The sequence below is a fragment of the Akkermansia sp. RCC_12PD genome, assembly GCF_036417355.1.
GTDB lineage: Bacteria > Verrucomicrobiota > Verrucomicrobiia > Verrucomicrobiales > Akkermansiaceae > Akkermansia.
Genome location: NZ_CP143889.1, coordinates 519044 through 576714 on the forward strand (window position 1 = coordinate 519044; position 57671 = coordinate 576714).

Here is a 57671-nt window from a genome sequence, read left to right on the forward strand (position 1 = left end):
ACTGCAAAAAACACAGGCGGGAACCAGGCACCTGATCCTCTTTTCCGACGCCGGCGACTCCGAAGAACCGGACGACTATAAAACCACGCTGAGCGAAATGACCCGGGCAGGCGCCACTGTCAGCGTCATTGCCCTGGGAACGGAAAAAAGCCAAGACGCCGAACTGCTCAAGGAAATAGCCGAATTGGGACAAGGCCGCATCTTCTTCTGCGACCGCCCGGGAGACATTCCCGACATCTTCACGCAGGAAACCATCTCCGTGGCCCGGGCCGCCTTTCTGGAGGAACAGACGCCCCTGCACGGCACGGCCGGATGGAACCAGATTGCCGCGGCACAGCCGGACTGGCCCCGGACGATAGACGGATACAACCTCTGCTACCTGAGGGATGAAGCCACTGCCGCCTGCATCTCCGCCGACAGCTACCAGGCTCCCCTGATCTCCTTCTGGAACCGGGGGGCGGGACGCGTAGCCGCCGTCGCCTTTGCGCTGGGCGGCCCTTTCGGGCAGTCCGTGCAGAACTGGGAGGGATACGGAGACCTGGTCCAGACCCTCTCCCGCTGGCTCAACAGACAGGACGCGCCGCCGGGCTATTCCGTGCGTACGGAAACCGTCGGAGACCGCCTGTTCGTCCACCTCTATTACTGCGAAGAAAACATCCCGCAAATAGCGCGCCAAATGCCTGAAATCTCCCTGGAACTGGCAGGCCGCGAAGGCTCCCGCACCATTCAGGGCATCTGGGAGCATCTTCAGCCGGGAGCCTTCCGGTGCAGCTTCCCCCTGCCTCCCGGAACTACGGCGCGCGGAGCCGTCCGCATAGGAGGGAAGGCAATGCCTTTCGGCCCCGTCAACCAGAATCTGGACCCGGAATGGGCCATGTCGCGCCCGGCCCGGCAGGCCTTTCTGGACATGGTGCAAAGGTCAGGCGGCCGGGAAAGGCTGGACCTGCCCTCCATCCTGAACGAACCGCGGCCCACCTCCCGCCTTGACCTTCAGCCCTTCCTGCTGTGGGGGCTCCTGGTCCTGCTTGTCACGGACGCCCTGCTCACGCGGACGGGGCTTTTACCGGGTACAAAACGCGCCGGGCGGGAATCCGCGGAATAACACCAGGCGGCAAGCCCGTCACTTGAAAATTCCTTTCAACGCGGACTGTTCCCGGGGCGTCAGGTTCTCCGACCAGACCGCATCCCCGCCGCGGGCGGGCTGCGCGGCACGGCCGCCGCTCTCCATGCCGCTGCTGCCCTCTTCCGGAGAAGGGGAAGAAACCTCTACTCCCGCCACAGAGCCCAGGGCGGCATGCTCCAGGTCTTCGTTATTCACCCGGTGTCTCCGGGTTCCCAGCTTCTCCCGCTCTTCCGTCCGAAAAGCCAGCGGAGCGTCTCCACGGCCGCGGGAAATCCCCATCTGCCCGGGCAATACCCCTTCTCCCGCGTTCCGACAGACCGGATCATCATCCGGAGACGCCACGCGGCACTCCTCGCACATCTCCTTCAACCGGGAGGAAGCATGCTTCAATCTTTCCTGCAGTCGGCGAAGAGTTTCCGGATCAATCCGGCGGGAAGAAGCGGAAGCCAGCTCATTCAACCGGGATTCCATCGTACTATCCATCCGCAAGCCAGAATGATCCAGGCCTTCCATGGCGGCACGCAACGCCTGTACAGCCTCCTGCATCCCCTCCCGGTTCTGCGCGTTGGGGGCGCCGGACATCGCCAGCGCCTCATTCGTCTGCTGCAAACGGCCGCCCAATTCCTGCATGGCCGTTCCGATCTTGTTCCTCAAGGCATCCAATGCCTCAAGCCCTGCGTGGGAATACATCTCTTCCCGGGACATCTGCTTCAAAGCCTCCAACTGCTCACGGAACGGCTCCACGGACGTTTTTTCCACTTCCTCCATCTTCTCTATTTCATCCAACGCGGTCTCCGCCTGAACAAGAGCTGGCGGAACATCGGGAAGGGTCGGCCTGATCTCCATCTGCGGCAAGGGAAGAAGCGCCCCGCACCAGGCCAGGGCCAGCCCTGCGGCCATCCACGCCAGCGGACTCCAGGAACGCACCCGCACCACGGAACCACCCTGCCGCACCGTACAGGCAGGCATTCCCTCATCCCCCCATTGCACTCCGGCACTCAACGCCGCATTCAGTTCAAGCTGTTCATCCATCAACGCAGCCGCATCCCGCAGGCTGAACATGCGGCCCTGGAGAACCCGCCAGCCCCAAAACACCAGAAACATCAAAGCCGCTAAAACGGACGCCTCAAACAGCCACGGCAACTCCATCCCCATCCGGCGCCCTCCATACCAGATAAGCCCCAGCACCACTCCGGCCACAAAACAGGGAATGCACAAGGCTTCCGCCACCATCACGGCATTCACCAGACGCCGCAGCCGCAGAGCGCGCACCATCCCATTCTGTCCCTTTGCCGAATGCATAGTCACACATGTACTCAAAAATCAACTTCCCGGAAAGAGAAAAGTACAAATCTCCTCCCACTCAAAAAATGCGGGAAACAACCGTGTAACCGCTGAATACGAACCATGTTTTACAGACGGATAAAAATATTGCCGGGATTCATGCCCGCATGGGACGGTTCCCTATTAACGAAGAGGATTCCAGCCCAGAAATATTCGGGATCAAATGGTCATCATGAAAGTCGTTATCATCAATACGGCTTTTAAAATTTCCAGGAAAAGAAAATTTAAACTTCTCTATTGTTCTATTATTATTTCTGAAAAAAGTAAATGAGCGTTTTCAGAAATAAATTCTTTTATCATACAAGCATTCTTATTAGCAATTTCTTTTGAGGGATATGTAATCGTCTGGAACAACGGGACATGAATATTCCAAGGAGGGAATTTTCCTTTCCGGCGTATGATGATTTCACCTTTCAGAAAACTTCCTCTGGGTGAATCATATATTTCCAAGACAAGTCCTACTTTTTTATTTGCCAACCGACTTTTCCTGGAGATAAAGGCACCAATAAATGAAAATTGACCGCTTCCAAAAATGACTTTGCTTGAATACAAGTTATTTATAGAAGGAATCCCTGTAAAACAAACAGCACTTATAAAAATCATCAAAGGAAGAACCTCCAGACAATTGGCAGCATACTCCAAACCTGCAAAAATTGCGTAAATACAGTATAATGTTGACAATAAAAAACCGAGAAAAGGAATGAAAAACAATCCTGTTAGAAGGATTTTCCTCCACCAAGGTTCATATGACAACCTCTCAACCGTTAGAATTCCACCATCCAACGAAAAGGAAAGCGAGTAGCTTCCACGAGTGGAAAGACATTTATCCAAACCAAGTCTCCGTGTCATGCCAATTTCATATTAATAAAGAATACGGTGATTTACGGTATTTTTAGTAGGACGGGATAGAATAATGTCCCCAGATTTTTTCCTGGGCAATTACAGTTTCCACCTTTTTACATAAATCTGTGATATAGGAGTCCTACATGACACAGGCACCTCATGCAACACTTTCCTGTAACGAAATCTTGGCCGCCTCCCTATTGCCTGTTCTTAAACTCCTGCCGTTGAACCTTCATCACAGAATCGAGTTTCACAAGGAAAGATTTAGAAAAAATACCATGATAAAACTTATTACGATTTTCATTAAGATGAGAAACTATCGTCCTGCGGTATTTGCTCCATTGTACAGGCCCCGTTTTTTAAAGGAAACCGATAATATTTCGCAACGCCATGCCTGAAAGCAACTTTCCAATACAGAATAGCAACTGAAAGACACAACAAACCTGTTATCCAAAGCCTTCCGACAGGAATATCATTCATTTTCAAAAGGAAAAAACCATAACAATCTTTTAAGAAGGCATACAGCAATAGAATAAGAGGAATACCAAGATACCATTGGCAATTACGAGCAATAAATTGAAAAAATTGGTCACGTTTCAGTATTCTCCCGTTAACATCTTCAGGATCAGTGGAAAGTATTGTTTCTCCGTCTTTCTCTAATAATACAAACGAAGGAATGTCCGGAATAGGATCCCCAATGCAATTATGAGAAGGAGTCATTTCATTTTGCAAAAAACCTTCAATTGGTCTCATTGCATTCCATATCAGACATAAAGTAAAAATACACCATTGTTTTTCTAAAGGCATGTTAACAATTATATTTTCATCATTTTCATTTAAAAGACGAGAACGTCTGTAATACCCGCAAAAGGAGGCAAACACAGCGTCATTGCTTACAAGCAATGTTTCCCGGTAATTCCTAAATTTATTTGCATCATCATAAGAACATCCTTGAGTTCTAGCCCACAAAAATCTACGAGCACTATCATCCTGTATGATCTTTAAAAACCCCAATTTGGGATCTTCAAATTTAATTTCCCCATAAGAAATATATTGTGCAATATTTTTCCCGTTGAGAATAATATTCCCTTTGCCCCATGGCATAAAGAGCTTATTTACCCATTGGATGGAATCACTCATTGATTTCCGTATATCAACTTGAAGCTCCGAAGATTCTATAGATATATGCACACGGCATCTCTGAGGAAATGCTTCTACGGAATAATGACCACAAACAGACCCGTCCATTTTCAATAATGATCCATTGAGCGTTCTTTTACCAAGTACAAATTCATTTTTTTGATCTTGAAATACGCAGCTGAAAATACTCATACCTTTAATAACAATTTTATAAAATTTGAGGTGTCCAGAAATTAGGAAATTTAGAAGAATTTCCCCTAAATTAACACTTAAAGAATTAGAGAAAAAAATATATATACACAGTAGCGCTTGCCGATAAAGTTATTTCTGCTGTCTAGGATCTAGATTTTCCTCCTTGAAAAATCCGACATTGCTTATACGATAATTTAATGGATCCCTTAACTTCGGCACCAACAGAAATGTCAAATCAACTATCTTTTAGGGAAGCTTTGGCCCCTAAATAATATAAGATTCCACACTTCCTGTAATGTACACTCGTCCCGTAATAGAACATTCAGGGCATTTAGCTATATCAACAGATCCATCAATACCGATTTTAGCAGTATCTCCTACAGTAGCACCTGCTCTCAACCTAGCTTCCATACCTCTGATATTAATTTGTTTATCTATACTGGAAACACTAATCCCTATATCATATTCGCCATTTACATCAACATTAAACTTTGACGTATTAGGTGCGAAAATGAGATTCATGCTAAAATTCACTCTTCCTCCAAAAGAAAATCGGCCATCTCTCATAGGACCTAGCGGGGCACTTTTACTAAATTTAGGTACATAGTAGTACCTTCTCCATTTTCGAACTTCACAGGCCTGTTTTCGGCGTTGTAGGAGACGTTCCAGATGCCGGTGGAGGTTTTCACCTTCGTCTGGTTGCCGTCCTCGTCGTAGAAAGGGATGAAGGATTCGTCGCCATTCTTAACGATACCAGCGTATTGGTTGAGATCATTGGTCGTATAATCCGTAGTATCGCCGAATTCAAAGGAGGTCTTGCGGTTCCCAATGTTATCGTATTGATAGCCGAATCGGCCACCGGGACGAAGCTGGTCGCCAATCAGTTCACTGCGGCTGTTGTAGACACCGTCTTCGGTATTTTCAACACCATAGGCGTATTCCTGAACAGGCAAATTCAAGACGGAAGGCTCGTCATCGCAGGCCAGGGTTTGCTTCACAAGGTTGCCGAAAGCGTCGTATTCATAGAGCGTAGGAGCCATGGAAACGGCGTCGGCGCCGGAACCCGTGTCGCGCCCGGTGCGCACGATCTGACCTTCCGCGTTGTATTCACTGCGGTCATAGATAAAGCCGGAAGTGGAGGGAGTCACCTGGGCAACGATTTGCCCGAAACCGTTGGTCAGGGTCTGGGAGAGAATCGTCGAGCGGTCAGCCAGATAGACGGTTTCCCTCAGACAATTGCCGTCGAGATCGTAGGAGTGGTGGATTTCGCGCTGTCCGTGCCGTACTCGTGCATGATGCTGCCGTCGGCGTGAGTTCGGTGACGAGAATAGCCCCGGCGGGTGTCGTGACAGTGGTCGTTAGTCCGTCTTCGCTGTAGGCCGTAGTCCATACTAGAGAATCCGGCGGAAGCTTTCTATCCTGATATAGTTTCTTCAATTCTTCTCCTGAATCGGACTGTGGAGGAAGAGGCAGTAGCTTGGCACTGGAAATAAACCATTCAAAAGCGTCTTCACAGGGACGCCATTAATCCCATCCTTCTGTCCAGACATAAGACCCGGGAGGAAGAGTCCGCTGATGATAGAACCCTTTTAGCTCGTCTTCGGAAAAAGGTCCTTCCTGTGTGCTGCCTGGTCGAGCAAGGTAAGCCGGGCGTTGGTGTTATTGCTGAACTCGCGCATGGCGACGAGCTGTTCCTGTTTGGTTGAGTGTGTTGTTGATGTGGACATCATGATTCGATTTAATGGTTGGTGGTTTGATTCCGGGATGCCTGATTCAACGCACTTCGACGCCTGATGCAAAGCTTGCACAAGGGACGGGCATGAGATTGCCGTAAACGCCGGACAATGTCGTCAGGAGCCTCCCGGAAGCGAATACCGCAGTCCGTACAGATGTTGGGCATCATCTGTTCCATCAGATTGCGGGGCGGGCAGGGACGGTCATGCAGGAGATCCCGGTAAATGGGATGATCCCTTCTTCCTCCCGGTTCCATATCCCTGAGGTATTGCAGCAAACAACGCGCCAGATACCCCGGCATGACGCGTGGACGCAAATCGCGACGCTGGACACAGGTAAGATTGTGACCGAGGGCATCGCGGAGTTTGCGGGGGAGATACGACCAGACATAGCGCCCGGGCGTATCGGGCGGGTAGAATCCCGCCGGAGGCTTGTACGAAGCAAACGGGTATGGCAGTACTCCCTTTCTGGCTGCCTCCTGCATCTCTTCTTCGCTACCTTGCCGGGCAAAGGGAGACAGACCGAAAGTCAATGTCATGAAGAGCAGGACGGACAGGGAGTAGGTATCGTGACTACGGGTACGGAGGAAGTCTCCATAATTGCCGTGGAATTCAGGAGCCCGGAAACGTTCCGTCCCGACGGAACAGGGATAGTCTTCGACCTGGAAACTGTCGGCATCAATCCAATGGACAGAGCCATCAGAAGAAACCATCACATTGCCGGGATGAAGATCGCCTAGAATAACACCGTAACGGTGCAGAGTATGGACAGCTTCCGATAAATTCAGGCATAGCCTGGTCAGATCGTAACGAGTCCATGAGGGGAATTGTTTCTTCAGCAGCTCCGCATGAAACGCAAAAACCCCGAGCGGAACACCGTCCGCCCGGGGCATCAGAACGCCGACAAAACGCCGCAGTTCGTCGTACAGGATCTCGCGCGGCCACGCCACGCACGGTGAACGAATGGGGCGGGAACACATGAGCCGAAGCTTCTGCTCGCGCCAACGTGTCCGTTGGTTCGGATGGTAGAGCTTGGCAACGAGTGGTGTTTCTGATGCTGAATGAACCGCAAAGACCGATCCTTCACCGCCTTCCGCGATGGGTTTTTCCAGAACGATTCGTTTCCCCTCACCTGAAAACAGGACATCCCCGGTCGAGTACTTCCCGCCATTGCCGCAGAGTTCTTCATCCAGCCGTCTCACCTGATGGCGGAGTGCATAGAATGGAGTCATGGGTGCATGACGGCAGGTAATAAGCCGTCATATATAGATGACGCGAAGGGAATAGATTTTTCAATTATGATTGATGAAATTATTTAGTTGGTATATTTTATCAATCGTAAGGAGAAAAAATGACGACTCTTATTCCGCGCCCCCAGTATACCGAACGCATTGCTCCGTTTATCGGCAAGAACATCATCAAGGTTCTTACCGGGCAGCGTCGTATCGGCAAGAGCTTTATCCTGCGTCAGGTGATGGAGGAAATTCGCAGGAAGGAGCCGGAGGCGCACATCATTTCCATCAACAAGGAGCTGGAGCAATTCCGGGATATCCGTACCTATGAGGATTTGTCACATTATCTGGAACCTTTGCTGAGCAAACCGGGCCCCCATTACCTGTTCATCGATGAGGTACAGGAGATTGAGGGCTTCCAGTTCTGCCTGCGCAGCCTGCTGGCCGAGGAGAAGTGCGATATTTTCTGCACTGGCAGCAATGCCCAAATGCTTTCGGGGGAACTGGCGACTCATCTGGCCGGACGGTCCGTAAGTTTCGATGTTCACAGCTTGAGTTACCGGGAGTTCCTGACCTTCCATCGTCTGGAAACCGGGCAGGAGAGCCTGAAAAAGTATCTGACGTTTGGCGGTATGCCTTATCTGGCCCATATCGGGCTGAAAGCCGATGTTCCTTTCGAGTATTTGCGTTCCGTTTATTCCACCATTCTATTGAAGGATACGGTGGCCCGGGAGAAGATACGCAATGTGCATTTTCTGGAAGATCTCGTGACCTATCTGGCCGACAATATCGGCAATCTGTTTTCAGCCAACAATATCAGCAAGTTTCTGAAGTCGCAGCGGGTGGATCTGTCTCCCCAGGTGACGCTGAATTACCTGCGGGCCCTGAGCAATGCCTATTTGATTCACCGGGTTTCCCGCACCGAGGTGGGCGGCATGAAGATTTTCGAAACGGGAGAAAAGTTTTACTTCGAGGATATCGGCATCAGCCATGCCATCCGGGGCTTCAATTTCCGCCGGGATGTTCACAAGGTGATGGAGAATGCGGTTTACCTGCATCTGATTCAGCAGGGGTATTCCGTCCATGTCGGGCAGCTGAAGGAGCAGGAGATTGATTTTGTCGCCGACAAGTCGGGAGACAAGCTCTATGTTCAGGTGAGCCTGAATGTCGCCGACGAGAAGACAGCCGCCCGGGAGTTCGGGAATCTGCTGGCCGTTCAGGACAATTATCCCAAGTATGTGGTGACGCTCAATGATATGATTCTGGGCGACAATCAGGAGGGCATCCACCACATGAATCTGGAAGAATTTCTGTTGAAGGAATGATCGAGACAATCATCAGCTGGCAGTCAAAACCGGCAAAACACCGCAGTTCATCGTACAGGATTTCGTGCGGCCACGCCATGCACAGGTAACGAATGGGCCGGGAACACACCAGCCGAAGCTTCTATTCGCACCATCGCATCAGTTGCGTTAGATGATAGAGTTTCGCTACAGAATAAGTTGGTGGTGACCGCAAGCACTCGATCCTTCACCGCCTTCTGCAATAGATTTTCGCAGAACAATTCGTTTTCCTCAACCTGAGTATAGAACATCCCCGGTTGAGTACTTCCTGCCATGGCCGTAGAGTGTTTCATCCAGCCACCTCATCTGATAGGAAAAAATGCAGATAGATGCAAAACAACACAATATATTGATATTGTATCAATTATACATAATTCGCCAGATTTCCGTTTTACAAAACGGCCATACGGGCCGTTCATTGTGCAATCTTTATGACAAAAACTCCTTGTGGAATAAGGGTAAAAACAGCCCGAAAGTGTACACACTTTGTACACAGATTGGGGCCGTTTCATGAAATTTGCACGAACTCCCCCTGAAACAAGTAACCCCTTCCAAGCTGTTAACTTAAAAGGGGTTATATGGTGCGCCCGAAAGGACTCGAACCTTCACGGGGTTGCCCCCACTAGAACCTGAATCTAGCGCGTCTACCAATTCCGCCACGAGCGCACATGGTTTGGTAAGAACGGGAGTTATTATGCACAGGAAGGCCTTCTTTGCAACCATTTTCCCGTGTATTCGGAAAAATATTTTTACGGCCGGCTTTTTCCGTTCCCTTCCATGGCGCCCGGAAAACGATATAAGGACTTCTCAAATCCTTCCGTATGCAGTAGGCTTCCGACGGCATTCAGAGGGCACCATTTTCAGATTTGTGAATGAGAACAGGGAAAAACCGGTTTTAAACCGTTTCGAGATCATGGAACTGGCGTTCGGCATGTGCACGCTGGGCGCCTTGATGTGGCTTCTGTGGCTGAACGGGTTTGACGCGATTCACGAAGACCAGGTTTCCCTGCGCTATTTCCGGGAGATTCTTTCTCTGCTGGTCCTCGGGCAGCTGGCGGGAGTGATCGGAATTCTCCGTGAAAAATGGCTCTCCAAGACCATTCGGAATCCGCGCTGGGTGGAGCTTGGCATGGGGCTTCTCATTCTCGTCATGCTGATCGGGAATTATTCGAATTCCGCCTTCTTTTCCAGGATAGAGCTTCAGAATATTTTCCGTGCGCTGTGCCTCTGCTATGGAGCGGCTCCGCTGCTGAACCTGAAGGAGTATTTTTTCCGCATTGCCCGCAGAAAGAGGGGATTCCGCATGCCGCGCATCCGCCCTGCCCTGCTTTTCCTGATTACCCTGATTGCTTTCATTGCGCTGGGGGGAACCCTGCTGATGTCTCCGGGCGCCACGAAGGAAGGCATTTCCCTGTCCCCCACGGACGCCTATTTCATCAGCACCAGCGCCGTGTGTGTGACCGGCCTGGTTCCCCTGAACGTTCACGAGCATTTCACCAATTACGGCCAGACCATTCTTCTGGCCCTGTTCCAGATCGGCGCGTTCGGGATTATGACATTCACCTATTTCGTCTCCCTGATGGTGGGCCAGGGGCTGACCCTGCGCTCCAAGGTAACCATCAGCAATCTTCTGGACGAGGAGGGCATCACCCAGGTGGACCGGTTCATCAAGAATATCATTGCCGTCACGTTCGGCGTGGAAGCCCTGGGAGCCGTCGCTCTTTATTTTTCCTGGCGCGGCATTCCCGGACTGGAAGGGGATACGCTGTGGTGGTACGCCGTGTTCCATTCCGTTTCCGGCTTCTGTAATGCGGGTTTCAGCCTGTTTGCCGACAATCTGGCTACGCCGGACGTGGCTTACAACATGGGAGGGCAGATCACTATCATGGTGATGGTGTTGTGCGGGAGCCTGGGCTTTGCCATGTATCTGGAAATTGTCCGCAGGGCCAGGGTAGCCCTGGGTTGGGACCGCCGGGATACGGTCAGCCGCCACTGGTCCACGTACAGCTGGCTGGTGGTGCGCATGACGGCGGCGCTGGTGCTGGGCGGCGGCCTCGTCCTGTTTCTGATCAAGATAATCGACGGAAGCGTGTTCAATTCTTCCGACCCCTGGTACTGGATTCTGTGGGAGAGCCTGTTCAACGCCACGGCGCGCACCGCCGGATTCAATATTTCCGATATGGCGCTCAATAGCGTGCCCTATGCCCTGTTCCTTTCCGCACTCATGTTCATCGGCGGAAATCCCGGTTCCACGACTGGGGGCGTGCATACCACCGCCTTTGCCGTTTCCTGCGGAGAGGTGGCGCGCATCCTGCAAGGGAAGCAGGACGTCGTGATGCACAGGCGCCGCATTGCCCGCAGCGTGGTGGAACGCTCCGTCATCACCGTCATTCTGGCCGGGGCATGGGTGGGCATGATGACGATGGTCATGTGTTTCGCGGAGCCGGGCCTTTCCCTGGAACGCCTGTTTTTCGAGGTGGTCAGCTCCTTCGCCACTGTCGGCTTTTCCTGGAACGTCACTCCGGAACTCAGCGATGTGGGCAAGTGGATCATCGTGTTCAACATGATCGTGGGGCGCGTGGGCATGGTCGCCTTTGTGCTGGCTTTCATGAAGCAACCCTCCAAGTCGCCCATCCGTTATCCGGAGACTAGGCTTCCCCTGAGCTGACGTGCCGTCAAACATCCGTTTACCGCGTCATACACGGATGACAAACGCAGTTCCCTCTTGAAAATACCCGGTTTGCATCAACAATGCCGGACTCTCCGCGCCTGGCCCGGCAAACAGCAATAACGGCAGGCCTTCTTGTCATGAATAATCCTTCCACCGTTTCCTACCGCAAAATCTGGCTCATGTCCTATCCACTCATGATCAGCCTGATCATTGAACACATGATCGGGCTGACGGACGCCATCTTCCTGGGACGCGTGGGAGACGTGGCCCTGGGAGCCTGCGCCCTCGGCGGCGTATATTACATGGCCATGTTCATGCTGGCGTTCGGATTTGGATTCGGGGCTCAAATCATCATCGCGCGCCGCAACGGGGAACGCAGGTACAACCGCATCGCGCCCACGATGATCCAGGGCTGCTATTTCATGCTTGCCCTCGCGCTTCTGCTTTTCTTCGCCTCCCGGTATCTTTCCCCATCCATCCTGCGCCATGCCATCGAATCTCCGCAGGTGTTCGGAGCCACCATGGAGTATCTGCACTGGCGTACTTACGGCGTTTTCTTCTCCTTCCTGTGCGTGATGTTCCGCTCCTACTACGTGGGGATCACCCAGACGAAGATCCTGACGGTCAATTCCATTGTGATGCTGTTGAGCAACGTCGTCCTGAATTACTGCCTCATCTTCGGCAAGGGCGGTTTTCCGGCGATGGGCGTGGCGGGGGCGGCAATCGCCTCCAGCGTGGCAGAAGCCGTTTCCCTGGTCTTTTTTATCATTTACACCGGCATCACGGCGGACAAGAGGAAGTATGGTTTCCGCAGGGCGTTCACGTTCCGTCCCCAGTTGCTAAAGGGCATGCTGTCCATCTCCGGCTGGACGATGGTGCAGTCCTTCCTTTCCGTTTCCGTCTGGTTCATTTTCTTCCTGGCGATTGAGCACCTGGGGGAACGGCCCCTGGCCGTCACCAATATCGTGCGCAACATAGCGGCCATGCTCATCATGATTATCAGTGCATTCGCCACTACAGCGGGGGCTTTGATCAGCAATCAGATCGGGGCCGGGGAACAGCGCTTTCTGTTCAAGACCTGCAGGATGACGCTGAACCTTGCCTATGCCCTGCTGATTCCCCTCCTGATTGTCCTGTGCCTGTTCCCGGAACCCATCCTCAGGATTTTCACGGACAATCCCTCCCTCATCACAGCAAGTATTCCTTCCGTGTACGTCATGGCTACTTCCACCTTGATTTCGGCACCCGCCTTCATTTTGTTCAATGCAGTTTCCGGCACGGGAAACACCAGGGCGGGATTCGTGATGGAAATGATCACGCTTGCCGTTTATACGGCTGCCGTTTATTACGGCGTTATCGTGCTTAAGCCGGATGTAGCTCTGTGCTGGTTTTCCGAACATATTTACGGGATCGTCCTTATTTCCCTGACATGGTGGTACCTCAAGAGCGGCAGATGGCGCGGCAAAAAGGTTTGATGGCAACCTGGCTTCCTCGATTCCCGGAAAATGATAGAAGACGGATGTGCCCTGTTCAAACGGGTATAACAAGATATTAAGCTCCTGTTTGCATTCCTTGTACTTCCGGGTTGCCCTGCACGCCGGAAATCAGGTGACGTATGCATTCCGGGCGACAGAAAATCCTCCCTATTTTCTGTGCATCCATGTGTTCACCGATGATTGGGCAACTGAACACAAGGAATGGGATTTTGACGACGGAGGCGGCAATCCCGTTGCTTATGATGGTTGTCCGCCTTCGTGAGCAAGGAAGCAACTCCATGAATGTTTACACGTTCCGGGAAATTGTACTATAAGTGTTGCTGGCATGTACGGGAGTTCTTCTTGTCAGACTTACATACACAGGCCTGGCAGGAAGTCGATCTGGAAGTGTGTGTTTTTCCAAATTTTGTTTTATCTGATGTATATTCCTTTCGTCATCTGGGTGACAATGTATGCTGCCGGCAATCCTGTCCGGGAGCATTATGGACATTCCTGAAAGCCGCCGTTTTCGGGAGAAGACATCTTTCCGGCAAAGGAAGCGCTGCGGATTTACGGATTCACCTATAAAGGTTCGTGTGAGGGAACCCGTTGTTAAGTCCGGCATGAACAAGTATGTTTGCGCGGATATGTGTTCGGAACAAGAAGTATTGTGGCCTCCGTCAATGGGGAGGGAGAGAAACATTTGTTTCTGCTCAAAATGCGTTTTCATGATCAGCGACACGGGGAATGATTCCGGCTTTATCCTTACCGCGCTCTGGAGATCCTGTCAGGTTTTTCCGCAACTTTTCCCGCCCGGATCTTCGTGAATCCCTCAATGGCTTTCCCCCTTATGCGGGAGGCAGAGTCCTTCCGGCAGGACTTTCCAGAAAAGATGCAGCCGAGAAAGCCATATCCTGCCGTCGCAAAATCCCGGCTTACTGCGGCTTTCCCCATAAAAAAGCCCTGCGACCGCGGCCGCAGGGCGAAAACATGAGCAGGAAATTTTTATTCCTCGCCGACTGCCTCTTCGGCATCCCGGTCTTCTTCCTGAGAAGCGTTCCTTCCCTGCTGGGAGACAGCTTTCTGGCTCTGCTTGCGGCGGGATTCCTCCATCATGAAGAATTCAGCACAACGGAAGGCGCGGCGTGCGGCTTCGCGGGCAGTCTGGTCGTCCATCAGGGCAAGGCCCTCTTCGGAGACTTCAGCCAGAAACATTTTCCATGCACGGGCGGCGACTTTCTTGCCGTCCAGATTTTTCAGGGACGCCGTATCCTGCATGGCGGGCTGGCGGTCGTCGGAACCGCCATTACCTTTTTTGTTGCGGCGGCGGCGCTTGCGCTTGTTGAAAGGAGTGTCGGAACCTCCTCCCACGGTTTCCGGCTGGGCGAAAGGTTCGTTTCCGTGCTGTTCATGGCGTTCCTGCTGGTCTTGATTGCGGTTCGGGTGGTAGGATTCACGCTTGACCTTGACCGGAGAACCGGATTCGGGCTGTTTTACCGGTTCGGAAACCGCATTTTTCTCAACCTGGGGAGAAGAGGGGGCTGCGGATTCCTGGGTTTTGGCGGGAGCGGGGGCTTCTTCAGCAGCCGGGGACTCCTTGGCAGCCGTCTTTTTGGCGGCTCTCACGGTTTTCGTCCTGGCTGCAGTTTTCGCGGCGGATTTAACCGTTTTGATTTTGGTTTTGGGTGCTTCTACGGAAGCGGCGTCAGCTGGCTTTTCTTCAGCCTTGGCGGCAGTCTTTTTAGCCGGAGTCGCCGCCTTTCTGGCAGCGGTTTTCCGGGTAGCCGGCTTTTGGGCGGCGGACGCTTCCGGAGCACTTGTTTCTGATGGTTTTTTAGCCATAAAATTTCAAGTGAAAGGACGGATTATGAATTAATCCCGGAGATTGTCGAGATTTATCACGGAGACTCGTCCGGAAGGAGCGGCAAATCCTTCAGAAGGGTCCTGTATTTCTCCGGGTTAAATGGACGGCCGCCTACCACCATTTCATTGACGACGACAGCCAGTGCCTGAGCAATCAGCTCCAGGGCTTCCTGCTCTTCCAGCTTTTCCGTAAGCCGTTCCAGGCAGGCTTTTACATAGGCCGTTTCCGGAGCGGAAACCTGCTCCCGTACGGCGGGCAGCAGGTCTTGAATCATTTCATCCGGTATTTCCATCGTTTCCATTCCCGGCAAGGGTTATATGGCACCCATGCGGCTGCGGATGACGGACTGGAGCTCCGTTTCAAATTCGCGCAGATCATCTGCCGTGGGTTCCCCACGTGTGGCGTCCCAGTTGATGCGGCCTGTCCGGTCAATGTCCCACACGCCCTGGGCCCCGCTTTTAAACAGAACCTTGCCCGCTATCAGGGCATGGGGCGGCGTCACCTCATCCACGCTCACCTGAGTTTTGCCCAGCAGCGGGGAGGGAGCCGGGGCGGCTTCCATTTCAGACTGTTCCGGCTGGGGGGCAGCTTCCGGCTGCCTGAGGTGAATGTCCAGATCCTGCAAAAGGAAACGGGTATCCATGAATGTAAGCTTCAGACCCAGTTTTTCATGCAGATTTTTCTGAATAGCGTTCAGGTCAAAGCCTTCTTCCGCCCAGTCCCTGATGGACTGGACCTGTTCCGGAGATAATTGATCAGGGTTAATCATGATATGTGTTTGAGTCAGGATAATGCTTTTTTGTTCGCGGCCAGCCATGCATTCCAGCATGGAATGAATGCGGGTGAAAAGTCCTGCGGGCGGCGTTCCACCCATGCCTGGATTTGCTCCGGGGTGAACCATTGCACGCTGTCCACTTCCGCGGCGGGGAAGCGCACCCTGCCCGTATAGCGGCCTTCATAGAGGGCGACGAATTCCCAGCCGTTGTTTTCTCCGGCGTCAAAGTCCGCAATTCGCCGTAATTCGCAGCCGGTCACGCCCAGTTCCTCTTCCAGTTCCCGGACGGCCGCTTGATCATAATCTTCGCCGGCGTCCAGATGACCGGCGGCGGAAGAGTCCCACCTGCCCGGCTGCCTGTCCTTCCACATGGACCTTTTCTGGAGCAGCACGGCTCCATGCTTGTTAACCAGGAACATGTGCACGGCACGGTGGCGCAGGTCCATTTCATGAATTTCCCGGCGCGTTCCCGTTCCGGTCATCTGGTTGAGTTCGTCCACCACGTCGAACAGTTCGTCTCCGCTCTGCGCCACGTCCTTGAGAGGGTTAGAGTCATAAGCCCGCGCCAGGTCCACCCATTGCGCCAGATTCAGTTCCTCCGGCCTGGCGGACGGAGAGATTCCCAGAGAAGCCGCTACTTCGTCCCACGGAGGGGAAGGCGGAAGCTGCTTTTTCAATTGTTTGCGCCTCTGGGAAAAGGCTTTCCTCATCAGCTCGTCCATCAGGCGGTCGTCATACGGCGGCAATTCGCGCACCGGACGGGGCGTCAGGAGCATGACGGTGGAGTCAATCCGGGGGCGGGGATGGAACGCTTCCGGCGGAATGGTCTTGAGAGCGCGGGGAATCCAGTTTTTCTGGATGCGCAGGGAAAGGAGACCGAAGGCGTCATCCTCCGGAGTTGCCAGAATGCGGTCGATGAATTCCTTCTGGAGCATCACGACGGCCCGTTCCACGGGACTGGGCCGGGAAAGAAAGTTTTGCAGAATGGCCCCTCCGGCGGAATACGGCAGGTTGCCCAGAAATTTGACAGGAGCTTCCGCAAAGAGTCCGCGGGGGTCCCAGGAAGCGCCGTCCGCGTGGTGCACCTCCACATGGGGATCTCCGGCCCAACGGTTTTTCTGGTATTCCGCCAGGCGGGCGTCAAATTCCACCAGGACCATCCTGCGGCAGAGCGGTGCGGCGTGTTCGGTCAGGGCCCCGGTTCCCGGCCCCACTTCCACGACACAGTCCTCCGGCTGGATTTCCAGCTGGTCCACAATCCAGCGGGCCACGTTTTCGTCCGTCAGGAAGTTCTGCCCGAGCGATTTGCTGGGGCGCACGTCGTGTTCTTCCAGAACATTCCTGATCTCAACCGGCTTCATGCGGCAATGTTCTCAAAAACATACATCCGGGACCAGTAAAAAGCGGGGCAGTTTCCGGCATGAAGATGAGCCTTCCGGAAAACAGCGGAATATCAGGGAAAAAGACTGGTCCGCATTTTGGCATATAGGTTATACTGCCTCCATGCACGCATCCTTTCTAGTCGTGGGAGCCGGGCTGGCCGGATTGACCGCCGCAGAGCAGATCGCCGCCCGGCTGGGGAAGGACTGCCTGGTCATCGACCGCCGGGACCACATCGGCGGCAATTGCCACGACATGCAGGACGAACACGGAGTGCTGGTCCACCCCTACGGCCCCCATTATTTCAGGACGGACAGTGAACGCGTCGTCAACTACCTGAGCCGTTTCACGGACTGGCATCCCGTCCGCTACAGAGTACAAAGCTGCACGAAGGGCCGTTACTGGTCCTTCCCCGTCAATTTGCGCACTTTTGAACAATTGATGGGCCGCGAATGCACGGAGGAGGAGTTCCGCGCATGGCTGGACCGGGAGCGGACTCCGGAAGACGGGCCGCCCGCCAATTCGGAGGAACTCATGCTCCGTACCGCGGGAAAGACCCTGTACCGCCTGTTTTTTGCTCCCTACACGCTCAAGCAGTGGGGCGTTCCCGCCACGGAGCTGGCCCCTTCTGTCTGCGGACGCATTCCAATCCGCACCAACAGGGATGATTCCTACCTGAAAGAGTCTTTCCAGGCCCTGCCCCGGGACGGGTATGCGGCCATGTTCCGGCGTATGTCCTCCTCCCCCCTGATCAGGATTCTCACTTCCACTTCCTTTGAAGAGGTGAAGGAGCGCGTCACCTGGGACCATCTTATCTATACCGGACCGCTGGACGCCTATTTCAATTATTCCCTGGGACGCCTGCCCTACCGCAGCCTCCGGTTCGAGAGGGAGCATTTCTCTGCGGACCAACTGAAGGAACGTTTTCCCGTCTCCGGCAAGGAAGGATTCTGGCAGCCGGAAATGCAGGTGAATTACCCGGATACGGCCGTTCCGTGGACCAGAATCGTGGAACTCAAGCACGCCACGGGGCAGCAGGTGGCGGGGAGCACCGTCATCCGGGAATATCCGGATGCCTGGACCCCTGAAAAAGAACCCTATTATCCGATCCCTTCCGGGGCTTCCGACCAATTAGCGGAGGCATATCGCAAATTGACAAAACGGGAGAAACATGTCACTTTTATCGGGCGTCTGGCACAATACCGTTACCTGAATATGGACCAGGTGGTTCTTCAGGCCTTGGAATGTGCGGACGCCCTGGCCGGAGGCAGGGACAACCCGGCTTAACAGCATTGATAAGATCATGAAAGTACTTGTAACCGGCGGCGCCGGATATATTGGCTCCCACACGGTACGCCAGCTCGTGAAGACGGGCGCTGACGTAACCGTCCTGGACAACATGGTATATGGACATATCGGAGCCATCGTGGATCCGGAAGTGAAGCTGGTCAAAGGGGACCTGGGCGATGCTTCCGTGGTGTATCCGCTCCTGATGACAGGCAATTTTGACGCCGTGATCCACTTCGCCGCCTACATCAACGTGGGAGAGTCCGTCCAGAATCCGCTCAAGTACTATATGAATAATATCGCGCGACCGCTCGTTCTTCTGGGCGCCATGCAGGCGGCCGGCGTCAAGCGCTTCGTCTTTTCCTCCACTTGCGCCACATACGGGGTTCCCACCCAGATTCCGATTCCGGAAACGGAAAAGCAGGATCCCATCAATCCCTACGGCAGCTCCAAGTACATGCTGGAAAAGGTATGCAAGGACTGCGACCGCGCCTGGGGCCTCAAGAGCGTTTTCCTGCGCTATTTCAACGCCTCCGGATGCAGTGTGGACGGTCTCATCGGGGAAGACCATGAACCGGAAACCCACCTCATTCCCAACATCCTGCTTACGCTGACAGGGGAAAAGGAATACATTGAAGTTTTCGGAACGGATTACGATACTCCGGATGGCACCTGCATCCGGGACTACATCCACGTGGACGATCTGGCGGACGCCCACCTGAAAGCCGTGGACTACCTGATGAAGGGAGGCTCCACGGAGTGCTTCAACCTGGGTACCGGCCTGGGGCTTTCCGTCCGGGAAATCCTGGAAACCGCTGAAAAAGTCACCGGTAAAAAGATACCTGTTCGCTACGGCCCCCGGCGGGAAGGAGACCCGCCCCGCCTAATCGCCAATCCAGCAAAAGCCAAGGAAATCCTCGGTTGGGAAGCCCAGTGCAAGGATGCTAACAAAATCGTGGAAACCGCCTGGAAGTGGATGACCGGTCCGCGCGGCGGCCATTATTGATTTAAATGCTCCGCAAACATTCCTCTTTTCTATCCCCCGCCATGTACTTCATGTCGGGGATTTTTTTATTTGCCACCACCGGGGGAAAGCCATTATCCTTACGAAAAATGGCCGAAGGAGAGACTTCATATGAGCCTGCACATGGGAAGTACTGAAAACGCGCTGAAGGAGCAGAAAAAGCAGCGCAGCAAGGAGACGTGGAAGGCAGCGCTTGGCACTTTCCTCATCATGGCGTTCTTCTATGTCGTCATTCCCGTGATACTCATCATTTATTTCGGCGACCCTAAAACCCCATGAATAACGGTTCCTGCGGATATTCCGAACGAAAACGCCCGGTGATCCATACGCAGGCCGCTTAACGAAATGCTGCCATTCGGAACAACCGCAGCACCGGAAAAGGGAAAAGCTTTCTCCGGAAAGAAACCGGAAAAAGCAACGCATTTACTACAAGGAAGCTTTTCATGCACATCTGGTCATCATGCGAATCATGACAAAGCCAGGCTTTTTAAGCTCGGCCCCGACGGGGGAGATCCGCTATACTTCGGGCGAATAGTTTTCCACTGAATGAGTCTTCACATTGAAAGTACTGACGAAGCCCTTGAAGAACTGAAAAAGCAGCGCACCAAGACCCTGGCCGCCGCCATTTCCGTTTCCGTCCTCGGCGTCGCCCTGATGGGCCTTTTGCTCTATCTGGTGCACATCATCGCCGCCATTCCGGAAGATCCTCCCATGGTGGCCTACGCCACCCAGGAAGGCGACAACCCGGACATCGACACTCCGGAGGTCACCCAGACCACCCAGCGGCCCAGCAGTTCCTCTACCGCAGCCCAGGTGAAGGTCATTGCCGCCGTAGCTTCCGCGGACGTGGCCGTGGTCAATCCGGATATTGACGTGGAAATCCCCACCGAGGAACTTTCCACGGGCATCGACATCGGCGACGGCTTCGGCATCGGAACCGGAGACGGGGACGGCGGAGGCATTCCCGGCATCGTGTCCAAGCGGTGCGACCTGAACGACCGCATGAAGCGCATCACGGAGAACGGGGGTACCCCGCAGTGCGAGGAGGCCGTCGTCAAGTCACTCCGCTGGCTCAAAAAGCAGCAGAACAAGGACGGCTCCTGGGGCGGCACTCCCCATAATTACAAATGTTCCATGACGGGGCTCGCCCTGCTGGCCTACCTGGCCCACTGTGAAACCCCGCTTTCCGAAGAGTTCGGAGAGAATGTGCTCAAGGGAATTTCCTTCCTCGTTGACCAGGGCATGAAGGCTCCCGTTCTTTCCCTCGTTCCGCAAAGAAACGAGGTCAGCTACGACCACGCCGTAGCCACCTACGCCCTCTGCGAAGCGTACACGTTCTGCAAGCAGATGGACATTCCCTCCATCTCCAATCTGGAACGGGTCGTCGTGAAGGCCGTGGATAAAATTCTGGACAACCAGAACACTGACGGCGGCTGGGCCTACAATTACAACACCAGGGCCGGCGCCCACACGGACCTTTCCGTCACCGGATGGAACGTGCAGGCCCTGAAGGCCGCGGAACACGGCGGCATCAAACCCACCAAGGGAGACATCCGCACCGCCCTGCGCAAGGCCGCCATGTATTGCCGCAAGTGCAGCAAACCGGATGGTCTGTTTACCTACATGCAGGAAGGAAGGGAGGACGCTACCGCCCGCCCGTCCCTGGTTGGCGTGGGCGTGCTGTCCCTGCAGATGTGCGGCAGCGGCTCCGACAGCGCCGCGCGCAAGGGCCTGGACTGGATGCTCAAGAATACCAACAAGCCTTTCAACTGGAAGGCTAACAACACCTCTTCCAACCTCTACCAGCATTACTACGGCGTGCAGGCGGCCATGAACCGCGGCGGGGACGTGTGGACGGCTTACAACAGGGCGTTCCGCGACGCCACCCTGGGAGCACAGGCTTCCGACGGCAGTTTTGCCCCCAACGGATTCCCCGGCCCCGGCGGCCTGGTGAACAGCAACGGAGGCACCATCAACGACAAGATTTACCGCCAGTGCCTGGCCACGCTGATGCTGGAGGTTTATTACAGGTTCCTGCCGGGCACGGGAGAAGGAACCAGAAATTCCTAATCTGATTGACAGACCGCCGTGTCTGGTTTTAGTATGCTGCCAGCCTTGTGAACAGCAGGGCTTGCAGCACACTTTGCCTGTCGGCAACTCTCCGTTTTTCAAGGATAAAAAGAGAATTGCCGTGGCATCAACCAGACACGTCTCTCCATGAGCCTTCATATTGAAAGTACCGACGAAGCCCTTGAAGAACTGAAAAAGCAGCGCACCAAGACCCTGGCCGCCGCCATTTCCGTTTCCGTCCTCGGCGTCGCCCTGATGGGCCTTTTGCTCTATCTGGTGCACATCATCGCCGCCATTCCGGAAGATCCTCCCATGGTGGCCTACGCCACCCAGGAAGGCGACAACCCGGACATCGACACTCCGGAGGTCACCCAGACCACCCAGCGGCCCAGCAGTTCCTCCGCCGCAGCCCAGGTGAAGGTCATTGCCGCCGTAGCTTCCGCGGACGTGGCCGTGGTCAATCCGGATATTGACGTGGAAATCCCCACCGAGGAACTTTCCACGGGCATCGACATCGGCGACGGCTTCGGCATCGGAACCGGAAACGGGGACGGCGGAGGCATTCCCGGCATCATATCCAAGCGGTGCGACCTGAATGACCGCATGAAGCGCATCACGGAGAACGGGGGCACCCCGCAGTGCGAGGAGGCTGTCGTCAAGTCACTCCGCTGGCTCAAAAAGCAGCAGAACGGCAACGGTTCCTGGGGCGACGGACAGTTCAAGGCATCCATGACCGGCATTACCCTGCTGGCCTATCTGGCCCACTGTGAAACCCCGCTTTCCGAAGAGTTCGGAGAGAACGTGCTCAAGGGCATTTCCTTCCTCGTAGACCTGGGCATGAAAAACCCGGTCATTTCCGAACAACCCGGCCTGAAGGAAATCTGCTATGACCACGCCGTAGCGACTTACGCCCTCTGCGAAGCGTACACGTTCTGCAAGCAGATGGACATTCCCTCCATCTCCAATCTGGAACGGGTCGTCGTGAAGGCTGTGGACAGGATTCTGGATGCCCAGTGCCCCAACGGAGGATGGGCTTACAGCTACAATAACAGGATCAATCCGAACATCGACCTTTCCGTTACCGGATGGAACGTGCAGGCCCTGAAGGCCGCGGAACACGGCGGCGTCAAGCCCACCAAGGGCGAGATCCGCACCGCCTTGCGCAAGGCCGCCATGTACTGCCGCAAGAACGTCATGCCCGACGGGAAATTCTCCTATAAGGAAAACGGGGAAAGTCCCCGTTCCTCCCTGGTGGGCGTGGGCGTGCTCTCCCTGCAAATGACCGGCAACGGTTCCGACAGCGCCGCGCGCAAAGGGCTGGACTGGATCAAGAACAACGTCAAGACACTGGAATGGGGCAAGGGTTCCGGCACGGAGAACGTCAAGAGCAACCTTTACATGCACTATTACTGCGTGCAGGCGGCCATGAACCGCGGCGGGGATGTATGGACCTCCTACAACAGGGCTTTCCGCGATGCCGTTCTCGGCGGCCAGAAGCCGGACGGCAGCTTCAGCAACAACGATACGGGCTATGCCGAATGCCTGAGCGGAAAGTCCAAGAATATCTACCGCCAGTGCCTGGCCACATTGATGCTGGAAACCTACTACCGCTTCCTTCCCGGCACCGGTGAAGGAACCAAGAATTCCTGACGGGATTCATCAGTTTTCCACAGCCGCCCTTCCTCCGGGAAAGGCGGCTTTTTCTTTGCGGCCGACCTCTTCCGGAAGCAGTCCCTGAAGCCATGCAGGCGCAGAACATATTCTCCGCATAAGTAACAATTTGGTAACAACACACTAATTACAAGCTAATTATAAATTTTAATCTTGCTCATGAGATATTTTGGAGAGATGGTGAAATCAATAACCAACCCATCTATTCATGAGCCTGCATATTGAAAGTACAGAAGAAGTCCTGGCGGAATTAAAAAGGCAACGCGCCAAATCCCTGGCTGCCGCCGTTACCGTCTCCTTTCTCGGCGTTGCCCTGATGGGACTCCTGCTCTATCTGGTGAATATCATCACCGCCATTCCGGAAGATCCTGCCGTCACCGTGTACCCGACGGACGAAAGAAAAGGCGAGGACCCCATCAAACCGGAAATAACCCGGCCACAACGTCCCAGCAGTTCTCAGCGAAACTCGGAAGTAAAAATCGTTGTCTCCACCGCCGCCACGGACGTCCCGATAAACAATCCGGAAATTGACGTGGAAATTCCCTCCGATTCCTTTTCCGACGGCCTGGAATTCGGAAACAACATCGGCTTTGACAACGGAAAGGGACCAGGCGGATACACTCCGGACAACATTACTCTTTCCAAGCGCTGCGACCTGAATGACCGCATGAAGCGCATCACGGAGAACGGGGGTACCCCGCAGTGCGAGGAGGCCGTCGTCAAGTCACTCCGCTGGCTCAAAAAGCAGCAGAACAAGGACGGCTCCTGGGGCGGCACTCCCCATAATTACAAATGTTCCATGACGGGGCTCGCCCTGCTGGCCTACCTGGCCCACTGTGAAACCCCGCTTTCCGAAGAGTTCGGAGAGAATGTGCTCAAGGGAATTTCCTTCCTCGTTGACCAGGGCATGAAGGCTCCCGTTCTTTCCCTCGTTCCGCAAAGAAACGAGGTCAGCTACGACCACGCCGTAGCCACCTACGCCCTCTGCGAAGCGTACACGTTCTGCAAGCAGATGGACATTCCCTCCATCTCCAATCTGGAACGGGTCGTCGTGAAGGCCGTGGATAAAATTCTGGACAACCAGAACACTGACGGCGGCTGGGCCTACAATTACAACACCAGGGCCGGCGCCCACACGGACCTTTCCGTCACCGGATGGAACGTGCAGGCCCTGAAGGCCGCGGAACACGGCGGCATCAAACCCACCAAGGGAGACATCCGCACCGCCCTGCGCAAGGCCGCCATGTATTGCCGCAAGTGCAGCAAACCGGATGGTCTGTTTACCTACATGCAGGAAGGAAGGGAGGACGCTACCGCCCGCCCGTCCCTGGTTGGCGTGGGCGTGCTGTCCCTGCAGATGTGCGGCAGCGGCTCCGACAGCGCCGCGCGCAAGGGCCTGGACTGGATGCTCAAGAATACCAACAAGCCTTTCAACTGGAAGGCTAACAACACCTCTTCCAACCTCTACCAGCATTACTACGGCGTGCAGGCGGCCATGAACCGCGGCGGGGACGTGTGGACGGCTTACAACAGGGCGTTCCGCGACGCCACCCTGGGAGCACAGGCTTCCGACGGCAGTTTTGCCCCCAACGGATTCCCCGGCCCCGGCGGCCTGGTGAACAGCAACGGAGGCACCATCAACGACAAGATTTACCGCCAGTGCCTGGCCACGCTGATGCTGGAGGTTTATTACAGGTTCCTGCCGGGCACGGGAGAAGGAACCAGAATGGCCTTCAATCGTCCGGTTTTGTGACGGTCCGTCAACTGCTGCTCCTTCCTGCGGGCAGCCTCTCCTGCATCCCTCCATGCATCTTAAATCCTGACTTGACCGGAACTGTTTCTCTTGTTATTCATACGGTTTCCATTATCCAATAACGTGAATAACAATTCTTCCATCCTTTTCGGTCGTTTTGACGAATTCCTCTGGATTCGGTGCTCCGGCCGCGGCAGTTTTTCCAACAGTCCCACGGTGAAGTCCCTGGGGGACGAATACATCGCCTCCGGAGGGCGCCTGATCGTGATTGATCTGGAAACATGCTCCGGCATTGATTCCACTTTCATGGGAACCCTCGCGGGGCTGGCCCGCAGGCTGATGCCCATTGACGGAGCCGTGCAGATAGCTTCCCCAAGCGAACGTTGCCTTTGCGCCCTGGAAAGCCTGGGACTGGACGCCCTGCTGAGTATTGAACCGCCCACCGCTCCCTGGCGGGGCAAGGTGGAGCAAATACGCGCCAACCTCGGTACGGAAACCGCCCCCACCGTTCACCTGGACGCCAGGGACCAAACCCTCCATGTTCTCGACTCCCATCTGACTCTGAGCGAGCTGAGCGAAGAGAACGAAGAAAAGTTCCGCAATGTTACCGACTGCCTCAAAGACGAGCTGAAGAGGCAGAAGGACCAGTAAATCCTCCCCTCCGGATATGGACATGAGTTCCCTGGCCTCCCTGTACAGGAGCGCCCTTTCCTCCAATGAAGCGGATTCCGTCAGGGAACGGGCCGGTTCCCGGCATTCCACATTGCCGGATGAACGCACGCTTCAGCTTCTGTTGCTGGAAGGCAGGTTCGGCTTTTCCTTCACGGACGACCTGGGAAGATCCGTCCGTATTGTGGACTGCGGAGACTGGAACAAGTCCGCCGGGCCGGATTTTCTGAATGCCCGCATTCAACTGGACGACGTTACACACACGGGAGACATGGAACTGGATTCCGCTCCGGAAGACTGGGAACGCCACAATCACGGCTCCAATCCCGCATTTGACGGTGTCATTCTGCATCTTGTCTGCACCCCGAGCCGCAGGGAATGGTTCACCCGCAATTCCCGGCATGAACGCATCCCTCTGGCCGTCATTCCGGCATCCATGCTGAATGGTGCGGGAGCCGTACCGGCCGCTGCACCGGAACGCTCCTGCCTCCATGCGGAGATTCTGGAAACGATGCCTGCCGAACAGGTGGAAACTCTGTTGCAATCCGCGGCCGCTCACCGCTTCCAACTCAAGCACCGCCGGCACGCGCAACGAGCCAAACTGGCGGATCCCTCGCAGCTTTTATACGAAAACCTGGCGGAAACGCTGGGTTACCACGCCAATAAAAACGCCATGCGCCATCTGGCACAGCGGGTTCCCCTGCGTATGCTCCGGGATTGCCCCGAAGCCCTGCTCTTCGGTGCCGCAGGCTTTCTGGTTCCCGTGCTTTCCGATTCCTGCACGCCGGAAGCCGTAACCCACCATAAAAGGCTGTGGGCGCAATGGTGGCCCCTGCGCGAGCATTTTGAACTGGCGCCGGAACGCCTGTTTCCCTGGACACTGTCGGGCAGCAGGCCAGCCAATCATCCCCAGCGGCGCGTCGGCGCTCTGGCAACTATTGCCGCTGATTTTTCCACCTTCCAGCGGCTTTGCACCCTCGACCATCTGGATGATCTGGCGGGTTATCTTTCCTCCCTGAAACATCCATACTGGAGCAACCATGTCACGCTGCCTTCCGCTCCTTCCAAAAACCCCATGGCCCTGATGGGCCACGACCGCATTCAGGAATTCATCATCAACCACATTCTGCCGGGGGAAGGCTCCGAGAAGGCGTGGAAACTGTATCTGACGCGCCAGGGAGTTCATGCGGGCGCCAGAGTCCTTTCCATCCACCAGCGCCTTCTGGGAAAGAGAAAAGATGCGGCCGCCTTCCTCAAGAGGGCATGGCACCACCAGGCTCTTCTCCAGATTCATGAAGACCTGTGTTTCCGGCATTCCTGCTGCATATGCTCCCTGCTGGAGCATATGAAGAATGCCTGAACGGCCCGCGTCCGTTTCCTTCTGCCCTGTGCCCGGTTTCCGTAAAATCCGGCACAGGGAAAAACGGAGCGGCCAGCCAGTGCGGAACAGGCCGGATTCCGAAGATTCAAGTGCGGCCCATAAACGGAACGGCATGTGAAGAAAAAAGGAAAACCTTTCTGCAAAGAACATTCGCGCCATCCGGATATAAAAAGGCCCCGCAGCCGCCAGGTCCACGCACAAACCTTGACAACTGCGGAGCCGTGCTTACACACACTTATTCATCCAACAAAAGCCTTATGAGGCCTCTTCCATCAGGAATGGTGGAAGGAGGTGCCTTCTTCCGCGGTCATCGGCGAGGTGACCGGGTGTTTCTCGAAGAAATCGATCATGCGCTTGTAGTCTTCCAGGAAGAGGTCCGCCAAGTCCTTGGAGAAGCCCTGGCGAACCATCACGCGCATCACGACCGTATCCTGGCAATCCGCGGGCAGCGTGAAGGCAGGTACCTGCCAGCCACGCGTCCTGAGCTTGTCGGAAAGGTCGAAGAGGGTGTAATTCGTCTTTTGCCCGTCCTTGATGAAGAAACAGGCGGCGGGGATGCCTTCCTTGGGATCGCCCGTACAAATGAATTCGTACGGTCCCAGCTTGGCTATTTCCGATGAAATGTACTGCGCCACGTCATATGCCTGGGTATGGATATTGGTGTATCCTTCCTTGCCCAGGCGAATGAAGTCGTAATACTGACAGATGATCTGGCCGGCAGGGCGGGAGAAGTTGATGGCAAAGTTGGGGATTTCCCCGCCCAGATAGTTCACGTTGAAGATCAGGCCTTCCGGCAGTTCGGAAGTATCTCTCCACACTACCCAGCCGCAGCCGAGGGGGGCCAGGCCGTACTTGTGTCCGGACGTGCTGATGGATTTCACGCGGGGGACGCGGAAGTCAAAGGCAATGTCCGGAGCGCAGAAGGGAGCCAGGAACGCACCGCTGGCGCCGTCCACATGGATGTCAATGTTAATGCCGGTCTTGGCTTCATAGTCATCCAGGGCCTTGGCAATGTCCGCCGGGAATTCATAAGCGCCCGTGTAGGTCACGCCAAAGGTGGGCACCACCACGATGGTGTTTTCATCCACCTGTTCCAGCATGCGTTCAACATCCATTTTCCATTTTCCGGGAGCCATGGGGATTTCACGCATTTCAATGTCCCAGTAACGGCAGAATTTGTGCCAGCAGATCTGCACGGGACCGCATACGAGGTTGGGCTTGTCGATCGGCTTGCCGGCAGCCTTGCGGCGGGCGCGCCATCTCCAGAGGGCAGCCATGCCGCCAAGCATGCACGCTTCACTGGAACCGATGGTGGAGCAACCGATGGGCTTTTCATCCTGGTTTACATTCCACAGATTGGCAAGAATGGCGGCGCAGCGCATTTCAATGGCCGCCGTCTGCGGATATTCATCCTTGTCAATCATGTTTTTGTTGATGCTGATGTTCATCAGCATCCTCACCTGCTTTTCATCCCAGGTCTGGCAGAAGGTTGCCAGGTTCTGGCGGGCATTGCCGTCCAGCATCAATTCATCGGACACAAGCTGGTAGGCGTCTTCGGGACGCATCGCATAGTCGGGAAATTGAGTCTTGGGCAAAATATTGTCCGCCTCCGGAGAACCGAAAATGGAGTTCTCGGCACGAGCGGTATCGGGTTTCTGATTTGGAGCAAACATGACGGTATGTATTTATTTCATCGTTACCGGAAAGCCCGGTCAGGCTTCCCGCATACATGGATAGAAGCCCGCAAGCCGGGAAGCGTTCATATTTCCAATGTCATTCCCTTTGTCATAACTTTTTAATTAAAATACAGTAACAATGATTTATTTATTTATCATTTCTTACTAAATTTCATATAATTACAAATTTTGTTATTATTTCTTATATAAATTCTTACTAAACCCTATGTATGACACAAACTTTCATCTAACAAAAAATATACCGCGATGTTTTCACTTTCAACGGCCAACTGGAAATGAATGGCAACTTTCTCTCCAGAAACACGCGTCATTGCGTGAGAAAATTCACGTTTTAAAGACTCTTACAATTCCAGACGCCGGATGTACCACGCACAAAAGCCCACCCACCCGGGCGCTCGTGAGCCGGACCAATCTGGACATCAAACAAAGAACCTTATACCGCATATTAATGAAACCAAAATTAGCAGTATCCGCCATCCTGTTCCTCATGGCTTCTTCCCTGGTGCAAACGGGGGCAGCCCAGCAGAGCGAAGATCTTTACCAAGGCACCGTCACTGCCCGGCAGGAAACAAACGGAAATATTACCTACAACCTGAAGGAAAACCTGTCTTTTGAAAACTTCCAGACAAACGACGGCGTTTACGCAGGCAGCGTTTTCTTCAACCAGACCACAGACTCTGGTACGGCGCCCAATACGTCTGTCATGACGTTTACCGGCACGGGATTGTCCATGAGTTTTGAAAATTGTTCCTCCATCCACAGCAACCGCTGGACCAACGACAATGAAGGCGGAGGCGCCATCCGCGCGGAAATGCTCGTCTTCACGGACATGGGAGATCTTTCCTTCAACGGGAGCAAGTCCATCGTCAATGCCGATACCAATGCCGGGGGAGCCGTGAATGTGCGCGGAGATGCCACCTTTTCCAGCATGGGCAACATCTCCTTCACCAACAACGAGCTGGGAGACAGCGACGCACAAGGGCAGGCCCTGGGCGGCGCCCTGTTTGCGAGGGGAACAATCACCTTTGAGAATACCAAGTCCATTCTGTTCAGCGGGAATACGACCGGGCATTCTCCGACAAGCGCCCACGCCAACATCGGGGGAGCCATCTATGCCGGGGCCAGTGATTCCTCCTCCCCGAATACTAAGAATTATATTCCCGAAGGTGAAGATGCCATTACCTTCCGGGGTATTGATGGAGATATCATCTTTGAAGATAATTCCGCCTGGATGGCCGGAGCCATTTATGCCTATGCGGGCACCGTGGACGGCCAAGAAGGCACCGGAGGCGGCATGACGATCAACGGCGTCACAGGAGACGTTATTTTCAGAAACAACCGGGCGGACGCCGGAGACAAGACCTCCGACTGGAACGGTGGCTTCGGGGCCGTTTACAGCGGCCAGGACCTGGACATTTTCAACGTTCAAGGAGACCTGCGCTTTGAAGGCAATCACGCCAGCAACAGCGCCGGGGCGTTCGGCGTCAGCGGAAGCCTCAACCTCGACAATATCGGCTCCATCACCTTCATCGACAACCACGCGGACAGCACCTATGCCGTGGGCTGGATTTCCGAGGATTGGAACGTCACCCGTACGGGAGACATCACCATTTCCGGCAACAGTTCAGATGTACAGATGGGCGGCGTGGCCGTCTTCGGCAACACCACATTTTCCAACAACGGCAACATCACCGTGGAAGGCAACTCCACAGCCGGCTCCAACGGAGCGCTCCGCCTTTACGGAACGTTCAGCGTCACAGATGCAGGGAACATTTCCATTTCCGGGAACAGCGCGGGCAACTACAATGGAGCCATAGAGGTGGACGGCGATGCGTCCTTCACCCGTACCGGAAACATCAATCTGGACAATAATACGGCGGGCTATCATTACGGCGTGGGACAGTTCCACGGAAACCTCGCCTTTTCCAACACGGGAGACGTTTCCATTTCCGGAAACAAATCCACGGATTACGGCTACGGAGCCCTGCTAGTGGACGGACGGACATCCTTCGTCAATACAGGAAAGGTCACCATCTCCGGAAACTCGGCCAAGTGGGACGTGGGTGCGCTTCAGGCAGCCAACGGGCTGGAATTCATCAACAACCGCGGCGGCGTGCTCATTGAGAACAACGCCGTTGACGGTACCGCAGGGGCCATGCTTCTTTATTACAAGGATGCCGTCTTCTCCGCAGACCAGGGAGACATCATCGTAAAAGGAAACACGGAAAAACGCGGAGGGAACAACCCCATCCTGAACTCCCTTGTATTCGCAACCAACGGAACCTCTTCCATGGACAGCGTGGTACTCCGCGCCCAGGAAGGAAGAACAGTAACTTTTTATGACCCCTTCCGCAATGAAGAGGACGGAGCGGAGTACGACAACATCGTCTATGACTTCAATAAATCCGAAGGCGTGGACACCACTCCTTATGGAGGAACGGCTCCCGAATTCACCGGAACCATCCGCTTTTCCGGAGCGGAGGCGGACAGGCTGATCACCCAGGCCGCGGGAGAATCGGAGCAGGACTGGCAGAACCGCCTGGCGGAATCCAAGTACTTTAATGTCTCCGGAAAAACCACGCTGTATGACGGCACCCTGATTCTGGAAGACGGCGTCACGTACGGCAGCAGCGATCTGACCAAGGATTCCTCCTTCACCATCGACAAAGGCGTTTTGGAAATTACGGGCAACAGTTCCGTGAACAGCAAGGCCATCGTCTTCAACGAGGGAGTAACCCTGAGGGCCGGCCGCGGCGCGACTTTCCGCGGAGACACGATCGACTTCAGCAAAGGCGTCATCTTCGACCTGCGCCCCTTCATGGACGATTACAGTTCCGGACTGAGCATTGAACAGGCCAATTCCCACACGCTCGGCGGCCTGATGGGCGTGGCGGACACTCTGGACGACTACGCCCACGAACGCTGGGCCACCAAGCAGAGATTCCTGGCGCTTTCCTACACCGATGGCACCGAAGGCAACAGAACGGGCGATTTCGACAACATTTATTCCACTGCTACTGGAACGAACGTAGTCGACTCCCCCTACACGTATGAAGGCTACTGGACCAAGGAATGGGAAGACACGGACGGCGACGGCATTGACGACCAACTGTACGCAGTCTGGAACCCCACCAGCGGCATTGAAGATATTCTTCCGGAACTGGCCGGCGCGGATATAGGCAACTCCATGTGGAGCTCCGCTTCCAACATGAAGTCCGTCTCCAACGCGGCCCTGGGCAAAGTGGGCATCACCCGCTTCCTGCTGGGACCCAAGAATAACTTCTGGGTCAACGGACTGGGTGATTTCACCTACCACGCCACCAGAAACGGCATTGACGGCTACGATTACAACGGCGGCGGCTACGCCGTGGGCGCCGACCGCAGGTTCACGCCGAACACTATCCTGGGCGCCGCCTTCGGCAACCTGTACGGCAAGAACAAAAGCCGCACGTGGATCAGCGAGGTGGACCAGACGTCCTACGTGGCCCTGCTCTACGGAGCATGGAGGAGGCAGATGTCTCCCGGCAACATGCTGAACATCCAGGGAACCCTGGGCTATGGCTGGACACGCAACAAGCTGGATTCCTATTATTCCGGCGGCTCGTCCAACGGCAAGTGGGAAAACAGGATGGGCTTCGCCACTCTGCAGGCTACCTGGGACCACAACCTGAACAAGGGATGGACGCTGTCCCCGTTCCTGGGAATCGAGTACACCCAGGTGAACCAGAATTCCTTCACGGAAACGGGATATGATCCCCGCCATTTCGACAGGGGAGATCTGAAGAACCTGAGCCTCCCCGTGGGCGTGGGAATCAGCAAATCCGTGCAATTCAGCAATGGAGTCCTGTGGGTGAACAGCCTGGCCGTGAGCTACGTTCCCGACGTGGTCCGCGACAACCCGGAAACCCGCGCCAGACGCCTGATGAACGACTTTTCCTGGACTGCCAGGGGGTCCCGGCCGGACCGCAACGCCGTGCGTGTCAATTACAACAGCACCGTGGTCATCAATCCGCGGTGGACGGCCTACGGCGGTTATGAATTTGAAGGCAGAAGCAAGTCAACCTACCACCGGGTCAACGCCGGGGTAAGCTACGCCTTCTAAGTCGCAAACAACGGGGCTGGGAGAATGCTTTCTCCCAAGCCCACAGCCCCAACCCGAATCACCGGGATGCAGCTCCTGCGGAACTGCATCCCGTTTGATTTTCCATGCGCCCCGCAAGCAAAACCGCCAGTTCCACAAATATTGTCAGAACGTTTATGAATAGCAGCATGAAACCATGGCGCGGCAGAGTCCGTTTGACATGGTTATATGCGGAAATTAGAATGGGGGAAAATTCTGCAGTTGCGCCTTTGGCAAATGAGGGTACTTAATTAATCAAAACTGGACGCGGTATGAACATAAGGATAGCCGACATGGAAGACAGGGATTCCCTGTTGCTGGAACAGCTCCTGAACGTCTGGGAAAACTCGGTCAGGGCAACGCATTTGTTTCTGGCAGAGGCGGATATGGAAGATATCAAAAAATATGTTCCTCAAGCATTGAGAGATATTTCTCATTTGATTGTCGCAGAGAATGGCCAGGGCGTTCCCGCAGCATTCATGGGAATAGAGGGGCAAAAGCTGGAAATGCTGTTTATTTCTCCTGAAGAAACGGGGCGGGGATTGGGAAGGAAGCTGCTTCAGTACGGTATGCAGAATTTCTCTATCAATACACTGGGAGTCAACGAACAGAATCCGCAGGCCAAGGAATTTTACGAACGCATGGGATTCCAGGTTTACAAAAGAACGGATCACGACGAACAAGGTAATCCGTACCCTGTTTTATACATGAGACTGGTTTAACAGGTTTGCTCTGAAAAACGGTGGAGTTTTCATTCCTCCGGAGGGAATGGCCGGAAGAAACGCGAAAAGGGAATCCGTCTTTTTCACATGGAGGAATGCCCCGTTCACGCCCGGCAGACTGGGAAGTCAAAGCCACCGGAGGTCCTCTTGCACTCGGATGGCCGCCATGCCCCCACGGCTGCCTTTTTTATTTCCGGAGGGTCTTCCCCGGGAATAAACCGTCTTTCCCCATTATTTGCATGGAACCTCCAACACGTATAAAACGTGCGGATGGAGGGGGGAGTCCGCAGACACTTCCGGATGGTTGAATTCCGCCGTTTTTTTCATTCCGGCACGCTGCATCACGGCTTGCGAAGGATGGTTCACGCAGGCGGTGAAGGAGTACACCCGGTCAAAGCCCAGCCGGGAAAATCCATGTTCCAGGCATGCCTTCGCACCTTCCACGGCATAACCATATCCCCAGGCTTCCGGCACCAGGCGCCAGCCTATTTCCACGCAGGGGGTGAATTCCGCCTTAAAGTCCGCCCAGTGGAAACCCAGAAGACCGATGAGGGTACCGGAGGATTTAAGTTCCACGGCATACAGGCCGTAGCCCTTTTCATCCAGCTCCGTCCGCATGCGGTCCCACATGGAGCGGGATTCCTCCTCCGTCAACACGGAAGGGAAGAAGCGCATCACCAGGGGGTTGGCGTTCATTGCCGCAAAAAAAGGCCAATCCGCTTGCTTCCACTCCCGGAATCTCAAACGGGACGATTCCGGAAATACCTGCGGTTCCTTTTTCACGCATCCAGATTTTTAGTTGTACATGGAGAGTTCCGTTTCCAACGCGGCACAGCGGTTGACGCGGAATTGCTCGTCCAGCTCCAGAATCCGGCTGTGCCCCAGGCTGTCCTTGATGGTGAGGTTGACCTTGCTGCGGCCGGGATATTTTTTCAGGATGTTCCGGATATGCTCCAGATTTTCCCTGGTGTGCCGCAGGGGGCTGACAATGATGTTCAGCGGCCCCTGGTCCCCGGATTTGGCCCTGCGCCTTTTCCCGCCCAGAGGGTCAATGCCCTGGGCGGCCACGCTCTTGGAGGAAGTGCGGTCATCCTCCCGGATGTTGGCGCGCACAGCCACGAAAACGCCGGGTTCCAGACCGCCTTCCATTTCCAGGGCTTTTTCATAAACGTCCGACCACAGAAGCACTTCCACGCTTCCGGTAAAGTCTTCCAGGGTCAGGATGGCGAATTTCCTTCCCGCCTTGCTGATTTTGGGAATGACTGAACGCACCATGCCGGCAATCTGATGCTTCTGCTTGAGTTCATGGGATTCCAGGGAGTCTATAAGGCCGATGCGCGTGTATTTTTCCGCATCAATGACGCCGCGCATGGAGTCCAGGGGATGCCCACAGAAGTATGCGCCCAGCAAGTCCTTTTCATCAGTCATACGCTGTTCCTTGGGCCATTCCGGAACGGGAGGCTCATCCTTCACTCTGGGAGCTTCAAAAGTCATGTCAAACAGGGAACCCTGCCCCAGCGCCTTGTCCTTGTGCACCTGGGAAGCGCCGCTGAGGGCCAGGTCCACGCGCTCGAACATGGCGGAACGCGGTTCGAGCGTCCAGTCCAGCGCACCCGCGCGAATCAGGGATTCCAGAATTTTCTTGTTGACGGATTTGGAGTCCAGCCTGTTGCAAATATCTTCCATGCTGGTGAATACCCCGTTCCTGTCCCGCTCTTCCAGAAGAATCTGCATGGCACCTTCACCCACGTTCTTGATGGCGGCCAGGCCGTAGCGCACGGCCAGCTTGCCGGAAGGCGTTTCTTCCGGAGTAAATTTAAGCATGGATTTGTTCACATTGGGAGGCAGTATTTCAATGCCCATGCGGTTGGCCTCCTGGATGAACACGCCAATTTTGTCGTTATTCACTTCATTGGACATCAGGCCGCAGAGAAATTCCACCGGGAAGTGGGCTTTGAGATAGGCAGTCCAATAGGAAATGTGACCGTAGCAGGCGGAGTGGGATTTGTTGAATCCGTACCCGGCGAATTTTTCAATCTTGTCAAAGATGGCCGTAGCCGTCTTTTCATCAATCTGGTTGGTTTTCCAGCAACCTTCCACAAAGTGCGCCTTTTCCTTGGCCATCTTCGCCGGGTCTTTCTTACCCATGGCGCGCCGCAGAAGGTCGGCGCCGCCGAGCGTGTAGCCCGCCAGCAGCTTGGCAGCGGCCTGCACTTGTTCCTGGTAGATCATCACGCCGTAAGTCTCTCCACTGACCTGTTCCAGCAGAGGGTGTTCATATTCCACCTTCCGGATGCCCTTCTTGACCTCGATCATTTCATCCATGAACTGCATGGCTCCCGGACGGTACAAGGCCAACAAGTCAATGATGTCTTCAATTTTCTGGATGCCGTATCTCCGGCAGGTATCCACCATGCCGCCGGATTCCAGCTGGAACACGCCCATCGTGTCTCCCCGGTTGAGCAGGTCCAGCGTTTCACGGTCGTCCAGGGGCACGTCGTCCAGCCTAAATTCCGGAACGCGCCAGCGGGCGTATTCCTCCGCATCGTGCATGACGGTGAGGGTTTTCAGTCCCAGAAAATCCATTTTCAACAGCCCCACTTCATAAATGGCGCTCATGTCGCACTGGGCGACAACGGCGGCGTGGGGGTCGGAAAGATCATCACGGGTCAGCGCCACGTGTTCGTCCAGGGGACGGTCGCCGATGACGACACCCGCCGCGTGCACGCCCACGTTGCGTATCAGGCCTTCCAGGCGGGTCGCGTATCCCCAGAGTTCCGTGTATGCTTCATCGGATGCGATGAGATCCCGCAGTTCCTCATTGCTTTTATAGCTGGATTGCAGGGTTACCTTGGGTCCCGTTTCAATCAGCTTGGAAATGCGGTCGCCGTCGGCATAGGACATGTCCATCACGCGCGCCACGTCCCTGAGAACGGATTTGGCGCCCATAGTGCCGTACGTGATGATATGGGACACGGCGCGTTCCCCGTATTTCTGCCGTACGTAGTCAATCACCTCCGGGCGGCGCGTCTGGCAGAAGTCGATGTCAATATCCGGCGGACTCACGCGTTCCGGATTCAGGAAGCGTTCAAAGATCAGGCCGAAGCGCAACGGGTCAATGTTCGTGATCTTCATGGCATATGCCACCAGGGAGCCGGCGGCGGAACCTCGGCCGGGGCCTACGGGAATGTCGTGATCCTTCGCCCAATTGATGAAGTCTGCCGTAATCAGGAAGTAGGAAGCGAATTTCAACTGGTTGATGATGCCCAGTTCATAATCCAGGCGGGCGCACAGTTCCTTGTCCGCGGCTACGCGCTCTTTGCCGTACCGTTCTTCCAGACCCTTGTAGCACACCTTGCGCAGGTATTCCTCACGCGTAGAACCGTCCGGCGTGCCGAATTCCGGGTATTTTTCCGTGCTGGTGGAGTCCAGCTTGATCGTGACATTGCAGCGCTCTGCGATTTTCAGCGTGTTTTCCAGAGCATCCGGATAGTCCTTGAACACCTTCCTCATTTCCTCCGGGGATTTGAGGTAAACTTCCGTGGAGTAGCGCATGCGCTTGGGGGAGGCCAGTTTTTCGTTGGTGCCGATGCAGATGAGCGCATCATGCATGTCATGGTCCTCCCTTTTCAGGAAGTGCACGTCATTGGTGGCCACGATGGGCGTTCCGGTTTTGCGGGCGATGCGCACCAGCTCCGGAAGACACTTTTTCTGCTCTTCCATGCCGTGGTCCTGCAATTCCACAAAGATGTTGTTCTCCCCGAAGACGTCTTTCAGGGCCATCAGGGCTTCCTCCGCCTTTTCCGGCTGATCGTTGAGCAGCCATTCATTAAGGGGACCGGCAAGGCACGCCGTGCAGCAGATGAGGCCCTCATGGAATTCCCGAAGGGTTTCCATGTCCACACGCGGCTTGTAGTAAAAGCCTTCAAGATGGGAACGGGACACCATCTTGACCAGGTTCCTCCAGCCCGTTTCATTTTCCGCCAGAAGAAGAAGGTGCGTGTATTTGCGGCGCCCGGGAAGCTGCTTTTTCACGCTAATGGGCGTGGGGGAGAGATACACCTCACAGCCGAAGATAGGCTTGACGGTCTGCTTCCGCGGTCCTTCCGGGTGTTCCTTGTTCCAGGCCTCCACGGATTTATTGAGACTGTTGGCCTCCATGACCAGTTCAATAGCTCCGAAAAGGTTGCCGTGATCCGTGACGGCGACAGCGGGCATTCCCATCCGGGAACATTCAGCAATGAGATCCTTGATGTGGACGGCGCCGTCCAGAAGAGAATATTCCGTGTGGTTGTGAAGGTGTACGAAGGTGTCAGCCATGAATCAGGGTCTGCGCAGGGGTGAGGGGTTCAGGAGTTTACGGGGCATTCCGCCTTCATGGCTTCCACACATTCACGGATCAGGTTGGGCCCCCGGTAGATGAAGCCCGTGTACAGTTGGACCAGACTCGCGCCCGCCTTGATTTTGGCCACGGCATCCGCTCCGCTCATGATGCCGCCCACGCCGATGATCGGAATACGGCCTTTCAGTTCCGCGGCAAAAGCCCCGATCACTTCCGTGGAGCGTGCCGTGAGGGGTGCGCCGGAAAGGCCGCCCGCTTCCTCCCTGCGCGGGCTGTTTTCCGCACCGGTACGGGAAAGTGTAGTGTTCGTGGCAATCAGGCCATCCAGCCCTTCATCCAGAAAAACCCGGCTAAGTTCCGTGATTTGTTCGTCCGTAACATCCGGGGCCACCTTCATGAAGATGGGAACCTGCCGTCCGGTTTCCGCCGCCATGTTCGCCTGTTCCGATTTCAGGGAAGCCAGCAGGCGTGCGGCGGGTTCAGCCGCCTGGAGATCGCGCAGGCCTGGCGTATTGGGGGAGGAGAAGTTGATGGCAATATAATCCGCCACGGGCCACGCCGCTCTCAGGCAGGCCAGGTAGTCCTGGGCGGCATCCTCGTTCGGCGTCAGTTTGTTTTTGCCAATGTTGACGCCGAGCACTCCGCCGAAGCGGGTGGCCTCCTGGATGTTTTCCACGCCGGCAGCAATGCCATGGTTGTTGAAGCCCATTCTGTTGATGATGGCACGCTGGGGAATGAGACGGAACAGGCGCGGCTTGTCATTGCCGGGCTGGGGGCGCGGCGTCAGTGTTCCCACCTCCACAAAGCCGAATCCCACCTGGCCGAAGGCGTTGACCGTATCCGCCTCCTTGTCCATCCCGGCGGCAAGGCCTACCCTGTTGGGAAATTTCATGCCCAGGATTTCCACCGGATCAGAAGGCACGTCACCCATCATCAGCGGGAGAACGCGCATCCTTTCAGCCATACGCAACCCGAACAGAGTCAAATTGTGGGCAGTTTCCGGATTCAACTGGAACAACAAACTTTTGGCAGCAGAATATAATGCGGGGGACACGATGGGGGGGAGTGTACCACACAGCCCTTTACGGTCAAGATTGGGAAGCGTCTTGCCCGGATGATTTTATCCGGTACAATTCCCGTGCATGAACCGGATGGAACGCCTCACCGCCTGCCGCCTGTACGGCATTGTGGATTTGGGATACACGCCTGAATATCAACTGATACATGTCACAAAAAAACTGCTGGAGGGAGGACTGGGCATTCTTCAGCTCAGGGCGAAGAACCACGCCCCGGAGCACATAGAGCGCATGGGCCGCCAACTTGCCCCTCTGTGCCGGGAATACGGCTGTCTTTTCATCATCAACGACTATCCGGAAGTTGCCCGGAGCATCGGCGCGGACGGGGTGCATCTGGGGCAGGAAGACGGGAAGCTGGAGGCCGCGCGGAGCCTGCTGGGGCCGGACGCCCTCATAGGCCGCTCCACCCACAGCCCGGAACAGGCGCTGGGCGGCTTCCGGGAGGGGGCGGACTACATAGGATTCGGCCCCCTGTTTCCTACGGACACCAAGCCGGGGAGGCAGGCGATCGGCCTGGAGCACATTGCCGGCATGCAGGCGCAGCTTCCGGAGGATTTTCCCGTCTTCTGCATCGGCGGCATCAATCAGGCAACTCTTCCTGCCGTTCTGGATGCCGGGGCGAGAAGGGCCGTGATCGTTTCCTGGCTGCTTACGCATCCCGACATTACGGGAACTGTTGAGGCGGTGAGGAAACGGCTTGGAGAGATCTAAAAAAGTTTTTATGCGTTCCCCTCGCCATCCGGAGAAAGAGCCGGACGGGAAATGAGCAGCACGGCCGTATCCACGATCATTTTCAGGATACGGTCCTGGTCTTTCATCCAGGGTTCCTTGTCGTGAAGATCGGGGCGCGTGGCGTATTTCCCCAGTGTGGCATGAAAAATGGAGCTCATGATATGAACATGCCAGGAAAGAGAGAGTTCATCTCCCCAAGGACAAATCTGACGAACCCTCTCCGTCATTTCCCGGATGACCGGAGCGTAGAATTCACCATAGATTTTCTGAACGAGGCATTCCGGTTCCTGCGGCAGACGCCACAGCAGACGCATATGGTCGGGGCCGCCCAGACTTTCGTCCAGAAGCATGCGGAAGGCAGGCTCAATGAATGCACGGGCATATGCCCTGAGGGACGGTTCCCTGTCCGCCTCCTTCAGCAACTTCATGCGCTCTTCCATCAAAGGTTCCGCATAATGGCGGAAGACGGAGAGATAAAGCCCTTCCTTGTTTTCAAAGTAATAGACGATGGAAGCCAGGTTTACCCCGGCCTCCGACGCTATGGCACGCATGGTCACGCCGTCAAAGCCACTATGAGCAAAGAGCTTTTGTGCGGCGCGAAGAATTTTGCCGCTGGTTTCCGCGGAACGGTCGGCCTGGGATTTACGGACTGCGGGCATCGTTTCAAAAACACGGGAAAGCTTTTACGCCTAGCGTGAGGGGCGTGAGGAGCCGGCAGCCTTCACCAGCTGCTCCATGTTCTGGGAGGACTGAATCACTTTCCCATCCTTGTCCATCAAAATCATCGTGGGAATGCCGCGCGGAGATACCTTTTTGGCCATTTCCGTCAAATCCTTCCGTAGCAGGACGGGCCACGGCATATTGTTGGCCGCAGCCCATTTCTGGGCAGCTTCCAGGTTCTGATCCAGATTGCACATGATGACTTCCACATCCGGGTTTTCCTTCACCACCTTGTTGTAGGATTCCACGCTGTGTGGAGCGTTCCGGCAGCACGGACCGCACCAGCTCGCGCTGAAATACAGGATGAAGTATTTGGCGTTCAGCTTGCCGTCCTTCTTCTTGAGCTTGCCGTCCTCCAGCATGTAGGTCTGCCCCTTCATTTCCTTAGCCAGCGGGCCGGATGGCGTGGAAGACCATTCGGAAAGTGGTTTGCCTATAACGTCCTTGTGTTCCTCCAGCCATGTGCGGTCTTCATCCGAAAGTTTTTCCAGCGGCATGGTGATGGGCTTTTTGGCCGTGGTTACCAGCTTGACGGTTTTCATGTTCAGGGCTATGGGGCGCGCTTCCACCGTGGTGCCTGTAGACTTGTTCGTCCAGGTACGTAGGGAGGGATCCGCCGCGGAGTCCTGGGATTCCGCAAAACCGACGGAAGCGCCCAATAGGAACGCTCCCGCTAATAGAGTCCGAATAGAAGGGGAATTTAAACACATGACATTGATATACTACATCTTATTTTCCGTGTCGAGAAGCTGATTCCAGAATTTGCCTGGCCTGGGCGTGCCTCGGCTCGCGGCGCAGGGTTTCTGCGGCGGCGGCGGCGGCATCCCGGTAACGGCCGTTGCGGTACAGCATGACCGCCAGGGTGAAAGGAATATCCGGATTTTCCTTGTCCAGAGACGAACAGTTTTCCAGATCCTGAATCGCCTGTTCCAAATGCCCTACCTTTTCATTAAGCAGAGCCCGGTTGAACAGGGCGCGGATGAAGGCAGGCTCTATTTTCAGCGCCTCGTCAAAGGATTGGAGAGCTCCCGGCTCATCATTGTTCTCAATCTGGCCCAGGCCCAGCAGGTACCACAGGTTGGCGTCCCGGGGGGCCAGCCGCACTGCCTCCCTCATCTGTTCCTCGGCTTCCCGGCTGCGGCCCTGGGATGCCAGGAATACGGCGTAGTCCCGGTGCACGACGGAGGAGGTGGCATCCCATTTCAACGCCTTGGCAAACCACTGCTCCGCCGCCTTGGCGTCTTTCCGGCTGATGGCGATCTGCGCCAGCTTCATGGCCCCGGAGGGCTGGTCCGCCTGGTGCAGTGCGGCGGCCGTCAGTTCCTTCATACCGGGGCTGCCTGACGGCAGGGAATCCCGGAGGGCCCATTCTGCCTGCAGGCGCACAACTTTGAGCGGGTCATTGAGAAGTTTTCCGGCAGAGGGGTTGTTGGCGCGGCCCATTACCTTGGCGGCGGCGGCACGGGTCAGGGCATCCGGATCGTTCACCGCTCCGGCAGCCAGTTCCTGCACGGCGGGTTCATGAGCCCAGGAGTCCATCAGGTCCAGCAGCGTGGCGCGCCATGCCCCCACTTCCTCCTTCCTGAAACATTCCATCAACAGGGGAAGAACATCCTCTTTGCCTTCATAGGCATGCTGCACGGCCCTGGTGCGGTCCCTGTATTTTCCCATTTTGGGGTCTGGCCCGTAATATTTTTTCACTGCTTCAGCAGCCCATTCATTGCTCTTGTCCCGGTGGCACATGGTACAGGCATTCGGGATGCCCAGTTCTACACTCAGCAGCGGGTCCGGAGAATTGAACGAATGGTCGCGGCGCGGGTCGCGCGCCATGTACAGGCTTTCCGGCATGTGGCATTCCACGCACCGCGCGCCCATGCTGGACTGCGGGCAGGGGGTATGTTTGGAGATATCAATGATGGGGGCCTTTACTCCGTTAACAGCCTCTCCCGTACCGTGGCACCTCATGCAGAGCGTATTGTCCTCCTGGGGAAGCTTGAGCGTACCGGTATGCGGGTCATGGCAGTCCAGACAGGTGACGCCCGCCTTGCCCATGCGGCTCAGGCGCAGCCCCGTTTCACAATAGTCCTCGTCCCTCTGCATGCCGTTGGGCCAGAACACGCCGGGCTGGACGGGGAGCACCAGTTGAAAGTGGTCGTCAAAACGGTCGCCCACGGCAAAATCATGATCGAATTCGTCACGCCGGGCATGGCAGGAAGCGCAGTTGTCGTGAATCTGCTGAGGAGTCAGCTTGTTCTTCGTGGAGATCATGCAGCCCGTTCCCGCCTCCGGCTTATCCAGCAGGGGGCCGTGGCACTGGATGCAGGTAACCCCGGGTTCCTTCCAAGTGGAGGCGTAGCGGTCCTTGACGGGATCATAATTTTTATGAAACAGGGACATGTGGCACCAGGCGCACTGGGTGTTCCAGTTCATGCCACGGCCCGTCCAGTGGCCCCAGTCGCCAGGCTGGCGGACTTCCTTGCCGAAAATATCGAACCATTCCTTGCGGTTCACGTCCCATGCAGCACTGAGGGTATGGTAGCCGCCGTCCTTGGCGGGGACCAAGTACTGCACCAGCGGGATGCGGCCCGTGGCCCATTCCGCCCGCCAGGAGGTGTTGGCCTGCTCGTCGTGAACCGTACGTCCCTGCCCGTCCGTGGAAAATTGGAGAACGCTGCCATGGGCGCTCAGCTTCATGTTGTGGAAAGCCTCGGATTCCCACTGGTCACCCAGCTTGCGGAACGCCCAGGCATGGTCGGAACCGGCCCACTGCCTGAATTCCTTTTCATGGCAAGCGCCGCACTGCATGGAAACGGGAACTTCATTCTGGTCCCAGTGCTCGCTGCCGCCCGCAAATACGGCCGGCTGGGCGTCGGCAGCCGCCCGCCTTTCCATCCATGCCTTCATCATGGTCCCCAGCCCCACGAGCGCTCCCAACACGACAATAAGAACCACCCATTTTTTCACGGACGGTTTTCTGCTGGAAACACGGGAAGGTTCAGGTTCGGACATGGCGGGGAATATCTTGCCACATTATAGGCCCCCCTCCAAGGAACTTTTACGCAAAGTCCCCCGGAAACCCTGAGAAAGTGACGGAGAACGGCTATTCCTCGTCTTCCAGCGCCTCTTCCCGCATCAACGGGGTAATCCGGGTGACGATGCACCTCTCCACCCCACCGTTGTCCGTCCGGGTCACCTTGAATTCCAAACCGAGGTAACCGACAATATCGCCTTCCCGCGCCGGAGCCTGGAGCAGGTTGAGGACCAGACCGCCCACGGTGTCTATTTCCTCATTCTGCAAGTCCATGTCCAGGGCCTCGCCCAGTTCGCCGATGCGGGCCAGCCCGGACACGTCGCAGGAAAATCCCACGGCATCCGGCGGCAGATCCGTCAACACGCGAATGCGGCCGCGGTCCCAGCCCATTACCTCGGAAAATACATCCGTCAGGGTGAGCAGGCCAGAGGTGCCGCCGTGCTCGTCCAGAATAATGGCCAGCCGCACGTTATCCCCCCGCATGATTTCCACTACATTGTCAAATTTGACGGTCTTGGGAACCTTCGGAATGGAATGAATGTATGCGGCACCCAAAGATTCTCCACGGAGCATGATCCGGAACAGGTCGCGGGCATGAACCATCCCGACCACATGGTCCAGGTCTCCGCGGTAAACGGGGTAGCGCGTGCGGCGCGTGCGGCGCACGATTTCCCGGATCTGCTCATGGTCCGCTCCTTCCGGAATGGCGTCAATCCGGACGCGCGGCGTCATCACCTGGTGCACGTATAAATCATCCAGGTCAAACAGGCAGTCCATGATACGTCCGGATTCTTCCGGCAGGGCGCCGTTTTCATGGCTTTCCTCAATGATGTACTGGAGTTCCTCCGCGGAATGGTAGTGTGATTTGGATTCATTCCTGTCCACTCCCAGAAGACCCAGGAAGAAATTGCCCAGCATGTTCATGCCCACCACAAGGGGATACAGGCAGAGCTGAATGACATACATGGGCATGGTGATGATGAGGCAAAGCTTCGTGGCGTATTGAAGAGCCAGGGCCTTGGGCACCATTTCCCCCAGAACAATGTGCAGATACGTCAGCATTCCCACGGACAGGACACTGGCCGCGCCGTGCGCCACCAGCCAGGAGGCCCAACCGTACTGGGCCAGCCATTCCTGAATCCATACGGCCATGGTGTGCTCCCCGTACATGCCCAGCCCCAGGCTGGCGAACGTAATGCCGAGCTGGGCCGTGGCAATGTAACGGTCCTGGAGCCTGGGTGTTTTCAGCACCTGGGTGATGTGGCGCGCCACCATGTTGCCGGAGGCCGCCATCTGCTCCAGGGACGCACGGGGCGCGCCGAGCAGGGCGAATTCCGCGGCCACGAACAGGCCGTTAAGGATAATCAGCAGCAAAATGATGAGAATCGTCATCATATGCTCACCCCACTTTCCATGGCAGGTTTATCATCCTCCTTTTTTTCAGGAGGAAGCAACAGGACGGAAGATACGCGGTTGTGGTCCATTTTCTCCACCACCAGCACGCGTCCGGCAATAATCAGGCGGTCTCCTTCCTTAGGGATGCAGGACATGTGCTTGATCACACAGCCGCCCACCGTCGTGGCTCCGTTCATCAGGAAGGGAACCAGGCATTCCGCTTTGTGGGCGCGCATCATGCCGGGAATTCTGACGGAGCCGTCAGGCAGGTATTCCACTTTTTCACCGGAGCGGATAAATTCATCGTCGATGTCGCCCACCATTTCACCCAGCAGGCGCTCCAGAGTCACCAGTCCTACGAATTTTCCGTATTCATTCAGTACGAAGGCTTCCTTGGCCTTTTCCTCGCGCAACTGAGACATAAGCATTTCCACTGTCTGCATTTCCATCACGCACGGAACCTGGCGCAGCATGGAGCGCAAGGGGGGAAGAACGCCTTTTTCCGTGTAAGCGGCCACCATGTCCTTGATGTGCAGCATGCCGATCACGGATTCGCGGTTACCCTCATACACAGGGATATGGGTGTGGGGCCTGCCGGAAATCATGTCCAGGATATCCTCCTGCGTAGCGTCTACATCCAGGCAGACCAACTGGAAACGTGGAATCATGATCTGTTCCACGGTGCGTTCCGCCAGGGAGAGCGCACTGTGCAGCCGTTCGTGCTCGTCCTCCTCCAGCATGCCTCCCTCATGACTTTCATCCAGCAACATGTTGATCTCCTGCTGGGAGTGGACGTGCTGGTGCCCGCCCGGCGGCAATTTGAAAAGCTTGAGCAGCAGCAGGCCGCTCCCGTTCAGAAAATCAATGAACCACGCGCAGAAAGTGAGCGTCCAGCGCATGGGGTAATACGTGTACAGGGCCGCCTGCCGCGGAAACTGGAGAGCCAGCGACTTGGGCATCAATTCTCCCAGAATCACCTGAAACACCGTCAATCCCACCAGAACGACCAAGGCGGAAACGGAGGCGGCCATCACGGAGTCCATTCCGCCAAACCGCTCAAATAACGGAAGCAGGTAGGAAGACAATTGTACCTGCCCGTACGCACCAAGAATCAGACTGGAAATGGTAATGCCGAACTGGCAGGCCGCAATGTAGCGGTCAAGCTCGCGGGTATTCTCCAGGATTTTCAGCAAATGCGCGGCCACCTTGCTGCCGCCCTCCGCCATTTCCCGGATCATGTTGCGGCGCACGCTCACGGCGGCGAACTCTGCGGCAACGTAAAAGGCGTTGACCAGAATCAAAAGGAGAATAACAAAAATGATGAAAAGAATCATGAATTCCTGGGGTGTCCGTAAAACGCAACGGGCATCCGCATCATAGAAACCGCAAAAGGCCTGTCAAGATTTCCCTGCATAAATTTACGCCATGAAAAAGCCTTTTCCGCCGTGCCCATTCAAGGTTCTTCCATCTGCCACGGATGGCCCACCCCACTGCAATGCTTCCCGTTTTCCGCGGTATTCCGTTAATTCTGTTTCAGTTCAAAAGTGACTTCCACGTCCCCGGAACCAAGAGCCCCGGCAAGCCCGGCGGCATTATCGATGCGTCCCAGCCGCGTATAGTTGTAGGATGTGGAAAAAGTCTTGTAGAAGAGAACCAGTCCCCCGGCACCCCACAACATCAAATCCCCCTCATGCACGATTCCCGGATTGGCCGCGGCAACGGGCAGGGGCCGTGACAGGCGGTAAAATTTTTCGTTTCCGTTGACGTCCTCCATCTTGAGCGTCAAAGGCAGCAGCGCCTGGAATGCGGCAGCGGCAGCGTTATCTGAAAGGGTGGCCGTAAATGTTGAGGAGCCAACGGTTATTTTGATCACGTTGTTCATGGGTTTGTTGTTTTGCGGGTGAGGGCCGGCAGCCATATCACTGTGGGGAGCATCGGCCCCGGAATGTCCGGCGGTTCCTTCCACATCACAGGATGCCATGCAGAACAGAAGCGCCAAAACGGAAAAAGAGTTTCTTATTCCCGCCGTTCTCCGGGAGAAGTGTATTTTTTTCATATTCGTCATGGTTTATTTAAGGAGCGGGAGCCATTTTCCGTAAGTCAGCATCCGCCATATCCATTCCAGAGGACCGAACAGACAATAATGCAGCCAGATGCGGCTGAATACCGTCTCACAGAGATAGACGCCGGCCGCCACCAGCATGACGGCAGAAAGCCCGGTATCCGCACCAAAGCCAAAGCCGATGCCATAAAAAATAATCATCCCCAGCACGGACTGTCCGATGTAATTGGTCAGAGCCATTTGCCCCGGAGCCGCCAGCATTTTGAATATCCGGCATTCCCTGTGATGGAGGTACCACAGGCTGACGGACGCCATATATGCCAGCCCCACAGGGAAAACCCCAAACGTGTACAAGGCCGAATGGGCCGTCATGCCCCACGGGTGGCCGTTCAAAGAGCTCCACGCATAGAATACAGAGACGGGAAGTCCGATCGCAAAGCCGTACATGGATACTTTTTTCAAGAGCTTTTTGTTGCCTTCCAGCTTGGCATACAGGCGGTTTCTGCCAACGTAGAATCCCAGCAGGAACAATCCCATCACCTTAAAGAAACGGTTGCCGTCAATGAATTCCTGCATTCTGACGAAGGCCCCCTGCACCAGGAATTTGAAAACGTCCGTGTAGCTTGCGGCATCCCTCAGCCAGAAGGCGAAGTTGTCTTCCGTAATGCCATATTTTGCACAGAAATACTGCTGCATGCGGACGGCCAGGGCGGATGGGTCCATGCCGAAGACGGCTCTCGCGGCATCCGCCGCTATGGGGACCAGCAGCAGGAACGCGGAAGCAAGGAGCAGCCCCTTGTTGGAGACATTCCGGAAGAGAGGCAGAAGCAGGCCCAGCAGGGCATAAAGCATCAGGATGTCACCGCTCCAAAGGAACATCAGGTGCAGGAAGCCGATGACCAGCAGGATTCCCATCCTCCGATAGAAGATGCGGAGCCCGTCCGCATGCCTCCGCATGGCGTTGGAGATGATGATTGAAAATCCTATCCCGAAGAGGAGTGAAAACATGGTGTAGAATTTTCCGTCTATCAGGATGTACTGGATGTATTTGATGATCCTGTCGATTCCAGCTGTGGGCATTGCCGACACGGCGTCGCTTTTCAGAAAGGTATAGAGGGAGAATTCCGGGAAGTTGGCCAGGCATATCCCGAAGAGCGCCAGTCCCCTTAAAGCATCAAGGATGATATGGCGTTCTTTCGAACGGACCGGGTCAATGTGTTCTGAAGGATGGTTGTTCATGGTTGTTTTTCAAGATGTTATAGGATTTGAGGAACGGTTCCTGAGGAAGATGAAGACGATGCCCGCCATAAGAAACAACAGCGCCCCCAATACGGAATAGCGCGTGTTCAAGAAGGTGATGAACAATCCGCAAACGGCCGTCCCCACCGTCGTTCCAAGGTTGGCGGACGCCAGAAACAGGCCATTGGCAAAGTCGGGAGCTTCCGGCGCGGCATCCGTGATGATGTATTGCATGTTGTTGCTGGCAATGCCCGCCAGAATTCCCAGAACAAAGATGATGGCTACTACCGGGATAAGCCAGCCCCCCAGCAGGAACAAGGACGCGTAAACCGCAACGAGGACAAACGGGATAAGGGTTACACACCGCGCGGCATTCATGGAAAGCAGCCGACCCGCCAGGACGTTGCCGACGATATTGGCCAGTCCGTACACCAGCAATACCGTGCCAATGAGCGTGTAGGATATTTCCGTTACCGTTTTCAGATAGTCCGACAGGTAGCTGAAAAAGCCGAACATGGCCGCGTTGATCATTGTAACGGCCAGAATGGCCTGCCAGGTGACTGCCTTTTTCAGTACGCCGAGCTGCGCTCCATAGGAAAGCCGCTTCCGGACGGGCAGAGAGGGAACAAAGAGTAGCGTAGCCACAAGCACCAGGGCATTCACGGCGGCAAAGAACAGCATGGCCATGGAGAATGATGCCATACTTGCAATGAAGCTGGTGACCGGAACGCCCAGAACCATTCCAGCCGATACACCGATGAACACTCTGGCAACCGCCTTCGGAGCCTTCGCCTTTCCTGCCGACGCCGCAGCCACCGTGAAGGCCATGGAAATGTAAACCGGGTGAAGAAAGGCGGGAATGGCCCGGACTATCAACATGACTGTAAAACTGTCGGTAAATGCTGAAACGAGATTGCTCAGCGTAAAGGTTCCCAGGGCCAGCAGCATGACTGTCCTGCGGTTGACCCTGGAAAACAGCACCGGCATGACGGGAGCGGACAAAGCCACAATCAGCGCAAACAGGCCGACCGTCCAGCCGGCATCCGGCACGCTTATCTGAAACCTCTGCGCTATCTGGGGAAGAATCCCTACGACTCCCATTTCCGTATTGATGATGCCGAATACGCCTGCGGTGAGAATAAAGACAAGCAGACCTCCTGCATTCCCCGCATGCTGGTTATTTTCCCGTTTCATCGTTTAATCGTGTCCGGTCCCTTTTTCCCTGTTCATTCCGTGTACTCCATTTCAGAGGTTATCTTGCCGGAGGAAGCCGGGCGTCACGCAACCTGCCCGGGACCGCTCCACGCTCCACGGGTTTCCACGGAACAGCAGCCCGGCGCCTTGCAGTGGCTGTCCAGAATGATTTCCCCGTACCCGTTCGCCACAATGCGGCCGCTGCGCGGATTTTTGACGCTACGGACCGTTCCGCTGATTTCCGCCTGCACGCTGGCGTACTCAAAGGCCAGATCGGCATCCTCCGTCATGGAACAGTTTTCCATGACCAGATCCGTGGCGTAGCACAAGGGCTGGGTCCCTGAAATCCGGCAATTGACCAGGCGCAGGTTCTTCGAGTGCCAGCCCAGATATTCGCCGTCCAGCACGGAATCATATACCGTTACGTTTTCCGTGTTCCAGAAGGCATCCTTGGAATGGATTTCCGCATTGCGTATTTCCACGTTTTTACAGTACTGGAAGGAATAGTTCCCCTGAAGCCGGAATTGATTGATCCGTATATCGGAACCGTGCATGAATATGTAGTCGCCCTTGCCCGCCGCCACTTGGTCCAGTTCCACATGGCGGCAATGCCAGAGGGTTTCCTGGGCATTGGGCAGCCGGACGCGCTCCAGCTTCAGCCCGTCCATGTCGCGGAACATTTTCGGGGCTTCAACAAGGGTGTCCACCATGTGCAAATTCCTGCAATACCAGATGGCGGCCCGGGCCCCTTCCCGGAAGATGCAGTTCCTGACGAGAAGGTCTTCATTGTGCCAGAAGGGGTATTTCCCCGTGAATTCACATTGAACGGCTTCAATTCCGAAGCATTCCTTCAAGGCCGATTCTCCGGGGAGGATCGTCACATTGCGGAGTCTCAGGTTGCGGGTGGCAAAGAGGGGGCGTTCGCCTCCGTACGATGCGTTGCTGATGTATTCTTTTTTCATGATGATGTGTGTTGTTGAAAGTATCGTTAATGTCTGCCGGGGCAGGAGATTTTTTGAAAGGACGCTTGTGATGCGCCTGTTCTTCAGGGTTTGTAATTTTTGCTGTTTGTATTCAGGGTTAAAGTTAGAATAACTGTAATAAGAACGGATCGTTTTTCCGCAGCGGTATGAAGGATTGTTTCCGGCGGCAGGCTGATTGGTGTTGGCTCAAGGAAGCTCCGACAGAAAACATCTATTAAACGTTGTTAATACAATAAGGTAGGAAAAGATTAGGAGAAAGGGTAGTCATGGAATTCCTTTCCGGATGTGGCTGCCGGAAGGTTTTCTGATCAGGGAGATGCTGAAAAGGATGATGCAGAGACCCATTATTTGAATCCAGCTTATCTCCTCCCCACCTAGCATCGTACCCAGAACCACCGCCACAAGCGGGTTTGCGTAGGCATGGGTGCCTACTTCCGTTGCCGGGCGCACCTTGAGGAGCCAGATGTAGCTGGTGTAAGCAAGGATGGAACCGAACAGGATCAAATAGACCAGGGAAAGCCATGCGGCGGACGGAATCGCTTCCCAACTGACGGCATCCGTTTCACGGCCCAGGAACGAACAGACCCAGAACATGCCGCCGGCAAAAAGCATTTGCCACGCCGCACCGGCAAAATCGTTCACTTCCTCTTCGGAAGACGATTTGTATTTTGCATACAGTGTTCCGAGAGCCCAGGAGATGCAGCCTACGACCAGGAGAACCACGCCATATTCGTGATGGACGTTTTTCCCGCCGTGGAAGAGCTGTTCCAGGAACAGAAGCCCCACCCCCAGGAATCCCGTGACAATGCCTATGGAAACGGCAGGAAGCCTGAAATTTGTTTTCCACATGGGGATGTCCAGAGCCATGATCCAGATGACGGTTGACGATGCAAGGATGGCCACCAGGCTGCTGCTCAAGTATTGCTGGGCGAGCATGATGACCGCCATGTCAATGAAAAGCAGGATAATTCCACTGACGGCGGATTTCCGGATCAGGCCGCCCCGGAAGATGCCCTCCCCCCGGATGCGGCTAAAGGTCAGCAGCAGTATTCCCGCCGCACTGAAACGCAGGCCTCCCAACAGGAAGGGTGGAAATCCCCTGAGGGCCACGCCAATGAAATAGTAAGTGGACCCCCAAACGACGTAGATCAGAAAATACGCAAGGATAACGGCCAGGTATCCCGGTTCTTTTTTTGTCGTGCTTTCCGTCATTGTCGTCATGTTCCGGTGTCGATTTCTGCGGAGGACTTATCAGGAGAAAGCCATGCAGGTTTTCCTGTTTGTCCCTGTTTTATTCGTGAACCGCCGGGAGCATCGCCGCGGGAAGGTCCGTGACCAATGCTCCCGGCCCGTTCTTTTAACGCGGGAGGATTATTTCAGGTTTTTAGTGAAGAAGTCCGTCAGCTTGTCGAACGGAATCAGGTTTACCCGGTCATAGAGGTCCACATGTCCAGCCTTGGGCACCCAGTACAGTTCCTTGGGTTCGGCAGCCCTCCGGTACGCGTCTTCGCTGAATTCCCGTGAATGTGCCTCCTCGCCCGTGATGAACAACAGGGCGCGGGGGGAGATGGTTTCAATGTCCACAAACGGATGGAAGTTCATGAATTTTACGTTGCTGGTCAGTGTGGGATGCGTGGTCAGTTCCGGCGACTGGCCGCTGGGGGTGAATTCGCCTCTCGGAGTACGGTAGAATTCATAGAATTCCCTTTCAATGGGGTGGGAATTTTCGTTGAGTTCATGCACTGTTCCGCTGGTGTATTTGGCTGCCCCGCCGGTGAATTCCACATAACGCTGTTTCGCCGCTTCCGCGAGAATCTTCTTCCTTTGTTCAAGAGTCTGCGATTTCCAGAGCCCATTGCGGTTGGCCGCACCCATGTCATACATGCTAACGGTGGCGACGGCTTTCAGCCGCGGGTCGATTTTGGCGGCGCTAACGGCAAAGCTTCCGCTGCCGCAAATCCCGATGGCCCCGATGCGGCCGCGGTCGACAAACGGGCGCGTGCCCAAAAAGTCCACGGCCGCGCTGAAAGCTTCGGCATACATGTCCGGAGAGACGGCGTTGCGGGGTTCTCCCGCACTTTCACCCCAGAAGGGGAGATCAATGGCCAGCGTCACGAATCCCCGTTCAGCCATTTTCGCGGCGTACAGGTTCGCACTCTGTTCCTTGACGGCGCCCATGGGATGCCCCACGACGATGGCGGGGTATTTCGCATCCTTGTCCATATCTCCGGGCAGGAACAGGTTTCCCGCCACCTTCATTTTATACTGGTTGTTGAATTCAACTTTCTGAGAGGCGACCTTGCCGCTCTTGTAGAAGTTGTCCGCGTCCGCGGGCTTGTCCGCCGCGCAGGCAATGCCACCGGACATGACGAGCGCGCCCAGGGCCGTTGCCGTGAGGTTTTTTACCTTGCGGTTGATGATGGATTTCGAGTTCATTGCCTGTTTCTTTCTGTTTGCTTGATTGATGTTTTTCATGGGGCGGAGGGAGGGTTTCCGGCATGTTTCAGCGCAGCTTCCTTGCCCCAGGCCGCCGGGGGGGGTGGCGGGAAACGGGATGTGCTTCACCTCTCCCACCTTTCCCCTTTACGGTCCTGTCCGGTCTTCCAACCGAATAATGGCAATATAACAGAATATCCGGAAATCAGTTAGCCCGATACTTTTGCATTATTGCCCAATCCTGCAAAATGGAGATGAATGGGATTGCTCCCGGCCATTCCTTGAATACAATGGGGACATCATGAAATGGACGAATGAAATGAAGAAGGGGTTTCCCGAAGTTCCTTCCTTTCCTGCCGCACATGAACCGTTACGGCTTGCCGGTATGATTGCCAAATGGACGGAAGGGAAGCACCGGACAGAGACGGCTATTCCCGGACTGGTGCTTCACCGCTGGTCGTCCCCCACGGAGCCGAGCAGCTATATGTTCGCTCCCCATCTTTGCCTGATTGCACAAGGGGTCAAGCGCATCCTGCTGGGGGATGAGGCCTATGTCTATGACGCGCAAACGTTCGTGGTTTCTTCCGTGGAGCTCCCGATCGTTTCCCACGTCCTGGAAGCCACTCCGGAAAAGCCCTACCTGGGGTTGACGCTGGAACTTGATTTGAAAGAGATATCCCGGCTCATGCTCCACGGCAGCCTCCCCCCGGCCAGTTCCAGCCCGACGGACCGGGGAATAGGCGTCAGCAAGCTGACGCCGCCTCTGCTCAACGCCGTGGAACGCCTGCTGGCATTGCTGGATACTCCGGAGGAAATTCCCGTTTTCCAGCGCCTGGTGGAACAGGAAATTTACTACCGCCTGCTGATGGACGAAGGCCAGGGAACCCGGTTGAGGCAGATCATCATGGCGGAGAGCCGCAGCAACCAGATCGCACGGGCCATTGACTGGATGAAACGGCATTTCGACCAGCCCCTGCATATCAGCGAACTGGCGAAACACGCAGGAATGAGCCCTTCCGGCTTTCATCAGCATTTCCGCGCCCTGACGGCCATCAGTCCGCTCCAGTTTCAAAAGAGAATCCGCCTGAATGAGGCCAGGCGCCTCATGCTTCTGGAAAACATGGACGCGGGGAATGCCGCCTTCCGGGTGGGCTATGAAAGCCCCACCCAGTTCAACCGGGAGTACAAGCGCATGTTCGGAAATCCGCCCCGCACGGATATTAAAATGCTGCAATCCGCGCAAGTCTGACGGGAATCAAGGAAGGCCTGCCCAACGGCAGCCCCCAGACAAAAAAGAGGCCGCCCTTCCCCGGTTGAATTACCCGGGAGAGGCGGCCCCTATGATTACAGGCTCAACGGAGAACCGTTATTCCGTGATGCCGGCGGCTTCGGCTTCGGCAGCCTTGGCGTCGCGCAGAGCGGCACGGATGGACATTTTCACGCGGCCCTTGTCGTCGATACCGATGCACTTGGCAGTCACCACGTCTCCCACGCTGACGACGTCTTCCGTCTTCACCGTGCGGCCTTCGGCCAGTTCGGAGATGTGAATGAGGCCATCCTTGCCGGGCAGCACTTCCATGAACGCCCCAAAGGTGGTCGTGGAAACGATCTTGCCGGTGTACAGCTCACCGATTTCAATGGTCTTGAACATGCGGGTGACCAGTTCCATGGCGCGGTCCAGGCCTTCCTGCTTGGAGGCGTAGATGTGCACGGTGCCGTCTTCCTCAATGTTGATGTCAGCACCGGATTCCGCCTGGATGGCCTTGATGTTCTTGCCGCCGGGGCCAATCAGTTCGCCAATGCGGTCGGCGGGAATCTTGGTGGATTCAATGCGGGGAGCGTTCGGGCTCATTTCCGCCGGGGCGGCAATGGCTTCATGCATCACGTTCAGTACGTCGGAACGGCCCTTCTTGGCCACATAGATGGCTTCTTCCAAAATGTCCAGCGGGATGCCGGGGAGCTTGAGGTCCAGCTGGTAGCCGGTGACGCCCGCATCCGTGCCGCAAAGCTTGAAGTCCATGTCGCCGTAGAAGTCTTCGGAACCGATGATATCCAGAAGGGTCACGTAGCGTTCCATCTGGTCGCCGTTGAATTCGGTCACCAGGCCTACGGAGATGCCGGCTACCGGACGGATCAGCGGAACCCCGGCGGCCAGCAGGGACATGGTGCCCGCGCAGACGGTGGCCATGGAGGTGGAGCCGTTGGATTCCATGACTTCCGAGGAAACGCGGATGGCATAGGGGAAGTCCGCATCCGCCGGAATGACGGGAGCGATGGAACGTTCCGCAAGGGCGCCATGGCCAATTTCACGGCGGTTCTGGCCGCCGAAACGGCCCGTATCGCCCACGGAGAAGGGCGGGAAGTTGTAGTGCAGAATGAAGCGCTTGGTGTCTTCACCGCCGGTGTAGGAGTCAAAGTACTGTCTTTCTTCCAGCGGAGCCAGCGTGGCAAGGGCCATGGCCATGGTTTCGCCGCGGGCGAAGAGGGCGGAACCGTGAACGACGGAAGGCAGGCAGTTGATTTCCGCCGTCAGGGGACGGAGTTGCTTGAGTTCGCGGCCGTCGGCACGCTTGTTCTTTTCCATGATGGAAATGCGGAAGGCCTTTTTCTGGATGTATTCAAATACCTGCTCCACGTCAAAGTCCGTGGCTTCCGGATGGCGTTCCTTGATGGCGGCTTCCACTTCGTCGCGCAGGGCGCCCACCTTTTTCTGGCGTTCAACCTTGCTGTCGGCGTAAATGGCGTCTTCAATGCGGTCTCCGGCGATTTCATAGCCGATTTCCAGAAGTTCCGGCTTGGCGACAATCAGTTCATAGGAGCGCTTGGGCTTGCCGGCCACGCGGGCCAGTTCTTCCTGCGCTTCGCAAAGCTTGGTAACGTTTTCCTGGGCAAAGCGGAGAGCCTGCACGAATTCTTCTTCCGGCAGCTCATTCGCGGAGCCTTCAATCATGATCACGTCTTTCTTGTTGCCCACGTACACCAAGTCCAGGGTGCTTTCCTTGCGCTGGGTATTGGTGGGGTTGATGACGAACTGGCCATCGATTTTACCGACGCGCACGGCGCCCACGGGGCCCTGGAAAGGAATGTCGGACACGCAGAGGGCGGCGGAAGCGCCGTTGATGCTGAGAATGTCGGAATCGTTTTCACCGTCCGCGGAGAGCAGGATGGCGATCACCTGGGTATCGTAAAGATAGCCTTTGGGGAAAAGGGGGCGCAGCGGACGGTCCGTCATGCGGCAGGTCAGGATTTCCTTTTCCGTGGGACGGCCTTCGCGCTTGAAGTAGCCGCCGGGGAACATGCCCGCCGCAGCGGCTTTTTCCTTGTATTCCACGGACAGGGGGAAGAAGGTCTGGCCTTCCTTCACCTTGGTGGCGCTGACAGCCGTGACCAGAACCACGGTGTCTCCGCAACGCACTGTCACGGCGCCGTCCGCAAGACGTGCCATTTTACCGGTTTCAATCGTAACGGGATTTGTACCAACGTTGCATTCAACTGAATGTATGCTCATTATATTATTGTCTTTCAATCACCCGCAGCCTCATCTGCTCATCCAGGCCGGCTCCGGGCGGAAAACCTGAATGACGTTAGGTACGGGCAGTGCCTCAGGAAGAACTTATTCGCGGCCCTCGCTTCCCGGAATGGAAAAAGGACTCGCGCGGCAGGACGCACATCCCATGCGGATCAAGCGTTCCATGCCAGTCTTACCGGCCTGACAGCCCGTGAAAATCCGAAAATTTCTCAAGGCATGCCCGATGAAAAACGAGCGGGAACGCAGTCCCCGAACGTCGGATGCCAGCATAGTCCCTGTCAAGGATAATGCAAGCAAATAGTTCGATAACGCGCCTTTCCGCAGTTTTCCCTCATGCGGAATCCGGCCCCCTCTGCCACCCGCCGCCCAGAGCCTTGCAGAATTTGACAATGGCATTCAAACGCATCTGCGCCGCGTCCGCCATGTCCAGCTCCCCGCTCAGCAGGTTCCGGTGCGTGTCCAGGGCGTCCATCAGCCCCAGGTACCCGGCTTCATATTGCTTGGAGGCAATGTCCCAGCTCCGGCGCAGGCAGGTTACCTCGTCCCGGGAAGCCTCATAGGCTTCCGCGCTTTTCCGGCGCTCCACCAGGGCATCCCGTATTTCCCGGAAGGCGTTCAGCACGGCCTGTTCATAGGCGGCCTGCGCAGCCGCACATTCGGCGGAGGCGGCCCGCACCGCGGCGCGCTTTCTGCCTCCATCAAACAAGGTTTGCAGGATGCCCGCGCCCATATCGTAGTTCCTGGACGGGCGCGACAGCAGGTCTTCCAGCCGGGTGCTGACCTGCCCCAGCCTGCCCGTCAGCACCAGGGAAGGGAGCCTGTCCGCACGCGCCGCCTCCTTTCCGTAAAAGGCCGCCTTCAACCGGGCTTCCAGTTCACAGATGTCCGGACGCCGTTCGATCATATCCCCCGGTATTCCTGCCGGAATGGAAGGAGGGGACGCCAGCAGATCCTCCCGGCCCCCGGAAAGGCGTCTTCCCGCCATGATCTGCCGGGGGCTGTCCCCCACCAGCACGGCCAGAGCGCTTTCCGCGCGGGACAGCTCGTTTTCCGCCAGCTTCAGCTGAGCCAGGGTTTTGGCCCGCTCCGCCTGAACGCGCCGCAAGGCAAGTTCCGGATACTGTCCCTGAACAAACCGCTTTTCATACATGGAGCACGTCTGTTCGTAAGAGGCGTGGACATGCCGGATGATGAGGCATTTTTCCTCCCACGTCCGAACATTGATGTAGGCGGAAGCCACTTCCGCGGTGAGTCTCAGATAAACGGCATCCCGCGCCGCGGCGGAGGCCAGCAGGTCCGCACGGGCCTCTTCCGTGAGGGCTCTCAGCCTTCCCCACAGGTCAACTTCGTAGGAGAGCACCCCGGACATGCCCCACAGATCCCTGGCGCGGTCCGGCAAATTGTTCATGTAGCACTCACCCTC

Annotated in this window: 44 protein-coding genes and 1 tRNA gene (2 of these 45 running past the window's edge); 16 read left to right on the forward strand and 29 right to left on the reverse strand. The window is 55.7% G+C overall.

The features are described from left to right. A protein-coding gene (locus V3C20_RS02155) for a VWA domain-containing protein (protein WP_130083112.1) crosses the window boundary here: on the forward strand, positions 1–1102 show its 3' end. The gene continues 1448 nt to the left of window position 1, outside the view; only the last 1102 of its 2550 coding nucleotides appear in the window; its start codon lies beyond the left edge, outside the window; the stop codon is at positions 1100–1102. Between the two features lie 18 nt (positions 1103–1120). Here the strand turns inward: V3C20_RS02155 and V3C20_RS02160 are convergent, their stop codons facing one another. From V3C20_RS02160 to V3C20_RS02190, 7 genes are all read right to left on the reverse strand, one after another. Further along, positions 1121–2425 carry a hypothetical protein gene (locus tag V3C20_RS02160; protein ID WP_149873754.1) on the reverse strand — a complete coding sequence of 435 codons (1305 nt, stop codon included), beginning with the start codon at positions 2423–2425 and terminating at the stop codon, positions 1121–1123. A 276-nt stretch (positions 2426–2701) separates the two neighbouring features. Next, positions 2702–3316, reverse strand: coding sequence for a hypothetical protein (locus V3C20_RS02165; RefSeq protein WP_130083114.1), 615 nt, complete (start codon positions 3314–3316; stop codon positions 2702–2704). A 297-nt stretch (positions 3317–3613) separates the two neighbouring features. Further along, positions 3614–4642, reverse strand: a complete 1029-nt coding sequence (locus V3C20_RS02170) for a hypothetical protein (protein WP_130083115.1) — start codon at positions 4640–4642, stop codon at positions 3614–3616. Positions 4643–4906: 264 nt separating this feature from the next. Beyond that, positions 4907–5164, reverse strand: coding sequence for a hypothetical protein (locus V3C20_RS02175; RefSeq protein WP_130083116.1), 258 nt, complete (start codon positions 5162–5164; stop codon positions 4907–4909). Positions 5165–5214: 50 nt separating this feature from the next. Beyond that, positions 5215–5790: a hypothetical protein gene (locus tag V3C20_RS02180; protein WP_130083117.1), complete on the reverse strand. Its 576-nt coding sequence runs from the start codon at positions 5788–5790 to the stop codon at positions 5215–5217. A 441-nt stretch (positions 5791–6231) separates the two neighbouring features. Further along, on the reverse strand, positions 6232–6372 hold the full coding sequence (locus V3C20_RS02185; RefSeq protein ID WP_153816355.1) for a hypothetical protein: 141 nt from the start codon (positions 6370–6372) through the stop codon (positions 6232–6234). An 8-nt stretch (positions 6373–6380) separates the two neighbouring features. Then, positions 6381–7607 (reverse strand): hypothetical protein, encoded by a 1227-nt coding sequence (locus V3C20_RS02190; protein WP_130083118.1) that lies wholly within the window; start codon positions 7605–7607, stop codon positions 6381–6383. 119 nt (positions 7608–7726) lie between these two features. On the opposite strand from V3C20_RS02190, the gene V3C20_RS02195 reads away from it, so the two are divergent. Continuing rightward, the gene (locus V3C20_RS02195) at positions 7727–8932 is read left to right on the forward strand and encodes an ATP-binding protein (RefSeq protein WP_130083119.1); all 1206 of its coding nucleotides are present in this window, start codon (positions 7727–7729) and stop codon (positions 8930–8932) included. A 597-nt stretch (positions 8933–9529) separates the two neighbouring features. Here the strand turns inward: V3C20_RS02195 and V3C20_RS02200 are convergent. Beyond that, positions 9530–9616 (reverse strand) — tRNA-Leu (locus V3C20_RS02200). A gap of 202 nt (positions 9617–9818) precedes the next feature. Here V3C20_RS02200 and V3C20_RS02205 point away from each other — a divergent pair. Continuing rightward, entirely contained in the window at positions 9819–11618 is a 1800-nt protein-coding gene (locus V3C20_RS02205; RefSeq protein ID WP_161981209.1) for a potassium transporter TrkG, read from the forward strand. Between the two features lie 140 nt (positions 11619–11758). After that, the gene (locus V3C20_RS02210; RefSeq protein WP_130083122.1) at positions 11759–13096 is read left to right on the forward strand and encodes an MATE family efflux transporter; all 1338 of its coding nucleotides are present in this window, start codon (positions 11759–11761) and stop codon (positions 13094–13096) included. Between the two features lie 1005 nt (positions 13097–14101). Here V3C20_RS02210 and V3C20_RS02215 read toward each other — a convergent pair. The 4 genes from V3C20_RS02215 to rsmA are packed head-to-tail and all read right to left on the reverse strand — an operon-like array spanning position 14102 to position 17096. After that, positions 14102–14938, reverse strand: coding sequence for a hypothetical protein (locus tag V3C20_RS02215; RefSeq protein ID WP_130083123.1), 837 nt, complete (start codon positions 14936–14938; stop codon positions 14102–14104). Between the two features lie 56 nt (positions 14939–14994). Beyond that, complete coding sequence (locus tag V3C20_RS02220; RefSeq protein ID WP_149873756.1) at positions 14995–15261, reverse strand: hypothetical protein; 267 nt, start codon at positions 15259–15261, stop codon at positions 14995–14997. A 12-nt stretch (positions 15262–15273) separates the two neighbouring features. Continuing rightward, entirely contained in the window at positions 15274–15729 is a 456-nt protein-coding gene (locus tag V3C20_RS02225) for a hypothetical protein (RefSeq protein ID WP_130083125.1), read from the reverse strand. A gap of 14 nt (positions 15730–15743) precedes the next feature. Further along, complete coding sequence (gene rsmA, locus V3C20_RS02230) at positions 15744–17096, reverse strand: 16S rRNA (adenine(1518)-N(6)/adenine(1519)-N(6))-dimethyltransferase RsmA (RefSeq protein ID WP_130083126.1); 1353 nt, start codon at positions 17094–17096, stop codon at positions 15744–15746. A gap of 142 nt (positions 17097–17238) precedes the next feature. On the opposite strand from rsmA, the gene V3C20_RS02235 reads away from it, so the two are divergent. The 8 genes from V3C20_RS02235 (at position 17239) to V3C20_RS02270 (ending at position 26949) form a co-directional block, all read left to right on the forward strand. Then, on the forward strand, positions 17239–18402 hold the full coding sequence (locus V3C20_RS02235) for a UDP-galactopyranose mutase (RefSeq protein ID WP_130083127.1): 1164 nt from the start codon (positions 17239–17241) through the stop codon (positions 18400–18402). A 16-nt stretch (positions 18403–18418) separates the two neighbouring features. Further along, on the forward strand, positions 18419–19408 hold the full coding sequence (galE, locus tag V3C20_RS02240; RefSeq protein WP_130083128.1) for a UDP-glucose 4-epimerase GalE: 990 nt from the start codon (positions 18419–18421) through the stop codon (positions 19406–19408). 129 nt (positions 19409–19537) lie between these two features. Continuing rightward, positions 19538–19705, forward strand: a complete 168-nt coding sequence (locus V3C20_RS02245) for a hypothetical protein (protein ID WP_153812532.1) — start codon at positions 19538–19540, stop codon at positions 19703–19705. A 267-nt stretch (positions 19706–19972) separates the two neighbouring features. Further along, the gene (locus tag V3C20_RS02250; protein ID WP_302368789.1) at positions 19973–21496 is read left to right on the forward strand and encodes a prenyltransferase/squalene oxidase repeat-containing protein; all 1524 of its coding nucleotides are present in this window, start codon (positions 19973–19975) and stop codon (positions 21494–21496) included. 147 nt (positions 21497–21643) lie between these two features. After that, positions 21644–23146, forward strand: coding sequence for a prenyltransferase/squalene oxidase repeat-containing protein (locus tag V3C20_RS02255; protein ID WP_149875030.1), 1503 nt, complete (start codon positions 21644–21646; stop codon positions 23144–23146). A gap of 229 nt (positions 23147–23375) precedes the next feature. Further along, positions 23376–24920 (forward strand): prenyltransferase/squalene oxidase repeat-containing protein, encoded by a 1545-nt coding sequence (locus V3C20_RS02260; RefSeq protein WP_149874171.1) that lies wholly within the window; start codon positions 23376–23378, stop codon positions 24918–24920. A gap of 123 nt (positions 24921–25043) precedes the next feature. Then, positions 25044–25571, forward strand: coding sequence for an STAS domain-containing protein (locus V3C20_RS02265; protein ID WP_161981293.1), 528 nt, complete (start codon positions 25044–25046; stop codon positions 25569–25571). Positions 25572–25587: 16 nt separating this feature from the next. Then, positions 25588–26949 carry a DUF2851 family protein gene (locus tag V3C20_RS02270; RefSeq protein ID WP_130083888.1) on the forward strand — a complete coding sequence of 454 codons (1362 nt, stop codon included), beginning with the start codon at positions 25588–25590 and terminating at the stop codon, positions 26947–26949. A 293-nt stretch (positions 26950–27242) separates the two neighbouring features. Here the strand turns inward: V3C20_RS02270 and V3C20_RS02275 are convergent, their stop codons facing one another. Further along, positions 27243–28643, reverse strand: a complete 1401-nt coding sequence (locus V3C20_RS02275; protein WP_130083889.1) for a glutamate decarboxylase — start codon at positions 28641–28643, stop codon at positions 27243–27245. A 472-nt stretch (positions 28644–29115) separates the two neighbouring features. Here V3C20_RS02275 and V3C20_RS02280 point away from each other — a divergent pair, with 472 nt between their 5' ends. Next, positions 29116–32769, forward strand: a complete 3654-nt coding sequence (locus V3C20_RS02280) for an autotransporter outer membrane beta-barrel domain-containing protein (RefSeq protein ID WP_161981295.1) — start codon at positions 29116–29118, stop codon at positions 32767–32769. 296 nt (positions 32770–33065) lie between these two features. Then, entirely contained in the window at positions 33066–33509 is a 444-nt protein-coding gene (locus tag V3C20_RS02285) for a GNAT family N-acetyltransferase (protein ID WP_130084018.1), read from the forward strand. A 231-nt stretch (positions 33510–33740) separates the two neighbouring features. Here V3C20_RS02285 and V3C20_RS02290 read toward each other — a convergent pair whose 3' ends face one another. The 3 genes from V3C20_RS02290 to V3C20_RS02300 are packed head-to-tail and all read right to left on the reverse strand — an operon-like array spanning position 33741 to position 38905. Next, positions 33741–34292 (reverse strand): GNAT family N-acetyltransferase, encoded by a 552-nt coding sequence (locus V3C20_RS02290; protein WP_130083891.1) that lies wholly within the window; start codon positions 34290–34292, stop codon positions 33741–33743. 12 nt (positions 34293–34304) lie between these two features. Continuing rightward, complete coding sequence (dnaE, locus tag V3C20_RS02295) at positions 34305–37829, reverse strand: DNA polymerase III subunit alpha (protein ID WP_130083892.1); 3525 nt, start codon at positions 37827–37829, stop codon at positions 34305–34307. Between the two features lie 29 nt (positions 37830–37858). Next, positions 37859–38905, reverse strand: a complete 1047-nt coding sequence (locus tag V3C20_RS02300) for a quinone-dependent dihydroorotate dehydrogenase (RefSeq protein ID WP_130083893.1) — start codon at positions 38903–38905, stop codon at positions 37859–37861. Positions 38906–38993: 88 nt separating this feature from the next. Here V3C20_RS02300 and thiE point away from each other — a divergent pair, with 88 nt between their 5' ends. After that, the gene (thiE, locus tag V3C20_RS02305; protein WP_238623813.1) at positions 38994–39638 is read left to right on the forward strand and encodes a thiamine phosphate synthase; all 645 of its coding nucleotides are present in this window, start codon (positions 38994–38996) and stop codon (positions 39636–39638) included. Positions 39639–39646: 8 nt separating this feature from the next. Here thiE and V3C20_RS02310 read toward each other — a convergent pair whose 3' ends face one another. The 11 genes from V3C20_RS02310 to V3C20_RS02360 form a co-directional block, all read right to left on the reverse strand. After that, complete coding sequence (locus V3C20_RS02310; protein WP_130083894.1) at positions 39647–40318, reverse strand: TetR/AcrR family transcriptional regulator; 672 nt, start codon at positions 40316–40318, stop codon at positions 39647–39649. Between the two features lie 30 nt (positions 40319–40348). Beyond that, positions 40349–41089 carry a thioredoxin-like domain-containing protein gene (locus tag V3C20_RS02315; RefSeq protein WP_130083895.1) on the reverse strand — a complete coding sequence of 247 codons (741 nt, stop codon included), beginning with the start codon at positions 41087–41089 and terminating at the stop codon, positions 40349–40351. A 19-nt stretch (positions 41090–41108) separates the two neighbouring features. Beyond that, positions 41109–43388 carry a tetratricopeptide repeat protein gene (locus V3C20_RS02320; RefSeq protein ID WP_130083896.1) on the reverse strand — a complete coding sequence of 760 codons (2280 nt, stop codon included), beginning with the start codon at positions 43386–43388 and terminating at the stop codon, positions 41109–41111. Positions 43389–43479: 91 nt separating this feature from the next. Continuing rightward, positions 43480–44805, reverse strand: coding sequence for a hemolysin family protein (locus V3C20_RS02325; RefSeq protein WP_130083897.1), 1326 nt, complete (start codon positions 44803–44805; stop codon positions 43480–43482). After that, the gene (locus V3C20_RS02330; protein WP_130083898.1) at positions 44802–46139 is read right to left on the reverse strand and encodes a hemolysin family protein; all 1338 of its coding nucleotides are present in this window, start codon (positions 46137–46139) and stop codon (positions 44802–44804) included. Before V3C20_RS02330 ends, V3C20_RS02325 begins: the two co-directional genes overlap by 4 nt. Before the next feature lie 188 nt (positions 46140–46327). Beyond that, the gene (locus V3C20_RS02335) at positions 46328–46687 is read right to left on the reverse strand and encodes a cyclophilin-like fold protein (protein ID WP_202975656.1); all 360 of its coding nucleotides are present in this window, start codon (positions 46685–46687) and stop codon (positions 46328–46330) included. Positions 46688–46873: 186 nt separating this feature from the next. Next, complete coding sequence (locus V3C20_RS02340) at positions 46874–48106, reverse strand: DUF418 domain-containing protein (RefSeq protein ID WP_130083900.1); 1233 nt, start codon at positions 48104–48106, stop codon at positions 46874–46876. A gap of 9 nt (positions 48107–48115) precedes the next feature. Next, positions 48116–49300, reverse strand: coding sequence for an MFS transporter (locus tag V3C20_RS02345; RefSeq protein WP_130083901.1), 1185 nt, complete (start codon positions 49298–49300; stop codon positions 48116–48118). An 83-nt stretch (positions 49301–49383) separates the two neighbouring features. Then, complete coding sequence (locus V3C20_RS02350; protein ID WP_130083902.1) at positions 49384–50262, reverse strand: DUF3737 family protein; 879 nt, start codon at positions 50260–50262, stop codon at positions 49384–49386. 285 nt (positions 50263–50547) lie between these two features. Then, positions 50548–51504, reverse strand: a complete 957-nt coding sequence (locus tag V3C20_RS02355) for an EamA family transporter (protein WP_202975657.1) — start codon at positions 51502–51504, stop codon at positions 50548–50550. Between the two features lie 150 nt (positions 51505–51654). Then, positions 51655–52650: an alpha/beta hydrolase gene (locus V3C20_RS02360; RefSeq protein WP_342778992.1), complete on the reverse strand. Its 996-nt coding sequence runs from the start codon at positions 52648–52650 to the stop codon at positions 51655–51657. Positions 52651–53104: 454 nt separating this feature from the next. Here V3C20_RS02360 and V3C20_RS02365 point away from each other — a divergent pair, with 454 nt between their 5' ends. Beyond that, positions 53105–53968, forward strand: a complete 864-nt coding sequence (locus V3C20_RS02365) for an AraC family transcriptional regulator (protein ID WP_204795034.1) — start codon at positions 53105–53107, stop codon at positions 53966–53968. Positions 53969–54085: 117 nt separating this feature from the next. Here the strand turns inward: V3C20_RS02365 and V3C20_RS02370 are convergent, their stop codons facing one another. Together V3C20_RS02370 and V3C20_RS02375 are read right to left on the reverse strand one after the other, a co-directional pair. Beyond that, the gene (locus tag V3C20_RS02370) at positions 54086–56227 is read right to left on the reverse strand and encodes a polyribonucleotide nucleotidyltransferase (protein WP_067573851.1); all 2142 of its coding nucleotides are present in this window, start codon (positions 56225–56227) and stop codon (positions 54086–54088) included. Between the two features lie 352 nt (positions 56228–56579). Further along, positions 56580–57671, reverse strand: partial view of an efflux transporter outer membrane subunit gene (locus V3C20_RS02375; RefSeq protein ID WP_130083904.1) — the 3' portion only. Its footprint extends 324 nt past the window's final position; the window shows 1092 of its 1416 coding nt (coding positions 325–1416); the start codon falls outside the window, past its right edge; its stop codon occupies positions 56580–56582.

Excerpts from the sequence above, each read along its gene's own strand:
- V3C20_RS02160 (WP_149873754.1), bottom strand. The coding sequence starts at position 2,425 with ATGCATTCGGCAAAGGGACAGAATGGGATGGTGCGCGCTCTGCGGCTG.
- V3C20_RS02165 (WP_130083114.1), bottom strand. The coding sequence starts at position 3,316 with ATGACACGGAGACTTGGTTTGGATAAATGTCTTTCCACTCGTGGAAGC.
- V3C20_RS02170 (WP_130083115.1), bottom strand. The coding sequence starts at position 4,642 with ATGAGTATTTTCAGCTGCGTATTTCAAGATCAAAAAAATGAATTTGTA.
- V3C20_RS02175 (WP_130083116.1), bottom strand. The coding sequence starts at position 5,164 with ATGAATCTCATTTTCGCACCTAATACGTCAAAGTTTAATGTTGATGTA.
- V3C20_RS02185 (WP_153816355.1), bottom strand. The coding sequence starts at position 6,372 with ATGATGTCCACATCAACAACACACTCAACCAAACAGGAACAGCTCGTC.
- V3C20_RS02190 (WP_130083118.1), bottom strand. The coding sequence starts at position 7,607 with ATGACTCCATTCTATGCACTCCGCCATCAGGTGAGACGGCTGGATGAA.
- V3C20_RS02195 (WP_130083119.1), top strand. The coding sequence starts at position 7,727 with ATGACGACTCTTATTCCGCGCCCCCAGTATACCGAACGCATTGCTCCG.
- V3C20_RS02210 (WP_130083122.1), top strand. The coding sequence starts at position 11,759 with ATGAATAATCCTTCCACCGTTTCCTACCGCAAAATCTGGCTCATGTCC.
- V3C20_RS02215 (WP_130083123.1), bottom strand. The coding sequence starts at position 14,938 with ATGGCTAAAAAACCATCAGAAACAAGTGCTCCGGAAGCGTCCGCCGCC.
- V3C20_RS02220 (WP_149873756.1), bottom strand. The coding sequence starts at position 15,261 with ATGGAAACGATGGAAATACCGGATGAAATGATTCAAGACCTGCTGCCC.
- V3C20_RS02225 (WP_130083125.1), bottom strand. The coding sequence starts at position 15,729 with ATGATTAACCCTGATCAATTATCTCCGGAACAGGTCCAGTCCATCAGG.
- rsmA (WP_130083126.1), bottom strand. The coding sequence starts at position 17,096 with ATGAAGCCGGTTGAGATCAGGAATGTTCTGGAAGAACACGACGTGCGC.
- V3C20_RS02235 (WP_130083127.1), top strand. The coding sequence starts at position 17,239 with ATGCACGCATCCTTTCTAGTCGTGGGAGCCGGGCTGGCCGGATTGACC.
- galE (WP_130083128.1), top strand. The coding sequence starts at position 18,419 with ATGAAAGTACTTGTAACCGGCGGCGCCGGATATATTGGCTCCCACACG.
- V3C20_RS02245 (WP_153812532.1), top strand. The coding sequence starts at position 19,538 with ATGAGCCTGCACATGGGAAGTACTGAAAACGCGCTGAAGGAGCAGAAA.
- V3C20_RS02250 (WP_302368789.1), top strand. The coding sequence starts at position 19,973 with ATGAGTCTTCACATTGAAAGTACTGACGAAGCCCTTGAAGAACTGAAA.
- V3C20_RS02255 (WP_149875030.1), top strand. The coding sequence starts at position 21,644 with ATGAGCCTTCATATTGAAAGTACCGACGAAGCCCTTGAAGAACTGAAA.
- V3C20_RS02260 (WP_149874171.1), top strand. The coding sequence starts at position 23,376 with ATGAGCCTGCATATTGAAAGTACAGAAGAAGTCCTGGCGGAATTAAAA.
- V3C20_RS02270 (WP_130083888.1), top strand. The coding sequence starts at position 25,588 with ATGGACATGAGTTCCCTGGCCTCCCTGTACAGGAGCGCCCTTTCCTCC.
- V3C20_RS02275 (WP_130083889.1), bottom strand. The coding sequence starts at position 28,643 with ATGTTTGCTCCAAATCAGAAACCCGATACCGCTCGTGCCGAGAACTCC.
- V3C20_RS02280 (WP_161981295.1), top strand. The coding sequence starts at position 29,116 with ATGAAACCAAAATTAGCAGTATCCGCCATCCTGTTCCTCATGGCTTCT.
- dnaE (WP_130083892.1), bottom strand. The coding sequence starts at position 37,829 with ATGGCTGACACCTTCGTACACCTTCACAACCACACGGAATATTCTCTT.
- thiE (WP_238623813.1), top strand. The coding sequence starts at position 38,994 with ATGAACCGGATGGAACGCCTCACCGCCTGCCGCCTGTACGGCATTGTG.
- V3C20_RS02310 (WP_130083894.1), bottom strand. The coding sequence starts at position 40,318 with ATGCCCGCAGTCCGTAAATCCCAGGCCGACCGTTCCGCGGAAACCAGC.
- V3C20_RS02315 (WP_130083895.1), bottom strand. The coding sequence starts at position 41,089 with ATGTGTTTAAATTCCCCTTCTATTCGGACTCTATTAGCGGGAGCGTTC.
- V3C20_RS02320 (WP_130083896.1), bottom strand. The coding sequence starts at position 43,388 with ATGTCCGAACCTGAACCTTCCCGTGTTTCCAGCAGAAAACCGTCCGTG.
- V3C20_RS02325 (WP_130083897.1), bottom strand. The coding sequence starts at position 44,805 with ATGATGACGATTCTCATCATTTTGCTGCTGATTATCCTTAACGGCCTG.
- V3C20_RS02330 (WP_130083898.1), bottom strand. The coding sequence starts at position 46,139 with ATGATTCTTTTCATCATTTTTGTTATTCTCCTTTTGATTCTGGTCAAC.
- V3C20_RS02335 (WP_202975656.1), bottom strand. The coding sequence starts at position 46,687 with ATGAACAACGTGATCAAAATAACCGTTGGCTCCTCAACATTTACGGCC.
- V3C20_RS02340 (WP_130083900.1), bottom strand. The coding sequence starts at position 48,106 with ATGAACAACCATCCTTCAGAACACATTGACCCGGTCCGTTCGAAAGAA.
- V3C20_RS02345 (WP_130083901.1), bottom strand. The coding sequence starts at position 49,300 with ATGAAACGGGAAAATAACCAGCATGCGGGGAATGCAGGAGGTCTGCTT.
- V3C20_RS02350 (WP_130083902.1), bottom strand. The coding sequence starts at position 50,262 with ATGAAAAAAGAATACATCAGCAACGCATCGTACGGAGGCGAACGCCCC.
- V3C20_RS02355 (WP_202975657.1), bottom strand. The coding sequence starts at position 51,504 with ATGACGACAATGACGGAAAGCACGACAAAAAAAGAACCGGGATACCTG.
- V3C20_RS02360 (WP_342778992.1), bottom strand. The coding sequence starts at position 52,650 with ATGTCCGGTGGCATTGCCTGCGCGGCGGACAAGCCCGCGGACGCGGAC.
- V3C20_RS02365 (WP_204795034.1), top strand. The coding sequence starts at position 53,105 with ATGATTGCCAAATGGACGGAAGGGAAGCACCGGACAGAGACGGCTATT.
- V3C20_RS02370 (WP_067573851.1), bottom strand. The coding sequence starts at position 56,227 with ATGAGCATACATTCAGTTGAATGCAACGTTGGTACAAATCCCGTTACG.